Raw genomic sequence first — 55,981 nt, 5'->3', positions numbered from 1 at the left:
TTTTTGAGAGTCACGGTGATACGGGCTTTCATCGATACTCCTGAATCAATCGGTCATGCTGGGAGCGGGCCCGCCGTTGCCGGCAGGCCGCCAATCAGTGCTTAAGGCCCTTGGGCGGTTCGGAAGAGGCGACGAGCACCGGACCCGTCGGGCGCGGCGGCTCGTTCTCGTTGATGATGCCGAGACGACGCGCGACTTCCTGATAAGCCTCGACCAGGCCGCCCATGTCACGGCGGAAACGGTCCTTGTCGAGCTTGTCCTGGGTGGCGACATCCCACAGCCGGCAGGAATCCGGCGAGATCTCGTCGGCGACGACGATGCGCATCATGTCGCCCTCGAACAGCCGGCCGCATTCGATCTTGAAATCGACCAACTGGATGCCGACCCCGAGGAACAGGCCGGAGAGGAAGTCGTTGACGCGGATGGCCAGCGCCATGATGTCGTCGATTTCCTGCGGACTTGCCCAGCCGAAGGCGGTGATGTGCTCTTCCGACACCATCGGGTCGTCGAGTGCGTCGGCCTTGTAGTAGAATTCGATGATCGAGCGCGGCAGCACCGTGCCTTCCTCGATGCCGAGGCGCTTGGACAGCGAACCGGCCGCGACGTTGCGCACGACGACCTCGAGCGGGATGATCTCGACTTCCTTGATCAGCTGCTCGCGCATGTTGAGCCGGCGGATGAAGTGGGTCGGGATGCCCATGCGGTTCAAGTGATTGAAGATGTGCTCGGAAATGCGGTTGTTGAGCACCCCCTTGCCGTCGACCACTTCGTGTTTTTTCTTGTTGAAGGCGGTGGCATCGTCCTTGAAGAACTGGATCAGCGTCCCCGGCTCGGGTCCCTCATAGAGGATCTTGGCCTTGCCTTCGTAAATGCGGCGGCGATTTTTCATCTGATTTTTTCTCTGGATCTGCGGGCAGGCGGCAAGTGACCAGTCCTGTCCGTCTGCCTAAATTAGTATGGCGACGGGAGCGTTCAATGCCGGTGTTATCGCAATCGCCTTGTTTGCTCAATCGGCAAATCCCGCGAATAACCGCTTTCGGGACTGAAATGCCGCAGCGCAGCATGCGACGAAGCATATTGACCGGCCCGCGGCCTTTTGATTTGTGCTTGGCCACCACACATACTCACCGCCAAGCGAATCGGATCGACCGGAGGGACGCCATGAGCAGCATGAAAGACCGCGAAGAAGGGTTTGAGCGCAAATTCGTCTTCGACGAGGAGCTTCGCTTCAAGGCCGCGGCGCGCCGCAACAAGGCGTTGGGACTCTGGGCCGCCGAGAAGCTGGGCAAATCCGGCGCGGATGCCGAAGCCTATGCCAAGGAAGTGGTGGTCTCCGATATCGAGGAAGCGGGCGACCACGATGTTTTCCGCAAGATCCGCAAGGATTTCGATGCCGCCGGCGTCAACCAATCCGACCATCAGATCCGCCGCACCATGGATGAGTTGATGGCGGAGGCGATCGAGCAGATCAAGAACGCCTGAAGCTGTACGAGCGTGATGTCGCCCGAAATCCGCTCCACTTTTCGGCATCTTGCTCCAGCTGGACCAATCGACCGCCCGGCCAAACCGGGCGGTTTTTCTTTGCCTTCCCGGCGTTTCCAGCTGAAACTGCGGATCGTTAACAAGGAAAGTTCCGATGTCGCTCAAGTCCCGCCTGACCGCCGATGAAACGCTGTTTACCGCCTGGTCAGGCGTGCCCGATGCGCTGACGGTTGAAATCATCGCCAAGCAGGGCTTCGATGCCGTGACGCTCGACATGCAGCATGGCGGCCACCATGAGGACAGCGTGCTGCGCGGCCTTGTGCCGGTACTGGCCGCCAACAAGCCGGCGCTGGTGCGAATTCCGGTCGGACGCTTCGACATGGCGAGCCGCGCGCTCGATTTCGGCGCCGAGGCGGTGATCGCGCCGATGGTAAATTCGGTAGCCGACGCCCGGCTTTTTGCCGCCGCGATGAAATATCCGCCGATGGGAGAGCGCTCCTGGGGTCCGACCTATGCCTTCCCGCGCCACGGCAAGGGCGACCATGCCGAATGGCTGCGCGATTCGAACCAGCGCACCATGGCCTTTGCGATGGTCGAGACGCGGGCAGCGTTCGAGGCGCTCGACGGCATCCTCGATACGCCCGGTATCGATGGTATCTTCGTTGGTCCGTCGGATTTCTCGATTGCCTGGTCTAACGGCGCCACTGTCAATTCGACGCTGGAAAGCATGATGGAGACGGTCGCTTCGATCGCCGAGCGGACACGCAAGGCCGGGAAGCATGCCGCGATCTACGTGATCGAGCCGGCAATTGCCGGCCGCGTCGTGTCGATGGGCTACCGGCTGCTCGCCATGGGCTCGGACCACACGCTGATTTCGCTGGGCGCCAAGACGCTTTTGAAGAGCATGCGGGATTCGATCGGTTCTTAAATTAAGCGAGCCTTACGGTTGCTTCAGTTCCGTCAGGAATTTGGCGAAAGTCATCGAACCTTCCGGCCAGGGGCCGAAGCCGGCGTCCTGGTTGAGATGGCCGGCTTCGCCCGCGTCGATAAAGAGCGATCCCCAGGCGGCGGCAATGTGCTCGGCGACCTCGAACGCGCAGAACGGATCGTTGCGGCTGGCGATCACGATCGACGGGAAGGGCAAGGGATCGCGCGAATAGGGGCCGAAGGTCATCAGATGCCGCGGCCGCAGCTCAGGATTGGCGACGTCCGGCGGCGCCACGAAGAAGGCGCCGGCGACCGGTTTCCTGAATTGCGGGATGGCCTGCACTGCCGCCGCAACGCCAAGCGAGTGCGCAACGAGCACCACCGGCCGGTCCGCCTCGTTGACGGCGTTCGCCACGCTCGCCGCCCAGTCCTCGCGCACCGGCTTCGTCCATTCGGCCTGCTCGACCCGGCGCGCCGTCGACAATTTCGACTGCCAACGGCTCTGCCAGTGCTCGGGACCGGAATTGGTGTAGCCCGGCACGATCAAAATATCTGCGTCTTTGACTTTCATGGCGCCGGATGTAGCGAGCGGTTTTCTGACCTGCAACCCTCCTTGCACTATCGGTCAGATCACAATTGTGAACAACCTGTTCGATTTATGCTGCCTTGTGTGAACGATCGCAATCGACGATTTGAGAGCGTACAAGGATGAAAAGTGGTTGGCGCCTCTGGAAATCCCATGTTGGGAAACAAGCGTCGCCTGAACGGAGAGTTTGATGGGCGAACTGCCTTTTGCAGCTACCACCCCGGTCAGCGTTTCGCGCGTCGGCCTGAAGGCGCGTGACGCCGAGAGCCTGGCTTCCTACTACCGCGCCGTCGTCGGCCTGCAGGAGTTGAGCCGCGCCGACGGCGCGATCACGCTGGGCGCCGCCAACCGCCCGCTGCTGGTGTTGGAGCCGGATTCTTCAGCCAAGCCCGACGATCCGCGCAGCGCCGGCCTTTTCCACACCGCTTTCCTTTTGCCGTCGCGCGCCGATCTCGGCCGCTGGATCAGCCACGCCGCCGCCAGCCGCATCGGCATCGAGGGCGCCTCCGATCATCTGGTCAGCGAAGCGCTTTACCTGACCGACCCGGAAGGCAACGGCATCGAGATCTATGCCGACCGCCGCCCGCAGGACTGGAAATGGAATGGCGACAAGATCGCCATGGCGACCGAGCGGCTGAACCTGCCGGCGGTGGTGGGCAGCGTGCCGGCGGGCGATGCCGGCTGGCAAGGCGCCCCGCAAAACACCATAATCGGCCATGTGCATCTGCGCGTCGGCCGGCCGGAAGACGCGGAGGCTTGGTGGCATGACCAATTTGGCTTCGACACCGTCGCCAAATATGGCAGCCAGGCGGTGTTCCTGTCGTCCGGCCATTATCACCATCATATCGGCGCCAATGCCTGGCAGAGCGCCGGCGCCGGCCGCCGCGATCCCTCTCGCTCGGGCCTCGCCTGGGTGGAAATGCGCTCGGACAATGCGAAAGCCGAGACGAGCCGTGAGGATCCGTGGGGCACGGTGATCAGGACCGTGCCTGGGAAAGCGTGAGCAGGGGTGGGCGACAGCCTCCTTCTCCCGTGAACGGGGAGAAGGAATGATCTCAAGCCTCGCCAAACACCCGCTTGAAGATCGTGTCGACATGTTTGGTGTGATAGCCAAGATCGAACTTTTCACGCAGCTCGGCTTCGGAAAGCGCCGCCGTCACGTCCTTGTCGGTAAGAAGTTCCTCAAGGAAATCAGCGCCCTGTTCCCACACCTTCATGGCGTTGCGCTGCACCAGCCGATAGGCGTCCTCGCGTGACAGGCCGGCCTGGGTCAGCGCCAGCAGCACGCGTTGCGAATGCACCAGCCCGCGGAACTTGTTGAGGTTTTTTTCCATGTTCTCGGGGTAGATGAGCAGCTTGTCGACGACGCCCGTCAGGCGTGCCAGCGCGAAATCCAGCGTCACCGTCGCATCCGGGCCGATCATGCGCTCGACCGAGGAATGCGAAATGTCGCGCTCATGCCAGAGCGCCACATCCTCCATCGCCGGCAAGGCATAGGCGCGCACCATGCGGGCAAGGCCGGTCAGGTTTTCGGTCAGCACCGGGTTGCGCTTATGCGGCATCGCCGACGAGCCCTTCTGGCCCGGCGAGAAATATTCCTCGGCCTCCAGCACTTCGGTGCGCTGCAGATGGCGGATCTCGATGGCGAGGCGTTCGACCGACGAGGCGATCACGCCGAGCGTGGCAAAGAACATGGCGTGCCGGTCGCGCGGGATCACCTGGGTCGACACCGGCTCAGGCTTCAGCCCGAGCCTTGCCGCCACATGCTCTTCGACATAGGGCTCGATGTTGGCGAAGGTGCCGACCGCGCCTGAAATGGCGCAGGTGGCAATGTCTTCGCGTGCATGCACCAGCCGCTCGCGGCAGCGCGAGAATTCGGCATAGGCCTGCGCCAGCTTGACGCCGAACGTAGTCGGCTCGGCATGGATGCCATGGCTGCGGCCGATGGTGACGCTGTCCTTGTGCTCGAAGGCGCGGTGCTTCAGCGCCGCGAGCAGTGCGTCGATGTCGGCGAGCAGGATGTCGCTGGCGCGGGTCAGTTGTACGGCAAGGCAGGTGTCGAGCACGTCCGACGAGGTCATGCCCTGGTGGATGAAGCGGGCGTCCGGTCCGACGAATTCGGCGAGATGGGTCAGGAAAGCGATGACGTCATGCTTGGTGACGCGTTCGATCTCGTCGATCTTCTCGACGTCGAATTTGGCGGTGCCGCCTTTCTCCCAGATCGTCCTTGCCGCCTCTTTCGGGATGACGCCCAGCTCCGCCAGCGCATCGCATGCATGCGCCTCGATTTCGAACCAAATGCGGAAGCGGGTTTCGGGCGACCAGATGGCGACCATTTCCGGCCGGGAATAGCGAGGGATCATCCGTTTTGAGTCCTGCCTGGGAAAAAGCGTTGGCCGCGTCCTAACAGAGGCGGGCCCGATGCTCAACGCCGCTGCTGTATGGAACCTGTCGCATTCGCGTTACGCCATCAAACGATGGTGAGCGGCAGTGCAATGCATCCAATCCGGCATTCGTCTGTTATTGTCGGGCACCAGCAAGGCGGGGCCATCCACCGGAGGACCAGCATGAGCACCGACATCAGCAGGATACGCGGACATATGGAAGTAATTGGCGCCGATGGCGTCCATATTGGCACCGTCGACAAGGTCGAGGGTGACCGGATCAAGCTGACCAAAGCCGATAGCGGCATGGGCTCGCACAAAGGCCACCATCACTATATCTCGCTGGCGCTGGTTGCCGAAATCGATGGCCAGAAGGTATGGCTCTCGGCGAATTCGGATGTCGCCGTTACCTTCGAGGAAGAGAAATCCGATCCGACCTGATCTTTGTTTTTCCGGACGAAAAAACCGCTGCATACTTTTTCTGGAAATGCGTCGGTCAGCGCGACGACCAGACCGGGAACAGATCGCCGTCGGCGGGTGTCGCGGCATGGACGCCACGGCTGATTGCGCGCGCCATGGTCGCGCCAGCCGCCGCGAACAAGTCGATCGCGGCATCGGCGCTGAGCTCGATGCCACTCCTGCCGGTCGCCAGCGCAAACACCAGATCACCGTCCGCCGGCGTATGCGTGGGCCAGATTGCGCGGGCGAAGCCGTCATGCGCCGAAATCGCAAGCCGCTTGGCCGCGGCCTTGGTCAAAACGGCGTCCGTGGCGACGACGGCGATGGTGGTGCTGCCGCCTTCGGCCTCGCCACCGACGCTCCTGTCCCGATATTTCAGCAGGATCTTTCGAGCGTCTTCGGGCAATGGATCGGGATAGCCCAGGCCGCCGAACTCGGCGCCGATCTCGAACGGCGCGGCCCAGAAATGGCGGCTGCGGCCGACCGTCACCGAGCCGGTCGGGTTGACGGCGGCGAGCGCGCCGACTGTGACGCCGCTGTCCAGAACGGTCGAGGCGGAGCCCAGTCCGCCTTTCAGCCCGGAGGTCAGCGCGCCGGCGCCGGCACCCGTCGTGCCGATGGCGAAATCCACCGTTGCCGCCTGCACGGCCTCATAGCCGAGCTCACGATAGGGCGGATAACGACCCCAAGCCTTGTCGCCGCCATTGCGCAGGTCGAACAGGATCGCCGCCGGCACGATCGGCACGCGAAAGCCGCCGACCTCGACGCCGATATTTTTCTCGCGCAGCGCCGCCTGCACGCCGGAGGCGGCGTCGAGACCAAAGGCAGAGCCACCTGACAAAACGAGGGCATGGATCGCCGCGATCGAGTTCTGCGGCTCGAGCAGGTCGGTCTCGCGCGTGCCCGGCGCGCCGCCCAGCACCTGGACGCCAGCCACCGTCGGTTCGTCGCACAGCACAACGGTGACGCCGGATTTCAGCCTGGCGTCGGCGGCATTGCCGACCTTCAGGCCGGCGACGTCGGTGATCAGGTTGCGCGGTCCGGTGCGGAACATCAATTGCCCTCCAGCGGCACGAAATGCGTGCCGTCGAAGCGGAAGACGCGGAACGGGTTCTGGCTGAGATCGCCCTTGCCGTCGAAGCGGACGGTGCCGATCGCGGTCGTGAAATCATGGCCGGTCAGCGCCTGGCCGAGCGGCTCGCCGGAGCTTTCGGCACCAGCCAGCGCGGCCTTGGCGACTTCTATCGCCGCATAGGCCGGCAGCGTATATCCGTCCGGTGCAATGTTCCTGGCGCCGAAGGCCTGCACGACCTTGGGATCGGCGACCTCCGACCACTCCGGCGGCGCGATCATCAGCGTGCCAACGGCGTAGGGCACATCGCCTGGCGGCGCGCGCAGGTTCTCGCCGCCTGCAAAGGTGATGCCGGCATTGAGCTGTGCAGCGTCACGGCCCATGATGGCGATGTCGTCGCCGTCGCCGCCGGCGAAAACCTTTGTCGCCCCGGCTTTTTTCAGCCGGCCGACCAGTCCGATCTGATTGTCGAGCTGAGGCCGGAACGTGTCGACGAAGACGGGTTTCAGGGCCGCCTGCTCGGCCGCGGCGCGAAAGGTCTCCGCCATCTCGCGGCCATAGATGGTGCCGTCATCGACGATGGCGAACAGGTCGTCGCGCCACAGTTGAGTGAGTTTGGCGGCAACCGCGTTGCGCTCGTCGTCGCCGCGCGGGCCGAGCCGGAAGACCGGCCAGCCAGTGTTGGCGCGCCGGTCGGTCAGGCTTTCGGTGCGCACACCGACCGTGATCACCGGAATGTTGGCGTCCTTCAGGATCGGCAGCGCCGCCTCGATTGCCTCGGTGCAGAGGAAGCCGACGACGAGATTGACCTTTGCGGCTGCGAGCTCCCTGGCCGCCGCGGCGCCGCCATCGGCCGTGCACGCGTCGTCGGCGGTCTTGATCGTGAAGCCATTCGCTTCCGCCGCAAGGCCGGCACCGGCCTCGACCTGTTTGCCCAGGACCGCCGAAGGGCCGGAAAGCGGCGCCGCGACGCCGATCAGCGTCTCGGCACAGGCGCTCGCGGAGAGCCAAGACAACGCGGCTGTTGCCGTTGCCAGCGCGGCTAATGTCGTCGTCAAAAGGCGCATTCGGGCGAAGAGATCCTCCGTGCCGGGAGTATAGTCCGGAACTATTCCAGCAAAGACCTAAAGGCTGGCTAAGCGCGGCGCAACACGCGAATTTGCGGATTGCGGTCAAGCACTTCGCCCGTGCCATGCAGCTTGTGGCATGCAATATGCCGCCATATATAACGAACTGGTTTCGACAGGTGGACTATCGGGTGCTGAAGATCAATGACATCGGGCCGCAGCATTATCGCGATGCGATGGCGCATTTTGCCGGGCATGTGCATGTGGTGACGACGGATGGCCCCGGCGGCAAACGAGGCGCGACGGTGATTGCCGCCTGTTCGGTCTCGGACACGCCTCCGACGATTCTGGTCTGCCTCAATCGCGAGAACCCCAAGAACGATGCCTTCATCAAAAACGGCAGGTTCGCGCTGAACACCTTGGCCTCCGACCAGGAAGCCGTCTCGGTCGGCTTTTCCGGCATCACCGGCCTGCCGGTGGAGGAGCGCTTCGCACTTGCCGAATGGGATGTGATCTCGACCGGCGCGCCGGCGCTCAAAGGCGCGCTTGCGGTGTTCGACTGCGAGATCATCGACAGCAAAGACCTTGCCACCCATCGTGTGCTTTTTGGCAAGGTGACAGGCCTGCGCATCGGCGATAATTTGCGGCCGCTGATCTACCACAATCGCGGCTACCACGTTCTGTGAAACGGGCGGGCGGGATCCACGGAGACAAGATGACCGCGCCGCGCCTCGCGCCGAAGTCGATCGACGAAACGCTCGATCTGTTGACCAGCGCGGATTACATCGCGGACCGTTCGCTGGCGACCGTCCTGTTCCTTTCGCTGCGCATGAAGCGGCCCTTGTTCCTCGAAGGCGAGGCGGGCGTCGGCAAGACCGAGATCGCCAAGGTGCTGGCCGAAGCGCTCGGCCGCCGGCTGATCCGCCTGCAATGCTATGAAGGGCTCGACGTCTCCTCGGCCGTCTATGAGTGGAATTATGCCGCTCAGATGATCGAAATCCGAATGGAGGAGGCAGCGGGCAAGGTCGTGCGCGCCGACATGGAGCGCAATGTCTTTTCCGAAAAATACCTGATCCGGCGTCCGGTGCTCGACGCGCTGACCGGCAAGGCGGGCGCCGCTCCGGTGTTCCTGATCGACGAACTCGACCGCACCGACGAGGCCTTCGAGGCATTCCTGCTCGAGATCCTGTCGGACTTCCAGGTGACCGTTCCAGAGCTTGGCACGATCAAGGCGGAAGAGCCGCCGATCGTCATCATCACCACCAACCGCACGCGCGAGATCCACGACGCGCTGAAGCGGCGCTGCCTCTATCACTGGGTCGACTATCCGAATGCCGAGCGCGAGCTGGAGATCGTGCGGCGCAAGGTGCCGCAGGCCAATCGCAGGCTCTCGGCCGAGGTCGTCTCGTTCATCCAGAAGCTTCGCCAGATCGAGCTGTTCAAGGCGCCCGGCGTCGCCGAGACGATCGACTGGGCCGGCGCGCTCACCGAACTCGACAAGGTGGCGCTCGATCCGGAGACCGTATCGGACACGATCGGCGTGCTTTTGAAATACCAGGACGACATTGCCCGCATCGGTCAGGGCGAGGGCCGGCGCATCCTCAATGAGGTGAAGGCCGAGCTTTCGGCGGCGGAGTAGGGCGATGCCTGTGCCGCGTCCGGAACCCAGGGAGGCGCTTGCCGATGGACGCATCGCCGACAACATCGTCTATTTCGCGCGTACGTTACGCAAGGCCGGCATGCGCGTCGGCCCGGCCTCGATCAAGGACACCATCGAGGCGGTGCTTGCCGCCGGCATCGGCTCGCGCGACGATTTCTACTGGACGCTGCATGCGGTGCTTGTCTCCCGGCACGAGGACCATCCCGTCTTCGACGAGGCATTCCGCCTGTTCTGGAAGTCGCGCGAGCTGATCGAGAAGCTGCTGGCGATGTTTTCGCCGATTGCACCCGATTACCGCGAAAAGCAGAAGCCGCGCGCGGCCGAGAACCGCGTCAGCCAGGCGATGTTCGAGGGCCACCGGAAAAACCAGCCGGTGCGGGAAGTGCCGGAGATCGAAGTCGACGCGCGCCTCACCTTTTCCGGCAACGAAGTGCTGCGCGGCAGGGATTTTGCCCAGATGGACGCTGGCGAAATGGCCGACGCGAAAAGGGCGATCATGGCCTTGCGGCTGCCTTTCGATCTGGTGCGCACGCGGCGCTTCAATGCCGATGCGCAGGGGCGCCGCATCGACCCCCGCGCCATGATGCGCTCGGCCGCACGGACCGGCGGCGAGCTTGTCCTGCCGAAATTCCGTTCTCCACGCGAGGTGCATCCGCCGCTGGTGGTGCTGGCCGACATTTCCGGCTCGATGAGCCAGTACACCCGCATCTTCCTGCATTTCCTGCATGCGTTGACGGAAAAGCGCCGGCGCGTGCATGCCTTCGTCTTCGGCACACGGCTGACCAACCTCACCCGCCAGATGCGCCATCGCGATCCGGACGAGGCGCTGGCCGAATGCTCGGCGGCGGTGAAGGACTGGTCGGGCGGCACCCGCATCGGTGACGCTCTTGCCGAATTCAACCGGTTGTGGTCGCGCCGCGTGCTGGGGCAGGGCGCCGTGGTGCTTCTCATCACCGACGGGCTGGAGCGAGACGACGTTTCCGGCCTGTCGGAGGAGATGGAGCGGTTGCACAAATCCTGCCGGCGGCTGATATGGCTCAATCCGCTCTTGCGTTTCGATGGCTTCGAGGCGCGGGCCCGCGGCGTCAAGGCGATGCTGCCGCATGTCGACGAGTTCCGGGCGGTGCACAATCTCGACGCGCTGGCCGATCTTTGCGCCTCTCTCGACCAGCGGCCGGCGGCTTCGGTCGACCCGCGCCGCTGGCTGCAAACTGGCGACAGGCGCGCCGCGTAGCCATATGATCCCTGGAATATTTGCCCGGGAAAAACAGACTTTGTGAGAAGCGACGATGAATGAGAGCATTTATCTCGATGAGGCCCGCGATCCCCTGATCATCGCGGAAGGCTGGATGAAGGACGGCAAGGATGTTGCCATCGCGACCGTGGTCGAGACATGGGGTTCGGCGCCGCGTCCGGTCGGCAGCCATCTGGTCATCGACGCGGAAGGAAATTTCCATGGCTCGGTCTCCGGCGGCTGCGTGGAAGGCGCGGTGGTGACCGAAGCGATGGACGTCATCGGCTCGGGCAAGGCCAGGATGCTGGAGTTCGGCGTTGCCGATGAAACCGCCTGGCAGGTTGGCCTGTCCTGCGGCGGCCGCATCAAGGTCTATGTCGAAAGGCTGGGCTGACCACCGTGGATCCGTATGTTCTAAAGACACTGAACGAAGAACGGCGCGCCCGGCGCGCCGCGGTTCTCGTCACCGATCTCGGCGACGGCCGCGACCGCATCGTGCGCGAGGGCGACCAGGTTGCTGGTGAGCTCGGAACAGCGATCGCCAGGGCGTTCCGCACGGGCAATTCGGAATCGGTCGAGGCCGAAGGGCGGACCTTCTTCCTCAACGCGCATCTGCCGCGCCCCCGCCTCGTGGTGATCGGCGCGGTGCATATCAGCCAGGCGCTGGCGCCGATGGCCAGGATCGCCGGCTATCCGGTTGAGATCATAGACCCGCGCACCGCCTTCGCCACCCCCGAACGCTTTCCCGACGTCGCGCTGCATGCCGAATGGCCTGAGGACGTGCTGACGCGCACGCCGCTCGACAGCTACACCGCGCTCGCCGCCGTCACCCACGATCCGAAGATCGACGATTTCGCGCTGAAGGCGGCGCTCGACGCCCGATGCTTCTATGTCGGGGCGCTTGGTAGCCGCAAGACCCACGCCAAGCGTGTCGAACGCCTGCTGGCGCTCGGCGCCGGCGCTGACCAGATTGCCCGCATCCACGCGCCGATCGGTCTCGATATCGGCGCGGCCAGCCCGGCCGAGATCGCTGTCGCCGTGCTTGCCCAGACAATCCACGCCTTCCGCTCGCGCGGTCTCGAAGCAAAAGGCGCCGTGGCGTGAAATTCGGGCCGGTTCCGATCGATGAAGCGGAAGGCGCGGTGCTGGCGCATGCGACCACCGCTGGTGAAAAACGGTTCCGCAAGGCGCATCGGTTGAGCCGCGAGGACATCGCGGCGCTCAAGGCGGCGGGCGTCGGCGACGTCGTCGCGGCGGTGCTTGGCCAGGACGATCTCGGCGAGGATACCGCTGCCGCCAAGATCGCTGCCGCCATGAGCCACCGCAACATCGAGGTCAAGTCGGCCGCGACGGGACGGGTAAACCTGCATGCGGGGGCCGCGGGCGTCTTTACCGTCGACGCCGCGATGATCGACGCCATCAATGCCGTCGATCCGGCCATCACCATCGCGACGCTGGCGCAGCACGCGCCGGTCGAGAAAGGCCAGATGGTGGCGACGGTGAAGATCATTCCCTTCGCCGTCGCCGCAAGCCTGGTGGACAAGGTGGTGAGGATTTGTGCTGGCGGCGAGATCTTTGCCGTCAACGCCTATCGCCCGATCAATGTCGGCGTCATCCAGACGGTGCTTCCCGGCGTCAAGCCAAGCGTGCTCGACAAGACGCTGCGCGTCACCGAGGCGCGGCTGGCGCGCTCCGGGGGCCGGCTGACGGCCGAACGGCGCACACCGCATGAGGTCGCGCCCGTCGCGGCGGCAGCGACGGCGCTGGCGCGCGACAACGACATGGTGGTGATCTTCGGCGCCTCGGCGATGAGCGATTTCGCCGATGTCGTGCCGGCGGCGATCGTACATGCAGGGGGCACCGTCATCCGCGCGGGCATGCCGGTCGATCCCGGCAACCTGCTCGTGCTGGGCATGCTGGACGGCAAGCGCGTCATCGGCGCGCCTGGATGTGCCCGCAGCCCCAAGGAGAACGGCTTCGACTGGGTGCTGGACCGGCTGATCGCCGGGGTCGAGGTGACGGCGGGCGATATTGCCGGCATGGGCGTCGGCGGGCTTTTGATGGAAATCCCGACCAGGCCACAGCCACGCGAGCCGGCGCCGCAGCCGGCAAGATCAGCGTTGAAAGTCGACATCGTGCTTCTGGCTGCCGGCCGTTCGAGCCGCATGGGCGGGCCGAACAAGCTTCTGGCGCTGTTCGATGGCGAGCCCCTGGTGCGCCGCACCGCCGGGCGCGCGCTCGGCTCCAAGGCAGCCAGGACCATCGTCGTCACCGGGCATCAACGCGAGCGCGTGCGCGCCGCGCTCGCGGATCTGGATGTGGGGTTTGCGGACAATCCCGACTTTGCCGACGGCCTGGCTTCATCGCTGAAGACCGGCATCGCAAAGGTCGCTCCCGACGCGGCCGGCGCCATGATCGTGCTCGGCGACATGCCCGGCGTTTCGTCGAAGGACCTCGACAGCCTGATCGATGCGTTCCGCCGTTCCTGCGGTCAGGCCGTGGTGCGCGCATCGCATCAGGGCAAGCGCGGCAATCCGGTGCTGCTGCCGCGATCGCTTTTCGCGGCTGTCGCGCAACTCGAGGGCGACACCGGCGCGCGCCATCTGGTGGAGGCAGAGGGCCTTGACGTCATCGATGTCGAGATCGGCCAGGGCGCCTCGATCGATGTCGACACGCGCGAGGCGCTGGAAGGGGCCGGCGGCATTCTGCAGGATTGACAAACCGAAGCCGAATTTCGCATGCCTCTCGGCATGTCTTTCCGTCTCCGATTTTTCTTTGCCCTTATCGCCGCGACAGCGCTGTCCCACTCGGCCGCCGAGGGACAAACGCTTTCGCTGAAATCGTTCAAGGACGATCTCTTCGCTTATCCGGCGACACTGTCGACCGGCGACAACGGCGCTTACACCGTGCTCGACTATCGCGAGATGCGCGACATCAACCAGCGCGATGAGGTGCCGGAAAAGCGCGTGCATGCGCAATATACCGACCCCGGCGTGCGCAAGGTGCAGCAGGACCTGATGCTGAAAACGGATGCCGGCGACGTCAGGCATGTCGCGGTCGGCAGGACGGAAGGCGCCTCCATCATCGTGCTCTACCTGCACGGGCAGGGCGGCAGCCGCAAGCAGGGCGTCGACGACTTCACCTTCGGCGGCAATTTCAACCGTATCAAGAACCTGATGGCCGCAAACAACGGCCTTTATCTCTCGCCGGACTTCCCCGATTTCGGCGACAAGGGCGCGGCGCAGGTCGCAGCGCTTATCGATCACTATTCTGAAAAATCGCCGGGCGCGAAAATCTTCGTCGCCTGCGGCTCGATGGGCGGCATCATCTGCTGGAAGCTCGCCGCGCGCGAGGACACGGGCGGCCGCATCAACGGACTGCTGCTGCTCGGCTCGCTATGGGACGACAGTTTTTTGACCAGCCCCGCTTTCAAGCGCCGTGTGCCGGTGTTCTTCGGTCAGGGCAGCCATGACGTGGTCTTCCCGGTGGAAAAGCAGGAAGCCTTTTTCCGCTCGATCCTCGCCAAGAAGTCTTATCCGACGCGATTCGTCCGCTTCGAGACCGGCACGCACGGAACGCCGATCCGCATGGTCGACTGGCGCGGCACGCTGAACTGGATGCTGACGAAGGCGCCCTGAGTGCCCCGCCGTGCTCAGGGTGCTGTGTTGTAGTCGATGACGGTCTGCGGGTTTTGCTCGCCGTCATAGGATGCGTCGACATCGTACTGGACGAGCGAGAAATCACCGTTGCGGAACAGATAGGTTCCCGATGACGAAGCGTCTCCGACACCACGCCATTTGTCGAGTGTGGTGATGGTTTTGGTGTTGTCGTCATAGTCGGAATTGGTCGCCCAGCCGCTCGTCTTGAACCCGATGACGTGGATCCCCTCGACCTTGCCTTCGCTATTGTTGTTCTCGTAGCGGATGTCGAGCTCCGGCTCGGTGAACTGCAACTGCGTCACTCCGTCGACGTCGTTATAGATGTAGTAGACCGCGGACTCGTTGTAGGCGGCCATGGAACAGAAGAAGCGGAACAGCCGCGTCTCGCGCTCCGGGTCGTTGGGCTGAGCGTCCTTGTCCTTGTAGTGGATGGAATGAACGGTGGGTTCGCCGACCGGCTTGCCCTCCGGGTCTTCCTTGTCGCACTGAGCGCCGTATGTGGCGAGGAACGCATTCTTGGCCCGTTCCAGCGCCTCGTCCTTCTTCGGCGGCGGCGGGCCGTCGCCACAGCTTGCCGGCACGGCGCTGTCGAAATCCTCGGTCGATGGCTTCAACGCGCCCTTGTCGATGAAGATCGGCTGGAAAGGCGGCTCCTGGATCTGCGCATTGACCTGGCGGAGCGTGTAGCAGCCGACAAAGACCTTGGCCTCGCCCTTCTTGTCGGTTGCCTGGATGGCGACCGGAACATGGTAATAGATGCTGCCGGCAGCACCTTCATCCGACACCGCGCCGGTCTTCACGTCCACCGTGTCGGTGCCGTCATAGCCCTTGACGAAGGCGGCGAAATCCTTTGCCGGCTTTGTATCGCCGAAATAGCCCCAGGCGCGGGCAAACTCGTGCCGGTTGATGGCGCTATAGAGCGAGCGCACGACCGCTTCGGCGCTGGATCTGTCATCGAGATATGGTGCGTCGGCTGCGAGCGCCGAACGGCCGATACCGGCAAGGGAGAACAGGGTTGCCGCTGCGAGAAAGACACGTCTCATCGGGAATCTCCGCTCGATAACGAAAATACTACCATCGCGATTGCGGCGACGGGGTGACGCCAGAGCATGACTGCTTGAAGAATCGTGGCCGGAGGCGCTAGGTCACGGCCCGCGGCGCTGGGCCGCTTGGGGAGATTACCCGTGACCATTTCCATGTACGACATATCGGTGGGCGTTTTTTCCGCCCGGCTGAAGGCTCTGGCCAGCGTCCTGACGGCGGCGGAGCAGAATGCCGGCGAGCGTAAGATCGATCCGCAAGTGTTTCTTACGGCGCGGCTGGCGCCCGACATGTTTGCGCTGACGCGGCAGGTGCAGATCGCCACCGACCACGCCAAGGGCGCGCCGTCGCGGCTCGCCGGTCGCGAAGTGCCGAAATACGAGGACAATGAAGCGAGCTTTGCCGAGCTACAGGCCCGGATCGCCAAGACGCTCGATCATCTGGCCTCGTTTTCGGCGGCCGATCTGGAGGGATCCGAGGACAGGACGGTCGAAGTGAGGCTCGGCGGACGTGAAACCACGCTGCCCGGCCTGCAGTACCTTTTGCACGTGGCGATGCCGAACTTCTATTTTCACGTCACCACGGCCTACGACATCCTGCGCCACAACGGCGTGCCGCTCGGCAAGCAGACGTTTCTGGGAAATCGTTGACGGTGCAATGATTTAGAGCAATTCCAGGAAAACTGCGGACCGGTTTTCCGTCCGGAATTGCGTAAAAGCCAAAGTTAGAGCGTTTCAATCAATCGCGGAACCGCTCTACGGTTTCCCGGCGCTGCCGGGAAACCTCTTTGCCGGCCGACTTTTGTTTTGATGCGTGTCGTTGCCCGAAACCGCGGCACACTTTCGGGCGACGCGCGGCCTCAGCGCATCGACATTTCGCGCGCGATACGCGGAAAATCCGCCGGCTTGATGCCGATATCGGCGCGGTCGGTATTGCTCATCGCATTCAGAAGCGCGAGCGCCGCGCGGTAACGCTGGTGTTCCTGCGGTCTCGGACGAGCGAACATTTCAGTGAAGAACCCCATGACTCACATGCCCCGTTGGTCCTCCCGAGTTCATAGTATAGGCGATTTGTTAAAATTGTGCAGTGCAGCAATTGCATAGCTGCCATGCCGCACGAATTTATCCGCCACGATCGATTTTCCGTGAAACTTTTCGGCAACCTCGACCGTACGCATCGGTGCCGGCACATGGCTGGCTTTTTCCTCGCCACTCCTGGCGACCTTGCCGGACTGCGTGAAAATGCAGCCCGGCTTTTTATTCGATGCCTCCGGCCGGCGTAAAAGCCCGCAATTGTTAAGGTCTGCAGAATTCATTTTTAACGAGAGCACCCTATGTTCAGCGGCATCAACGCATGCCGTCACGACAGGGGGAGGCTGAGATCGGCACCGGGAACAAGCTCGATTTCGCTTCGTTGCTCGACGAGCTGATCGTCGCTTCGGAGAAAGGCGAGGAGGGCGCCCGACCGTCGATCCCGTTCGACTATCTGTCGGTGGCCGATGAGCTGCATTCCGGCCGCATCAAGGTCGCGGGCGAGAGCGTCGCCGCCGAGTATCGCGAGTCGGGCGCCGACCTTGCGGCTGAGTTCGCGGCGCTTCTCGACCAGGCAAAACTGGCGCTTGCCGGCGAGGAGCACCAGCCGGAGGAACAGCTGCCGCCGATCGATCCCGAGGCGATTGCCGGCGAGCTCGGCCTCGACCGTCCGGCCAGGAATGCCGATTTCGGCCGCATCCGTCGCAATTTCGCCTTCGCCAACCATCCGGACCGGGTCGCGCCGCATCTGCGCCAGCGCGCCATGATCCGCATGCAAGTGGCCAACATGCTGATCGACGAGGCCAAGCGACGGGCCTTGGCCGGAGCGAGGCGATAGTTCCCTCCATCAGAGACTTCAGCTGTTCGCTTCGGCGACCTATCGCAAGCCATCGAAACTGGCTGGAGCCTCTCCAATATTCGTCATCCTTGGGCGTAGCGACGCGAAGCGGAGCGCAGACCCAAGGATCCATGCCGTGACCTTCGACGTAGAATGCAACGGTGTAGAATTCTGCAATCGCTGCAACGCCTTAGCGTAACGGAATGGATTCTAGGGTCTCCGCGCGTCGTTTCGCTCCTTGCTCCGCCCTAGAATGACGAACTGACTGGCGCTTCGCCCAATCTCGAAACTGGGCGACTTTGCAAAACGCAAGCGTTTTGCTCTACGTTCAACCTCCTCCCCGCGCAGCCGCGCAAGACCTCCCGCCGGAGAAACCCCATGCATAAACGCCGCCTCAGTCGGACCGATCTCCTTGTTTCGCAAATCTGTCTCGGTTCGATGACCTGGGGTCAGCAGAACACCGAAGCCGAAGGCTATGCGCAGATGGATCTGGCGTTTTCACGCGGGGTGAATTTCATCGACACGGCCGAGCTTTACCCGATCCCGCCAAAGGCGGAGACGCAAGGGCGAACCGAGAAGATCATCGGCAGCTGGATCAAGGCCAACGCCAACCGCGACAAGGTCATCATCGCCTCGAAGGTGGTCGGCCGCACTGCCAACGCGTGGTTTCGCGGCGACCGTCCGTCTAAGCTGGTGCGCGCCGATATTTTCGACGCGGTCGAGAAGTCGCTGGCGAAGCTCGGCACCGATTATATTGACCTCTATCAGATCCACTGGCCGGACCGGAACATTCCGTGGGGCTCGAACCCGACGCGCATCGGTGCCGTGGCGCGGCGAGCCGACGCCGCAAGCGCTCCCGCCGGCGAAACGCCGATTGCCGAGACGCTTGCCGTGTTCGAGGAACTGGTGAAGGCGGGGAAAATCCGCCATCTCGGGCTTTCGAACGAAAGCTCCTGGGGTGTCATGCGTTTCCTCGCCGAGGCCGACAAGGGCGCTGGTCCGCGCGTCGCCTCGCTGCAGAATGCCTACAACCTCGTCAACCGCACTTTCGAGGTGAATCTCGCCGAAGTCTGTGGGCGCGAGGAGATCGCGTTTCTTCCCTATTCGCCGCTGGCGCAGGGCTATCTCACCGGCAAATACGATCATGGCGCGCGGCCGCTGGGTTCGCGCTCGCAACTCTTCAACCGCGGCCAGCGCTACGAGACGCCGAACGCGGCCGAGGTTCAGCTCGAATACAATGAGCTGGCGCGCGCCTTCGGCATGGAGCCGGCGCTCTTCGCCAACGCCTATGTGGCGAGCCGGCCCTTCGTGACGGCGAACATCGTCGGCGCGACCACGGTCGCCCAGCTCGACATGGCGCTGTCCTCGGCCAACGTCACCTGGACGGAAGAGATGCAAAAAGCGGTCGACGCCATCCATCAGCGCGTCGGCAATCCTTGTCCGTGATCGGGAATCGTTGAGAAAAGACAAGAAATCACTGAGGGAACGGGGGATGGAGGCGATGGCAGATTTTCCGATCGAGGCCGTGCGCGGCAAATTTCCGGCGCTTGCGCTGACTGATGACGGGCGCCGCCGCATCTACCTCGACAATCCCGCCGGCACGCAGGTGCCGCAGGCAGTGGCCGATGCCGTGTCGCGCTGCCTGCTCAACACCAACGCCAATCTCGGCGGCTTCTTCGAAACGACGGTCGCGGCGCAGCAAGCGGTCGACGACGCGCATGCCGCGATGGCCGATTTCCTCAACGCACCAAGCGTCGAGGAGATCGTCATCGGCGCCAATATGACGACGCTGACCTACCACATGTCGCGCACGCTCGGCCGCACGATGAAGGCCGGCGACGAGATCATCGTCACGCGCATGGACCATGAAGGCAATGTCTCGCCCTGGCTGCAGCTTGCCGAGGATCTCGGCCTTGTCGTGCGCTTCCTGCCGTTCGACGAGCGGAGCTGGCAGGTGGAGGAGGGTGCGCTCAAGGCGTTGCTTTCGCAGAAGACGCGCCTTGTCGCGCTAAACTATGCCTCGAACCTCACCGGCTCGATAAACCGCATGCAGACGTTGACCGCTATCGCCAGGCAGGCCGGCGCGCTGGTCTATGTCGATGCCGTGCAGTTCGCGCCGCACGGGCTGATCGACGTGCAGTCGCTCGGCTGCGATTTCCTGGTCTGCTCGGCCTATAAATTCTTCGGCCCGCATATGGGCATATTGTGGGGCCGCCGCGACGTCATCGACGGTCTCAAGCCTTACAAATGCCGCTGCTCGTCGAACGCGCTGCCGGAGCGGTTCGAACTCGGCACGCCGCAGATCGAGCTGATGGCCGGGCTGACGGCGGCCATCGATTATTTCGCCGATCTCGGCGCTGCCGCCGGCGAAGGCACTTCGCGGCGAAAACGGATCGCAAAGGCGTTCGAGGTGTCGATCGCTTACGAGAATGCGCTTGCATGGCAACTGATCGAAGGCCTGTCGGATATCGAAGGCCTCACCATCCGCGGCATCACTGATCCGGAGCGTCTCGCCGAGCGGGTGCCGACCGTTTCCTTCACCGTCGACGGCATCGCGCCGGAAACGATCGTGCGGCAGATGAATTCCGAAAACATCTTCCTGTGGTCAGGCCACAATTATGCGTGGGAGATCGTCCACCAGCTCGGCATACCGGCCGAGCAGGGCGTCGTGCGCATCGGCATTGCCCATTACAACACGGCGGCCGAGATCGAGGAGACACTGGAGAGCGCGCACCGCGTGATCGCGATGCTGAGGCAGCCGCGCGCTTAGAGCTTTGCATCGTTTCACGGAAACGGCGAACGCTCTATCTCTTTGTTTTGACGCAAATCCGGACGGAAAACCGTGTCACACTTTTCCTGGATTTACCCTGGAGCTGGCTAACCCTGCTTGGCGCCGAAGCCGGCCAGGAACGCTGTCAGGTTGTCGCCGAGCGAATCGCAGAGATAGCCGCCTTCCTGGACGATGACCGTCGGCAGGCCGAGACCGGCAATGGCCTCGCCGATGCGCGAGAAGCCCGGTGTCGTCACCGACAGGCCACCGAACGGATCGCCCTCGAAGGCGTCGAGGCCGAGTGCCACGACCAGCGCTTCCGGCGTGAAGGCGCGGATGCGCTGGAAGGCTGAGGCCAGCGCCTCGAGGAAGGCCGCGTCGCCGGATTTGCGCGGCAGCGGCAGGTTGAGATTGTAGCCGAGGCCGGGGCCTTCGCCGCGCTCGTCGGCATGGCCCCAGAAGAACGGATAGAAGCGCACCGGATCGGCGTGCAGCGAGACGGTCAGCACGTCGGGACGGGCGTAGAAGATGCCTTGCGTGCCGTTGCCGTGGTGCAGGTCGACATCGAGGATGGCGACGCGGGTGGCGTTTTTGCGCAGCACCTGCGCCGCAACCGCCGAGTTGTTGATGAAGCAGAAACCGCCGGCGACATCGGTGAAGGCGTGATGGCCCGGCGGACGGCAGAGCGCGTAGGCGGAAGGCGCGCCGGCCATCACCGCCTCGGCGGCCTCGACCGCGCTCCAGGCGCTCCACAGCGCGCTGTTCCAGGTCTCGGCCGAGATCGGGCAGGCGGTGTCGGCCATGTGGTAGCCGGCCTGGCCGACAGCCGAGGCCGGATAGGAGCCGTCGCGGGCGATCGGGTGGATGTTCGGGATGACTTCCGCCGAGGCGCCTTCGATGCGCTGCCAGCGGGAAAAAATGTGTTCGAGGAAGTCCAGATATTCAGGCGTATGCACCGCCGCGACCGGCGCAAGGCCGTAGTCCTTCGGTCTTTCAATCATCAAACCGGCAGATCTTGCGCCGGCTAGCAATCTTTCGACGCGTTCCGGCTTTTCCGGGTTGGGCTGCGGCGCGCCGCTTGAGAGGAACGCCTTGGGATCATGGCGTTTCTGCTCCTCGGCATAGAAGGCTTTCATCGTCATTCCTCCGGCGTGTCGGCAAAGGCGAAAAAGGCGTCGCCGACGATCTTCTGCACCTGCTCGTAACTCGACCAGCGGATGCCCAGTCTCTCATAGAAGGCTTTGGCTGTTTCATTGTCGGTATCGACGCACAACCTCAAATAGGCACCGCCGGCCGCGCGGCATTCTTTCGCGACACGCCGCAGCAGTTTCTCGCCAATCCTGCGGCCGCGGAAGCGATCCTCGACATAAAGATCCTGCACGAAGACGCCGGGCCGGCCCATCCAGGTCGAGAAGATCGGGAAATGCAGGCAAAGCCCGGCGAACTCGCCGCCGACCTCGGCGATCAAGGTCGAGAAAGCGGGCTTTGCGCCGAAACCGTAGCGGCGAAGGTCTTCGGGCGTGGAGGTGATCTCCTGATGCGCGCCGATATGGGTGCCGAGACGCAGAAGCGCGGCGTGGATGGTTTCGACGTCGTCGATCGTGCCGGGGCGGAGGTTGACGGTTCGCGAGGGTTTGCTCATCGAGAGTACGGCGTCCAGGCGCCCCCCTCTGTCCTGCCGGACATCTCCCCCACAAGGGGGGAGATCAGCAGCGTTAGCGCCGCCCTCTTTACATCGCCAGAGATTTGCGAAGGCCATCGTGACGGCCAATCTCCCCCACGTGCGGGAGATGTCCGGCAGGACAGAGGGGGGCGCGAGGCAACACCATCATCTCAGCTTGGCTTGTCTCAACCAAGTTGCCCTCAACCTTCCACCGGCAGGTCAAGCTCCGCAGCGAGCGCCGCCAGCGAGTCGCCCAGGACGGCGATGATCTCACCGATCTGATCCGGGGTCACAATCAGCGGTGGGCAAATCATGAAATTGTCGCTCGGCGGTCCGCCACGCACGCGTCGCGAATAGATGATCAATCCGCGTTCGAAAGCCAGATCGATGAGCCGCAGATTGGCGTTGAGGCCTTGCGGCAATGGCTTCCTGGTAGCGGGATTCGCGTAGATTTCGGCTCCCATGAACAGCCCCTTGCCGCGCACGTCCGCAACGAAAGGAAAGCGCCTGGAAAGCGCCTCGAGTTCGCCCTTCAGCAACTCGCCCATGGCGACTGAATTCGCAATCAGGCCAAGACGATCAACCTCGCCAAGGACCGCCACGCCCGCGGCACAAGCGACCGGGTTGCCGCCATATGTGTGGCCATGCAAGAAGCCGCCCATCTCAAGAACCGGCCCAACAATTCTCTGGGTCGCGGCAAGAGCGCCGAGCGGCGCATAGCCGGACGAGAGACCCTTGGACAGCGCGACGATATCTGGCCGGCAGGACCAATGGTCGCCGCCCAGGAATTTGCCGGTGCGGCCGACGCCGGTCATCACTTCGTCGTGGATGAGCAGGATGCCGTAGCGGTCGCAGATCTCGCGGATGCGTGGGTAGTAGCTGTCGGGCGCCACGAGGGCGGCGGTCGCGGCGCCGCCGATCGGCTCCATGACAAAGGCAAGCACGCTTTCCGGACCTTCCTGCAGGATCTTTTCCTCCAGCAGATCTGCATAGCGGATGCCCCGCTGCTGCATCGACAGATTGTCGGCATCGCGGTGGACAAGCGGGGCAGGCACCATTGGCATTGGGCGGTCAATTGCGTCGAAAGTCTTGGTGAGGACGTCGTCACCGGTAACGGCAAGCGCGCCAAGAGTGATGCCGTGATAGGAAGGCATGCGTCCAATGATTTTCCAGCGCTTGTCCTGCCCTGTCGCGACGGCCCATTGGCGCGCGAGCTTTAGGCTGGCTTCGATCGCCTCGGAACCGCCCGAGACGAGGTAGATGCGGTCCAGTCCGTTTGGCAGCCGCTCGGCAAGTCCCCGCGCAAGTTCGGTGGCCGGTTCGTTCTCGAATTGAAAGATGTAGGCGAAGCTCACGCGATCCAATTGCCGCTTCATCGCGTCAATGACATTGCGGTTGCCATGTCCTACGTTGACATTGACCGCGCCGCTCGATCCGTCGATGTAACGGCGGCCGGTCTTGTCCCACAGGTATATTCCATCTGCGTGGTCCACCATTGGCCGTGGCAGCCTGGTGAAATGGAACAGATTCGGTCGTCGGTCGGATTCGGCAGAATTCACGGCAGTTATTCACTCTCCTTTTCTCGGCCGAGATAGCGGTCGAGAACATTCTTGGTCACGCGTTCGACCATGGGATCCTGCCTTAGCAGCCCGGCGACCCATTCGCAGCTTCCGGCATGGAACACCTCGCCCTTGCCGCGCGGGAAATTGACGATCATGCCGTTGCCGCGCTTGACCTTGTCGAGATTGGCGTCGCTGGCCTCGCCGAACAAAGTCTCGGCGGTGACGCGGCCGTCCTCGTCGGTGAGGAACTGATCCTCGACCGGTATGTCGGCGCTCTCCTCGACCTGGCTCGCCATGCCGACGGCCAGCACCTGCAATCCGTCCGGCGCGCCGCTCTCCGCGGTCGGGTAGGGCAAGCCGCCGCGGATCTCGAAATCGAGGCCGTCGACCTCATAGCCATAGGCATGGCTGTCGGCGCCGAGCAGGTCGCCATAATAGATGCCGGTGCCGGCAAAGGCCCAGTGCTCAGGCCGGTAGACCGGGAAGCCGCGCACCCCGCGCGGCGCGCAACCGCCCCAGCCGGCATAGACGCCTCTGGTGGCGTTGAGGCCGAAGGTGGCGCTGCCCGGACGGCCGATCTCCGGCGCTTCCCAGGAGTTGGTGGCGCGGGTAACGTCGCCGCCGCGATAGGCGGGGTCTTGCGCGCGCGCCTTGTATTTGTAGCAGACTTGCCTGCGGCCTTGGTCCTCCAGCCTGGTCTGCCACATGAAATTGCCGGCGAAGCGCGCCGCATGTCCGCCGCGCTCGACATAGGCGTCGACCGCGTCGCGCATCTCCCAGGTCCAGTATTCGTCATGGCCGACGAAGACGACACAGTCATAGCCATCAAGGATCTCGGGCGAGAAATGCAAGTCGTGCTGGCTGGCGAGATCGACCTGGTAACCGGCGCGCTCGGCGAAGCGGAAGAAATGGCTGTCATAGCTCGCCCAGCCGGAAGAGGCATATTTCTTCGAATGTCCGGTGGCAAAGGCCCATTCCATATGCGGATAGCGCGGCACGGTTTTGGGCGGCACCGCGACCTCCAGCGGCACGCGCGGCGCGTCCTTGGGCAATGTTACGAAGCCGCGGCCCCACGGGCGCTGCGTCGACACCATGGTCGCATACTGGTCCCGGTTCGGGCCGGTGATGCCCTGATAGTGGTTGGAGCCACCCCAGGTGTTGTAGGCCAGCCATGTGCCGGTGGCGGCGACCTGCAGCAGGCGGCCGGGCTTGCGGCCGGACAGGGGCGCGACGATGAACAAGTGATGGCTGTGGATCGAGCTGCCGTCGCGACCTTCCGCCGAAAGCCTGACGCGATAGGCGCCCGATGGCCAATCCTCGCCGATGCGGAACTCGAACGAAGCCTCCCAACCGCAGCCTTCGACCGAGCATTGATCGGGCGTGTCCTGCCAGCGCGCCGACAGGCCCGCACCCTGGAAGATACTGGTCTCGCTGCCGCCGTCGCGATCGATCGCGAGGCTGAATTGCTGCATTGTCGAGCTGACAAAAAGCGTCACCGTCTCGCCCGGGCGATAGGAAAAGCGGTCGCTGTAGCACCAGATCTCACCGCGCTCGCCGTCCATCCCGGGCCATTCGTAATAATGGCCGCGCACCGCTTCGCGGCGCTGCTCCGGCGTCAGCCCGAAATCGGGGAATTCGGTGTGCGGTTGCGTCAAGGAACACCTGAGATCACGAGGCTGCCATTGAGACCATCGGCCACCCCGAGCGTCAAATGGAAAGCATCGGGCCAGCAGGCACTTGCGCTTGGAGATATCCGGCAAACGGATTATTGATCCCAAGGCGATGTCTCAACGCCCGGGAGCCGACATGCTGCGCGTGCAAAAGGTCAAGGTCGACGACATCTACGTGCCGACGGCGCGGCGCAAGACACTGCACCCCGAGACCGTGCGGCATCTCGCCGAGGACATCCTCGAGAATGGCATGAAAACGCCGATCCAGGTGCGCCATGACGGCAAGCGCCATGTCCTGGTCGAAGGGCTGCATCGGCTCGAAGCCGCGAAATGGCTCGGCGAGAGCACCATCGACGCCTATTTGGTGCAGGCCAAGCGCCACTGATCGTTCTTTCCTCCGGGTCGCTCCTGTCGCGAATTAATCAGCGGGCCATGTCGGCTTGGGCTCTCTCATCGCGTCCTTGGGGCAACACAAGCGGAGAGGAGACTGAAATGCCCAAATCCCTGTTCGTTGCCATTCTTGCTTCGGCCATGGCTCTCATTGCCTCGCCGAGCGCACAATCCGAGGAGACCAGGCCTGCCATGACCAGCGAAACCAAAGCTCTCGTGAAGCCGGAAAAATCCGGCCTGCTGCCGATCGACGGCCTCAACTACTACTACGCCGTCTATGGCAAGGGTGAGCCGCTGCTCCTTTTGCATGGCGGTCTGGGTTCGAGCGACATGTTCGCACCGATCCTGCCGAAATTCGCCGAACATCGCACGGTGATTGCCGTCGACCTGCAGGGCCATGGCCGCACCGCGCTCGGCGAACGGCCTTTTGGCCTTGAGGCGATGGGCGACGACATGGCAGCCATCGTCAAGGCGCTCGGCTACGACAAGGTCGACGTCATGGGCTATTCGCTTGGCGGCGGCGTCGCCTTCCGCATGGCTGTCCAGCATCCGGAAGCGGTGCGCCGACTGGTCATGGTGTCGACCGGCTACGCCGCCAACGGCTTCTATGACGAGATGCGTCCGCAGCAGGCGCAGGTGAGCGCGGCGGCCGCCGAGTTCATGAAGGACACGCCGATGTACAAATCCTACGTCGCCGTGGCGCCGAAGCCGGAGGATTTTCCAAAACTGCTCGACGCGCTGGGCGCCTTCATGCGCAAGGACTATGATTTCTCGGCCGACGTGCCGAAGCTGAAGATGCCTGTCATGCTCGTCTATGGCGACAGCGACATGTACAAACCCGAGCACGAGATCAAGTTCTTCCAGATGCTCGGTGGCGGATTGAAGGATGCGGGCTGGATGCGCGAGCACCTGTCGCAGAACCGGCTGGCGATCATCCCCAACCGTACGCATTACGACGTGTTCTTCGCGCCGGAACTGGTCGCCAGCACGTTGCCGTTCCTCGACGGTGTCACCAAGGTGAAGACCAGGGACGAGATCGTCAGTGAATGAATCCTGGCCGCTGGCAGCCTGAGGGAGCCGGCCAGCGGAATCAGCTCAAGCGATCGCATCCCATCAATGTTTTTTGATTGACCCTGTCATGCCGGCCACTACGGTGCCCGGCATTCCTTGAGACAGGTGTTTGGTGATGACCAAGTATGAGGGCGGATGCCTATGCGGCGCGGTGCGTTATCGCGCCGAGGCGGAACCGATCAACGAGCGCGTCTGCCACTGCCGGATCTGCCAGAGAGCAATCGGCGCGGCCTTCAACGCCCGCCTGCTGTTCCGCATCGACGACGTGACCATCGAGGGGCCGGTGGCGACGATCAATTCCACGCCGGACCTCAAGCGCGGCTTTTGCTCGGTCTGCGGCACGACGATGTTTTCACGCCGCGATTCCAGGGGCATTCTCGGCATCACGTCGGGTTCGCTCGATGATCCGTCCACATTCAAGCCCGACATGCACTTCTGGACCGTCTCGAAGCAGCCATGGGTGAAACTGGACGACGGGCTGCCGCAATATGAAGGCGCGCCGCCCGCGTAGCACTGTTCCTTCTCCCACAAGGGGGAAGGAAAGGGCCTGCACAAAATTTTCATCTTCGATCCACGAGATAGCCGGCAAAGCGTCATTGGCGGGCCATCATTGGCTGCCTATCTAGGCGCCATGCGGGAAGGCATCGAGGAGGCGACGGATGAGCGAGAGCATCAACACCCTGGACGAGCTTTTGAACGACCCGATGATCCAACTCGTGATGGCGCGTGACCGTGTGCGCCCGGCCGATCTTCGCCTGCTCCTGGAAAAAGCTCGCGCCAGGGCGGGCGACGATTCTCGCATCGACCAGGCTTCGGTGCCGCCAGCGCATGTGGTGGCAAGAAGCTGTCTGAAGCAGTGGCTCTACCGCTGAGGCGACCCCCCAAAAATGTCGGTTCCCGCGAGAGTTGCGCAAAGACAACAGCCGCGGGTCAACTCGAAGTCGCGGGCAGATAGCTGTAATGATTGCGCAAATAGGCGAGCTTGAAGCCGAGCCGGTCGTAGTTGCGATAGGCCGGCCCGTCGCGATCGGGGAGCGGCGCCTCGATGTCGGCGACAAAAAGTTTCGCGCCGGCGGCAATGCCGTCGCGAACCAGCCTTTCGCCAAGCATGGCGTCAAGATCGAAGCTCGGCGCCATGATCCCGGGCACCGGCGCGTCGATGCCGCTCCAGGCGGCACTGCCTGAGATGAAGAGCGAGCGCACCGCGGCGACCGCCCCCTTACGTTTCAGCATGTAGTGACGCCAACCCTTTCGGCCGACAAGTGCCGTGAGCCAGGGCGAGGTGGGGAGCCGGTAATTGGCATCAATGAAAGAGGCCCACTCCGAAGCTGTCTTGGGCGTCACCTCCTCGATCACGGGATCGTCAACCGGGATAAGCGGATCAGCCGGGAACAGCGGTTCATCCTGCAGCGGCGTCGCGTCGCGATAGATGCGCTCCCAGCCGCCTTGATGCTGCAGGCCGCGTGCCTCCAGCCAGCACCTCAGGCGCGACGGCGCGGTATGCGGATTGGTGTAGAACCACGGCCGCATGATGCCCGCATCGCGATAGTGCGCAAGCAGCGAGTCGACCTGTTCTTCCGTCGCCGGACTGTCGACGCCGATATTCTTCACGCAGTTGAAATGAATGAACGGGATTGTCGTGCACGTCGTCCAGACGAGGTCGCCGTCGCTCGCGATCGACAACCCTTGCTGTGCCCTGAAATCCGCGGGCGCGGCTTCGTAAAGGTCGAGCCATGCGGCGACTTCGGCGCGCTCGATGGCGCGGCTGATGTCGCGCGATACCTCTTCGATCGCGATTTCCGCAACATGCGTTTGCGGCGGCACGACCGGCTGCAGTTCCGAGAGGGCGGCTGTCGACATGATGATCCTCCTCCGATTGCCTTACAGTGTAAGATTAGCGGAGAATAATATGACGACGCAGCTTGTCAAGCAGGATTAGCGACGCCTTACAAATCCGTGAGTTGGAATCACGCTATCGTGAGGCTAAGCCTGTCCTTGAGGGGCTTTACGAATGACGATTCACTTTTGCCTCGGGCAGGTACCGGGGCGCTGAAAAAAGGGTTGAGATGACCGACGTCTGCACTCAAGGGTTGGATACCGGCTTTGTCGGCCTGGGTTATGCCAAGGTGGCGTTTCTGGGCATCGTGCAAGGCATCACCGAATTGCTGCCGATCTCGTCCACGGCGCATATGCGCATCGTGCCGGCCGTGCTCGGCTGGCAGGACCCCGGCTCGGCCTTCTCGGCCGCCATGCAGCTGGCGGCGCTGGCGGCGGTGGTCAGCTATTTCTGGAGCGACGTCAGGGACGTGCTGTTCGGATCGCTGTCGGCGATCTCGCGCCGCGATTTCGGCGACCGCCATTTCCGCCTCGCGATCAGTATCGTGCTTGCCACCGTCCCGATCGTCATTGCCGGCCTGGCGCTTTCCGGCGTCCTCAACGCCTGCAATTCGCCGTTGCGCGGCCTGGCCGTAATCGGCTGGGCCTGTATTGCCATGGCGATCCTGCTGGCGCTGGCCGAGATCTTCGCCACCCACAAGCTGATGCTGCGCCAGGCATCGATCCTCGACGCGCTGCTGGTGGGCATCGCCCAGGTCGGCGCGCTTATCCCAGGCGTCTCGCGCTCGGGCTCGACGCTGACGGCGGCGATGGGGCTGGGCTTCGCCCGGCCCGAGGCAGCGCGCCTGTCGTTCCTGCTCGGCTTGCCGGCCATCGCGCTGGCCGGCCTCAAGGAACTCTATGAACTGCACAAGGTGCATCTCGACGCGCATGGCTGGTCGATCCTGGCCGTCGGCCTCGTCGTCGCCTCGATCTCGGCTTTCTTCGCCATATGGGGATTGATGCGCGTGCTCGAACGGTTCTCCGCCTGGCCGTTTGTCATCTATCGCGGCCTGCTCGGCGTGGTGCTGCTGATCGGCCTGGCCCTGGGATGGCTGTCCTAGCCGACTCTGCATTGCCGGCGGCTCGCGCACGCGGCGTGCGCCGCTTCGCCGGGTTTCTCGGATAACGGCATGGATATTTCGACGCTGCTGCAATCGGTGCCTTTATTGGCCATGCTGGTGAAGTCGGCGCTGCCGGCCGCCGTTGGCGCGGCCATGGGCCTTGGCCAATGGCTGGCGGCACTGCCGCCGTGCCGCAGCCAGAGTTTCGAGAACGCGACCTACCTCGTCTGCGAAACCGATCCGAAACATTTTTCCATCGAGCTTTTCTGGAAAAACAAGGATGGCGAGCTCTACCGCTCGCTGCACAATTTGCGCAGTGCGCAGCAAGCGACCGGGCGCACCATGCTTTTCGGCATCAATGCCGGCATGTACCATCCCGACCTCGCCCCGGTCGGGCTCTATGTCGAGCGCGGCCAACAGCTCACGTCGGCGAAGAGCGGGGCAGGCACCGGCAATTTTTCGATGCAGCCCAACGGCATCTTTTATATCAGCGGAGACAATGCCGGCGTTCGCGCGACGAGGGATTATCTGAAGCGCCCGCCGCGGGTCGACTATGCTACCCAGTCCGGACCGATGCTGGTCATCGACGGCAAGTTGCATCCGAAATTCCAGGCCGACAGCGCCTCGCGCAAGATCCGCGATGGCGTGGGCGTGCGCGCCGACGGCGTCGCGGTCTTCGCGATCTCGGACGATGTCGTGACCTTCCACGAATTCGCGCGGCTGTTCCGCGATGAGCTCGGCTGCCCGAACGCGCTCTTTCTCGACGGCTCTATTTCGAGCCTCTACGCGCCGGCCATCGGCCGCAACGACGATTTCTGGAATCTCGGGCCGATGATCGGCGTGTTCAGACGGTAAGAAGAACCTCTTTCGCCGCCGCGGCGAATCGCTCGGCCGCGCCAAAGGTAAATTTTGATTCAAACTTTGTTGGTAATTTCTCGTTAGGAATGGCCTGATTGTCCGGCGGCGCCGTTCCTGCCTTCGGTCTGGTTTGTATTGCGTACAGGTCAAGATGCGGATTTCAGGGGTCGTCGGTTACCTATTTGCATCGCTATGCCTTGCCGGCTGCTCGTCCACGTCGGGTGTCGATGCCTTGCAGATGCCCTCCAACGAGACGACGAGCTCGGTCGTGCGGCCAAGCGCGCCGGTATCGAAGGGCGCGAGGACGGCCGAGAGGGAAAAGACCGTCGAGACCGCGTCGATGTCGGGCGTGGCGCGCATCAAGCCGCCGGCGCCGTTGCTTGACGAGAACGATGCGAGCGCTAGCGACGAGAACTCGCGCCTTGGCGACGAGAACTCGCGCCTTGGCGACGAGAATGCTCGCCCCTTTGGCTTGGCCGAAGAAGAGACAGTGAACTTCCCTGGACCGGAGCTGCCGGACAGCGTCGAGCCGCCGGTGCAGGAGGCAGCGCTCGTCTCTGCGCCGAAGCGGCTGTCGCGCGCGGCGCCCGCGATGCTCGCCGGTCCGGTCACCCGCTATGCGTTCCGCGACGCCAAGCCGATCAATTTCGGCCGTTCCTCGCCCCGCCATCTTGCCGTGCATGGCGTCGACGTCTCGCGCTGGCAGGGCAACATCAACTGGGGGAAGCTGCGCGCCCAGGGCGCCAACTTCGCCTACATCAAGGCGACCGACGGCGGCGATCATCTCGATCCGATGTTCATGAAGAACTGGCGCAACGCCGACGCCGCCGGGCTGAAGCGCGGCGCCTATCATTTCTTCTACTGGTGCCGCACCGCCGGCGAGCAGGCCGACTGGTTCATCCGCAACGTGCCGAAGGTCGACGGCGCGCTGCCGCCGGTCATCGATGTCGAGTGGAACGGCGACTCCTCCTGCCGGCGCAAACCTTCGCGTGAAAAGGTGCTGGAGAAGATGCAAGTGTTCATGGACAAGCTGGAGCGCCATTACGGCCAGCGCCCCATCATCTATACCAGCCCGGATTTCTATCGCGACAATCTGCGCGGCGCCTTCCTGGACTATCCGTTCTGGCTGCGCGCCGTGGCGGCGCACCCGTCGAAGGTCTATCCGGGCCGCAAGTGGCTGTTCTGGCAGTATTCGGGCTCCGGCCTGTCGCATGGCGTGAGCGGCCGCATCGACCTCAACGTCTTCCATGGCGACGAACGGCAGTGGCGCGCCTGGCTGGGCGGCGGGCAGATGGTGGCCGACGCGGATTAGGCTGAGTGTTCCCTTCTCCCCTTGTGGGGCAGGGCTATCGCATATGGGTTATCGCCTGGATGAGATAGGCGTCATTCCAGGCGCATTTCTTGATGCGGTGGCTGATGGGGACTTTGTCGACATCGGCGGCCTGGAGCAGGTTTTTGGCGATACGGTTGAGGAGTGCGGTGTTTGCCGGGGCGTTGTCCTTGCGGGCACGAGATTGATCCTCGCCGAGATGAACGTCGAGTATCCAATGCAGCCCGTTCTCGATCTGCCAGTGAGCTCTTGTGAGATCGAGCGCTTGCTGTGGCGACAGCAGTGTCGAGGCCATGAACAGACGCGTCAACGGTTCGGCCTGGTCGCGCCGGCTGGTGATGCGGACGAAGGCTTTGTGGCCAGGCATCAGCGGCTCGGTTGCCGCCACGACCTCCGCCTGCCGCCACTCATTGCGGCCGTGGCTGGTTTCGGATCGCTCAGCGATAGCGGGACTGGTTTCCGTCAGCCGTTGTTTGGCGTGGCCAACCCAATGCCGGCGGTTTCCCTTGAGCGTGAGCAGATAGTCGCCCCCGCGTTCGGTGATGGCTTGAGCCATGCGCGTGTGACAGTGGAGTGCATCGGCTGTAATCTTTCTGCCAGCAAGATCAATGAGTTCGACAACCTTGAGGGCCGCCTCGACCTCGTTCTCTTCATTGCCGGGCGACACCGCCGCCAGGCATAGCCGCGTCTCGGCGGCAAAGGCCGACACCGTCAGGGGCGGGCTGGCTGCAAGGCCCTTCTCATAGGCTCGCCGCAGCGCCTTGCCGTCGAGCGAAACCACCTCCTGGCATGCCCGCGCGAAGCCTGCGGCAAAGGCCGCGAAAGCGCGTCCGAACGCCTCTGGATCAAGCAGCCGTAACAGCCGCGAGAAGGTGTCGTGGCTGGGTGCCACGTCGTATTCGATCAATCGCGATAGCGCCTGCCTGCGCTCCTGCGCGAACAGCGAAAACTCCGTCGCATTGCTCGCCCCGCAAAGGCTCGCCGCGATCATCATCACGATCAAATCGCCAAGCCGATGCGTGGCGTTGCCAGCGCGCGGATCGGGTACCGCGCCGAAATAGCTCTCAAGGCTCGAAATGGCAGTCTCTCCTTCGTTCGACTGCCTGCCCAAAGAATCCCTTCTCAGGTCAACTTCAAGTCCCAAAAAGCCATATGCGATTCCCCTGCCTTGTGGGGTGAGAAGTGGTCCGCATAGCGGACGAAAAGCCAATTGCTTGGCTTTTCGAGCTTCGAACGCCCTGAGCCTGCGAAGGGCAGGGCCGTGGCCGCGAAGCGGCCGGATGAGGAGTGTTCCAGGGAAGGCCGCTCCTTTGAATGTCGGCATCGCGCGCCTTCGTCATCCACGGGCGGAGCAAGGAGCGCAGCGACGCGCGCAGACCCGAGGATCATGCCGTGACCTTTATCGTAGGGCGCAACGGCGCAGAATTCTGAACCGTTGCAACGCGTTGATGTAACGGCATGGATTCTAGGGTCTGCGCGCGTCGCTTCGCTCCTTGCTCCGCCCTAGAATGACGAAGTTGAGGGCGTCGTTACACTACCCCTCGTTGATCATCGCCTCGATATTGTAACCATCGGGGTCGAGCACGAAGCAGGCGTAGTAATGCTCGGCATAGTCCGGGCGCGGCCCGGGCGCGCCATTGTCCGTGGCGCCCGCTTCGAGCGCTGCTCGATGGAACGTATCGACCTCCGCCCTGCTCTTCACCCGGAAGGCGACATGCAGATGGGTGAGCGGCGGCTTCTCGCCCGTGCTCTGGATCTCGAACAGGCAGCCATTGCCGACATCGAAGGCCCAGAACACGCCCTCCTTGCCGAAGGAGAGGCTGTAGCCCAGGGGAGCAAAAGCCTTTTCGTAGAAGAGCTTGCTCTTGGCGAGGTCGCTCACTTCGATGGTGACATGGTCGATCATCTAAGACAAAGCCGGAGTCTCAAAGGGCGTCCAAGAATCGAGCTGGCTGCGGTCAGGCAACAGTGTTTTCATACAGATATCTGACAACGTACTCGTCTGCTTCCCGCCGGGTTGCAAAACGAACATCGGGCTGCAAACGTCGATTGTTTCGCTTAAGCGACACACTGTAGCCGCCCCGGACGTCGGTGATTTCAATATTGTAAGAAATTCCGTCGACTACGGAATTCCACACATTTGGTCCGTGGGGGGCCCAGAAGCGAATGAAACGAAGCCGATCCAAGGCGCGACGAAATTCAGCGCAAGAACCATATCTATCTGCCAGGTTAGCAGCGCAGGCACGGTTCACGATCATTCTGAGTTTACGAGGGACCTCCGGTCGATACCACCGTCGTCTCGCAACTGTTCCCAATCTCGCATCCCTGTGACGAGGCCATGCCAATCCGCAATCTGATTGATCGCTCGGAACAACGTTATTCCACACGAGTAAACGTCTGTTCTTTCATCAATTTCGTTTGTTCGAGAGAATTCTGGAGCTTGGTGAGTTCTATAAATTTCATCTCGCGCTCTCGGGGCCCCTGCTAAGCCGGCGTTTCGAGACAATCCAAAATCAATCAATTTTGCCTGTTGATCGACGATCACAATATTATTTGGTTTAATATCGCCATGAGTAATTCCGTTCCCTTGTAAATACTCAAGGGCATGCAGTATATCGGAGGCGTAACGTGTGGATAACCCGATAGGAACATAGCTTCTCTCGATCAAGGCTTGGATGGTTACACCATCGAGGAATTCCTGCTCCATCAAAACGAACGTAGTCCGGCCGTTGGGTCCGTTTAGATCTATTAGCTCGGCGGCGTAGATGCGGCCAACGTTCGGATGGTTGCAATTTTGTGAATATGCTTCTATCAATTCACGAAAATTGCGAGGGTTATCGCATTCAACTAGCTTTAGAAAAGATCGTCTATTGATAGCGTAATTCTGAGCAAGGAAGACAGTGCCGAATTGCCCCGGCGTCAATTGTCTCTGAATTAAAAATTTTCCAGCGACGTTGTCGCCAACATTAAACATCTAGGCTTGCCCAGCACGCCAGCGTAGCATTTCTGATGCGCTTCCAATTGGGTGCGTGTTCCCCGATCAGACGATCGCAAGCATCTTCCTTGCTTTCTGACTTGTCTAGACCAAAGAGCTTGTGGGTGAAAGAGCGGGTATAGAACTCGCTTGAGGGAACCTTTGCTTGTCTGCAAACAGAAATCAGCGTTGCGATCGGAAAATGCAAGTAAGCTATCTGATCCGAGCTCGCGGCGTCTAAGGAGAGCCTATAGGCGACTTTTATTGGTTTGATGCGGTTTATGAGTCTAAGGAATATTGCGCCACTTTTGACGATGAGATCCTCACGATAGTCATCTACACGATAGTTTTCGACTCCATGAGCCACGTAAACAGGTGCGCCCCTGGCTCCATCAAGGGCGCACCAAAAGATGTTATCTTTGCCTAGGTCAAATCCTAGATTTGCCATTGGGCCTCAGCTGCACCCGCTCGTCGAACCACACGTGTCGCACTTCTCGCAGGTGCCGTTCCGCACCATGGTGAAGTTGTGGCACTCGGAGCATTCGTTGCCGGTGTAGCCCTGGAGCAGCGACTGCTGGCGCCTTGTCGCGGCGAGCTTCTTTGCCTCGGCCGCTTCGTTGGCGGCGGCGTCGGTGAACAGCGCCTCGACGCCGCCGGCGGCTTCGGCTTCCTGCTCCACCATGTCCTCGGCCAGTTCCCTGGCGCGCTCCTCATAGTCGCGCTTGTAGGCAAGCGCCTCGTCGCTTGCCGGCTTCAGCGCCAGCACGTTGGAACCGGCGAAGGCGGTGGGTGCCGCGCGGACAGGGGTCGTGGTCGGGGCCGAGCCGCCGAAACCCTTGGGCTCGGAACCCACGCCCGAGACCAGCTTCACCGGCGAGGCGCCGCGATAGAGGCCCTTGGAGAAGGGCGTCGCCTTGCCTTCGGTGATGCCGCGGCCGAGCGCGGTCTTGTCGAAGTCCGACTGGTCGACATGGGCGAGGTCATGGCGGCCGAGATAGGAGACCGCAAGCTCGCGGAACACGTAGTCGAGGATCGACGTCGCGTTCTTGATCGCGTCATTGCCCTGCACGATGCCGGCCGGCTCGAACTTGGTGAAGGTGAAGGCCTCGACATATTCGTCGAGCGGCACGCCATATTGCAGGCCGAGCGAGATGGCGATGGCGAAGTTGTTCATCATCGCGCGGAAGGCAGCACCTTCCTTGTGCATGTCGATGAAGATCTCGCCCAACCGGCCGTCATCGAATTCGCCGGTGCGCAGGTACACCTTGTGGCCGCCGACGACCGCCTTCTGCGTGTAGCCCTTGCGGCGGTTCGGCAGCTTCTCGCGGTCGCGATAGAGGCGCTCGATGACGCGCTCGACGATCTTTTCCGTCACCTGCACGGCGCGCTGCGCGGCCGGGGCCGCGATCAACTGCTCGACCGCCTCGTCCTCGTCCTCCTCGCCGTCGGCGAGCAGCGAGGCATTGAGCGGCTGCGACAGCTTCGAGCCGTCGCGATAGAGCGCGTTGGCCTTCAGCGCCAGCTTCCAGGACAGCATGTAGGCATTCTTGGCGTCCTCGACCGTCGCCTCGTTCGGCATGTTGATGGTCTTGGAGATGGCGCCAGAAATGAAGGGTTGCGCCGCCGCCATCATCAGGATGTGGCTGTTGATCGAGAGCGAGCGCTTGCCGATCTTGCCGCAGGGGCTGGCGCAGTCGAACACCGGCAGGTGCTCGGCCTTGAGGAAGGGCGCGCCTTCCAGCGTCATGGCACCGCAGACATGGATGTTGGCGGCGTCGATGTCCTTCCTCGAGAAGCCGAGGGCCGGCAGCATCTCGAAGGAGAGGTCGCCGAGCTGCTCGTCGGTGAAGCCGAGCGTCTCCTTCACCCAGTCGGCGCCGAGCGTCCACTGGTTGAACACGAACTTGATGTCGAAGGCCGACTTCAGCGCCGCATTCAGCGCCGCGATCTTGTCGTCGGTGAAGCCCTTGGCTTTCAGCGAGGACGGGTTGATGCCGGGAGCCTGGTTGAGGTTGCCGTGGCCGACCGCATAGGCCTCGATCTCGGCGATCTGGCTTTCGGAGTAACCGAGCGACCTGAGCGCTTCCGGCACGGCGCGGTTGATGATCTTGAAGTAGCCGCCGCCGGCGAGCTTCTTGAACTTCACCAGGGCGAAGTCGGGCTCGATGCCGGTGGTGTCGCAATCCATGACGAGGCCGATCGTGCCGGTCGGCGCGATGACGGTCGCCTGCGCGTTGCGGTAGCCGTGCTCCTCGCCAAGCTCGATGGCGCGGTCCCAGGCGGCGCGGGCGTGCTCGGCCAGCGCCTGCTGCTTCAGGTCGGCAGCGACCAGCGGCACCGGGTTGACGGCGAGCTTCTCATAGCCGTCCTTGTCGCCATAGGCGGCACGGCGGTGGTTGCGCATGACGCGCAGCATGTTCTGCGCGTTGCGGTCATAGTCCGGGAAGGCGCCGAGCTCGGCGGCCATCTCGGCCGAGGTCGAGTAGGCGACGCCGGTCATGATGGCGGTGAGCGCTGCGCAGATGGCGCGGCCCTCGTCGGAATCGTAGGGAATGCCCGAAGTCATCAGCAGGCCGCCGATATTGGCATAGCCGAGCCCGAGCGTGCGGTATTCGTAGGAGAGCTTGGCGATCTCCTTCGACGGGAACTGCGCCATCATCACCGAGATTTCGAGCACGATGGTCCACAGCCGCACGGTGTGCTCGTAAGCCGCGATGTCGATCGTGCCGTCCGCCTTGCGGTAGGGCAAAAGGTTGATCGAGGCGAGGTTGCAGGCCGTGTCGTCGAGGAACATGTATTCCGAGCACGGGTTGGAGGCCCGGATCGCACCGGCGGAGGCGCAGGTGTGCCAGTCGTTCATCGTCGTGTTGAAGTGCAGGCCGGGATCGGCCGACGCCCAGGCGGCGTAGCCGATCTTTTCCCACAGGTCCCGCGCCTTCAGCGTCTTCAGTACCTTGCCGTCCTTGCGGGCGGTGAGCTCCCAGTCGCCATCGGCCTCGACGGCGCGCAGGAAATTGTCCTTCAGCGACACGGAATTGTTGGAGTTCTGGCCTGACACGGTTAGGTAGGCGTCCGAGTCCCAGTCGGTGTCGTAGGTCTTGAACGACATCGAGGTGTAGCCTTGCTTGGCGAACTGGATGACGCGGTAGATGTAGTTCTCCGGCACCGCGTCCTTCTTGGCCGCCTTTATCTCGCGCTTCAGCGCGGTGTTCAAAGCCGGATCGAAGCAGTCGGCGCCATTGCCTTCGCAATTGACACAGGCCTTCATGATGGCTTCGAGATGCTTCTTGACGATCTTGGAGCCGGTCACCAGCGAGGCGACCTTCTGCTCTTCATTGACCTTCCAGTCGATGAAGTCCTCGATATCCGGGTGGTCGGCGTCGACGATGACCATTTTTGCCGCGCGGCGCGTCGTGCCGCCCGACTTGATGGCGCCCGCAGCGCGGTCGCCGATCTTGAGGAAGCTCATCAGGCCGGACGAGCGCCCGCCGCCGGACAGCTTCTCGCCTTCGCCGCGCAGCATGGAGAAGTTCGAGCCGGTGCCGGAGCCGTATTTGAACAGGCGCGCCTCGCGCACCCACAAATCCATGATGCCGCCCTCGTTGACGAGGTCGTCCTGCACGCTCTGGATGAAGCAGGCATGCGGCTGCGGATGCTCGTAGGCGGATTTCGACTTGGTCAGCTTGCCGGTGAAGGGATCGACATAAAAGTGGCCCTGGCTCGGGCCGTCGATGCCATAGGCCCAGTGGAGGCCGGTGTTGAACCATTGCGGCGAGTTCGGCGCGACGCGCTGGGTGGCCAGCATATAGGCAAGCTCGTCGCGGAAGGCGCGGGCGTCTTCTTCCGACTTGAAGTAGCCACCCTTCCAGCCCCAATAGGTCCAGGTGCCGGAGAGACGGTCGAAGACCTGGCGGGCATCGGTTTCCGAGCCATAGCGTTCGGCCTCTGGCAGTTTGGCGAGTTCGGCCTCATCGGCGACCGAGCGCCACAGGAAGGAGGGAACGTCATTTTCCTCGACCTTCTTCAGGCGAGCGGGCACGCCGGCCTTGCGGAAATACTTCTGCGCCAGGATGTCGGCCGCGACCTGGCTGAACTGGGCCGGCACGTCGATGTTGTCCAAGCGAAACACCACCGAACCATCGGGATTCTTGATCTCCGACAGGGCCTTGCGGAATTCGATCTCCGCATAGGCCGACTGTTCTGGCTTGGTGAAGCGACGCTCGATGCGCATTGGTCCGGTCCCTTTGTTGTCTATATATAGCGCTTTTCCCCAGGGATTTCTGCCCCAAAGGCCAAAGCGCAATCCGCCGTTTGCCGGCGTCGCAGGCGGCGCCGACATTCTCCTCGTCGCGGGGCGCCGCCATGCAGACAAGCAAACGCCTTCCAGGCGCTTACCAGGTTGCCGGCCGACCCTGCGGGTCCCTCAAAACTGAAACTTTTTGTCGATTCCCTCAAAAGAGGGAGGTTCACATTATCTAGGGTCGAGCCTGCCTGCAAACACTAAATATAGTGTTAACAGATCATTTTTTCCAGGCCGACAATTCTCCCTTTCGCCCACCCAAGCCCTAACGATCCCAACGCTTCCGCCGGCCTCGTGAACAGGCGGAAATCCGGGCAAAACGCACAAAATCCGGGAAAAAAGACCGGCCTCATAACTCTCCGGTCGCGCCCGCAACAGGAGCGCATGGCCTATAAAAAGCGACTCGTTCCGACCCGTCAAGGATTCGTTTTTGTAGCTTTTGTGACCCCAACATCTTGTGTGTCACATATGTGGATAACGGGGACATGCGACGCCCGGCTTCTCAGGCACTTGACGCGGTTTGTCAGCCTGCGGCGAGGCGTGTCGGGCCGGCCGCTTTGCATTTTAGCTGGCTTGCACTATCTGTTGCGTTCGCGCGGGAGCGCGCCTTGTCAACAGCAAAAGCATCCGCTACGCCCCGCTCATGACAGTTACCGTACGTTTTGCCCCATCGCCGACCGGCCGCATCCATATCGGCAACGCGCGCACAGCGCTGTTCAACTGGCTTTTCGCCATGAACAACAAGGGTCGCTTCATCCAGCGCTTCGACGACACCGACATTGCCCGCTCGACGCAGGAATTCGCCGATTCCATCCTGTACGACCTGCATTGGCTCGGCATCTTCCCGGATGTCACCGCGTACCAGTCGCGGCGCGTCGAGATCTACGACGCGGCCGTCGAGCGGCTGAAGGCGGCGCGGGTGCTCTATGCCTGCTACGAAACGCCGGAGGAACTCGATCTGCGCCGCAAGGTGCGCCGCACGCGCGGCCTGCCCCCGGTCTATGGCCGCGAGGCGCTGACGCTAACGCCGGAGCAGGTGGCCGAATACCAGTCGGACGGCCGTCGGCCGCACTGGCGCTTCCTGCTGCCGAACTTCACCAGCGACCCGTTGCAGCCCGAGCGCACCGAAGTGCATTGGAACGACATGGTGCGCGGCGAAGAGACGGTCGATCTCGCCTCGCTGTCGGATCCTGTCCTGGTACGCGAGGACGGCACCTATCTCTACACGCTGCCTTCGGTGGTCGACGACATCGAGATGGGCGTCAGCCATGTCATTCGTGGCGACGACCATGTTACCAACACCGGCGTGCAGATCGCCATCTTCAAGGCGCTTGGCGCCGAGCCGCCGGTGTTCGGCCACCACAATTTGCTCACCACGGTGTCGGGCGAGGGGCTGTCGAAGCGCACCGGCGCGCTGTCGATCGAGAGCCTGCGTGAGGACGGCATCGAGCCGATGGCGGTGGCTTCGCTGGCGGTGCTTGTCGGCACGTCGGAAAATGTCACCGCGGCGCGCGACCTCAATGAGCTTGCCAGCCATTTCGACCCGGCGGCGACGTCCAAGTCCGCCTCCAAGTTCGATCCGGACGAGCTCTTCGTGCTCAACCGCACGCTGATGCATCACATGCCGTTCGAGGAAGCGCGCGACCGGCTGACGGTGCTGGGCATTTCCGGCGACAAGGCCGAGCCGTTCTGGCTTGCCGTGCGCGGCAATCTCGATCGTTTGTCGGACGCCGCCGCCTGGTGGCGAATCCTTAGTGACGGCCCGCAGGAACCGGCCGAATTTTCGGGCGAGGACCGCGATTTCCTCCATCAGGCGTTCGAGCTGCTGCCGGAGGAACCATGGAACGGCACGGTGTGGAAGGACTGGACCGGCAAGATCAAGGAAGCCACGGGACGCAAGGGCAAGCCGCTGTTCACGCCGCTGAGACTTGCCCTTACCGGGCGGACTTCGGGGCCGGAGCTTTCAGATCTATTGCCGCTGATGGGTCGGGAAGGAACGCTGGCCCGACGACCCTGACCTTGCGCTGGTCCGGCGGCAGCGCCGAGACCGGCGACACCGGCGCCTTGCTGGTCAGCCGCCTGATCGCATCCGAGTCGAGCCCGCCCTCGGCGTTGGCAAGTGTTTCCGGATCGGCGCCGGGGTCGGGCTTGGCCGCCGGAACGAAGGGTGTTGCCTGGTTTTGCGGCTGCGACTGGTTGGGCGGGTTGCCGCCGATGATCGTGAAATTGCCGGCCTGCGCGTTGCAGCCGCAGGTGGGCGGGCGCGAGAAATTGGCCTGCTTGTAGAGATAGGCGGTCGGCAGCTCGCTGTAGGGTTGGCCGGTCACCGAGGAGGTCATAGAACTCGAATCGTCGTCCATTCCGCGCGAATAGAACACCTGCATCTCGGTGCCCGGGCAGCTCGATTCGCAATTCTTCTGGTCGCGCTCGAAGTCGCCGACGGAAGCCGCGTTGGACATCGGGAAGAAGTAGCCGTCGCAGGTGCGCACGCACATCGTGCGGAACTCACCGCCCAAGCGCGGCAGGTCCATGCCGCCCGGCTGGTTGGTGGCGCGGCGGATGTTGCGCATGCTGGGATCATCGGAGGGTATGCCGGACGCATCCGGCGCGTCGGGGGCGTCGAGCGTTTCGATCCGCTGATCCTGGCGGCCGAAAAGCTGTTCGAACAGGTTGCCGCCGCCATTGTCGCGGGCCGCTTCCTGGAGCGGAGCGTGGCGCGGCGCGATCTCGTCATCGCGACAGCCATTGGCATCGAGCGCCGCCAGGATTCGGGCGCGGTCGCGCCGCGTGCCGCCGGCGGCGAGCCGCTCGCGCTTGGCCTGCAGGGCGTCGAGATTTGTGTTCATGCGTTGGATCGAGGCATTGATCCCCGCGCATTGGCTGACATTGCGCGAGAACAGCGTGAAGCCGCAATTGGCGTCGCTCGCCCGGCCGCGGGCCTTCGCCAGCTGCTCGCGCTGGCGAGCAATGGCGTCGTCATATTTGCGCACAAGGGCTGGGCCACCGCCATCGCCGCGGCTGGCGGCGAGTTCGGCTTCGAGCTGTCGGCACACGCCGGATGCGGCCCCGGATTCGGTTGCGGCGACAGCCGAGCCTGCAAGCGCTGCAACCAGCGCCACCAGGTGGGTCAGCTTCAACCCCGCGCCATTCATTCCGAAACCCCAAATCGCCTGTTCGACCCGAAGCTACGCCGCCGTGGTTAACTGACTATGCCAGAGTCGGCACGACCGGGCTCGGGAAATTCGGCGTGAAGCGTTTCCGTTTCACGTCTGCCCGAGAGGTTCGGCGCTGATAGGCTCAGCCCAACTCGACGAGCGCCTGCGCCTTGTGCGCCGCCTCCACCACGGCAAGCGCGGTCATGTTGACGACGCCGCGCGAGGTCACCGACGGCGTCAGAATGTGCGCCGGCTTGTCGGTGCCAAGCAGGATCGGCCCGACATGCAGCGCGTCCATCATGGCGCGCAAGGCCGTCAGCGTGATGTTGGCCGAATCGAGATTCGGGAAGACCAGCAGATTGGCCTCCCCCTTCAGCCGCGAATGCGGATAGACGCGCTGGCGCAGATGCTCCGACAGGGCGGTGTCGGCATGCATCTCGCCGTCGCACTGCAAACCGGGCGCGATGCGGCCGAGGATCTCCGCCGCGCGGCGCATCTTCAGCGCGCTCGGAGAATCGCGCGAGCCGAAATCCGAATGCGACAGAAGCGCCGCCTTCGGCTCGATGCCGAAGCGCTGGATTTCCTCCGCCGCCAGCACCGTCATTTCGGCGATCTCCTCCGCCGTCGGGTCGACCGAGACGTGGGTGTCGGTGAGGAAGATGATGCCGCGCTGCGAGATCAGCATCGACAGCGTCGACAGGTCCCAGTCCTTGATGCCGGCGCGTGGCCCGATGATCAGCGTGACGTTGCGCAGATGCCGCTCGAAGCGGCCTTCGAGGCCGCAGATCATGGCGTCGGCGTCGCCGCGCTTCAACGCAAGCGCGGCAATCACCGTGTTGTCGGTTCGCACCATGGTGCGCGCGGCTTCCGTCGTTACGCCGCGCCGGCCGGCCAGTTCGATCAAAAGGTCGACATAGTGGCGGTAGCGCGGATCGTCTTCGGGATTGATCAACGCGAAATCGACGCCCGGCCGGATGCGCAGACCGTAACGCTTCAACCTGACTTCCACCACATGGGGGCGGCCGATCAGGGTCGGTTCGGCAATGCCTTCCTCCAGCACCACCTGCGCGGCGCGCAGCACGCGCTCGTCCTCGCCGTCGGCATAGATGACCCGCTTGGCGCTTGAAGCCTTCGCGGAGGAGAACACCGGCTTCATCACCAGGCCTGAGCGGAAGACGAAGCGGTTGAGCTTGTCGATATAGGCGGCGAAGTCGGCAATCGGCCGTGTCGCGACGCCGGTATCGCAGGCAGCTTTCGCCACCGCCGGCGCGATGCGCAGGATAAGGCGCGGATCGAAGGGCGAGGGGATCAGGAAATCGGGACCGAACATCGGCGTCTCGCCGGAATAGGCGCGCGCCGCGACGTCCGAAGGCTCCTCACGGGCAAGGGCCGCGATCGCCCGCACCGCTGCCATCTTCATCTCCTCATTGATGGCGCTGGCGCCGCAATCGAGCGCGCCGCGGAAGATGTAAGGAAAGCAGAGCACGTTGTTGACTTGGTTGGGAAAATCCGAGCGGCCGGTGCAGATCATGGCGTCCGGGCGCGCGGCCCTTGCCAGCTCGGGCATGATCTCCGGGTTGGGGTTGGCCAGAGCCAGGATCAGCGGTTTCGGCGCCATGTGCTGCAGCAGTTCAGGCTTCAGCACCCCGGCGGCGGAGAGGCCGAGGAAGACGTCGGCGCCGGGAATGACGTCGGCCAGCGTGCGCGCCTCGGTATCCTTCACATAGGGGTCTTTCCAGCGATCCATCTCCTCGACGCGGCCCTTATGGGCGACGCCGAAGCGGTCGGTGACCCAGATGTTCTCGACCCTGGCGCCGAGCGAGACCAGGAGGTTGAGGCAGGCAAGCGCGGCGGCGCCCGCGCCGGAGGTGACGATCTTGATGTCGGAAATCGCCTTGCCGGCCAGCTCCAGCCCGTTGAGCACGGCGGCGGCAACGATGATTGCCGTGCCATGCTGGTCGTCGTGGAAGACCGGAATGCCCATGCGGGCTTTCAGCCGTTCCTCGACCTCGAAACATTCCGGGGCCTTGATGTCCTCGAGGTTGATGCCGCCGAAGGTCGGCTCGAGCGCGGCCACCGTCTCGACCATGCGCTCGATCTCCGGCGCATCGATCTCGATGTCGAAGACGTCGATGCCGGCGAATTTCTTGAACAGCACCGCCTTGCCTTCCATCACCGGCTTGGAGGCGAGCGGGCCGATATTGCCCAGCCCAAGCACGGCGGAGCCGTTGGAGACGACGCCGACGAGGTTGGCGCGCGCCGTATAGTCGGCCGCGGTCGCCGGATCGTCGCGGATCTCGAGGCAGGGCGCCGCCACGCCCGGCGAATAGGCAAGCGCCAGGTCGCGCTGGTTGCCGAGCGGCTTCGTGGCCTGGATCTCGAGCTTTCCCGGCGTCGGGTGCTTGTGGAAGAAGAGGGCGGCCTCGTCGAGGTCCGACCGGGCCGTTTTCTTGCTTTCGCCGTCCATTCCGGCCCTCCCTGCGCTGCCTGTCTTGGTGCCTTTTAGCATGCGCCGATGCGTCTTCGCGACGGCAAATCGCGGGCGCCGGCCTTGAGGGCCCCGGAGCGAATATAATCAAACGATTCCAGCCGGTTGTCTGAGAAATTTCAGGCGTTTGGACCGGCGATGGTCAGAACGCGCTGACGTAGAGACCGCCGTCGACCGGGATGTTCTGGCCGGTGAGGTAGCCGGCATGGACCGAACAGAGGAAGGCGCAGATCTGGCCGAATTCCTCCGGCGTGCCGAGGCGCTTGGCCGGCACGTCGGCGCTGATGCGGGCCTTGCGCGCGGCTGCGGCGACCGGGTCTTCCTGCGTGCCGGCCTCATGCGGACCACGCAGACGGTCGGTATCGAGCTTGCCGGGCAGCAGGCTGTTGATGGTGACGTTTCGGTCAATCACCGTGCGCGCCACGCCGGCGAGGAAAGAGGTCAAGCCGGCGCGCGCGCCGGAAGACAGGTCGAGGCCAGGGATCGGGACGTAGACCGACAGCGAGGTGATGTTGACGATGCGCCCGAAGCCGCGCTTGGCCATGCCGTCGATCACCGCCTGGATGAGCTCGATCGGCGTCACCATGTTCTGCGTCACGCCGTCGAGGATCTTGGCGCGATCGAGCTCGCGAAAATCGCGCAGCGGCGGACCGCCATTGTTGTTGACCAGGATGTCCGGATCGGGGCAGGCGGCGAGCATCGCCTTCTGCACTTCAGGCTTCGACACGTCGCCGGCAACTTCGATCACCTTGACGCCGAATCTGTCGCGGATGTCCTGCGCGGTCTTCGCCAGAAGTTCGGCGTTGCGGCCGTTGACGACGAGATCGACGCCGGCCTCGGCCAGTGCGATGGCGCAGCCGCGCCCCAATCCCTTGCTCGAAGCGCAGACGATGGCCTTCTTGCCGCGAATGCCCAGATCCATGGTGATTTTCTCCTGCTTGAGTTGCGCGCAAGCTAGCTCCCGGGCTGGACCAACCGCAACCGTCATACGGTTGTTGCATGAATCGGGGCATAGGCACGCGAAAGCAACGGGTAAATCGCGATGTCAGACCCAGAGCCCCGCACTTTCCGCGCCCTGTTCATTTCCGACGTGCATCTCGGCTCGAAGGCGGCCAAGGCCGATTTCCTGATCGACTTCCTGCGTTATCACGACGCCGAAATCATCTATCTGGTCGGCGATATCGTCGACGGTTGGCGGCTGCGGCGCAACTGGCACTGGCCGCAGAGCCACAATGACGTCGTGCAGAAATTGCTGCGCAAAGCGCGCAAGGGCGCCTCGATCACCTATATCGCCGGCAACCACGACGAGTTTGCCCGCCAGTTCCAGGGCGTGCATTTCGGCGGCATCGTCGTTGCCGACCGCGCCATCCACGAAACCGCCGATGGCCGGCGCTTGCTGGTCATCCATGGCGATCAGTTCGACACGGTCGTGCACAACCAGCGCTGGCTCGCTTATCTCGGCGATTATGCCTATGACACGGCGATGCTGATCAACCGCGTGGTGACGAAGCTGCGCCACCTGCTCGGCCTGCCTTACTGGTCGTTCTCGTCCTGGGCCAAGGTCAAGGTGAAGAAGGCGGTGAACTTCATCGGCTCGTTCCAGACCGTGCTTTCCGAAGAAGCGCGGCGCTCGCATGTCGACGGCGTCATCTGCGGCCACATCCATCATGCCGCAATCGAGAACTATGGCGAGGTGCAGTACATCAACACCGGCGACTGGGTGGAAAGCTGCACCGCGGTGGTCGAGCATTTCGACGGCCGCATGGAGATCCTGACCTGGGCGCACGTGCTGCCCGAATCAGCATCGGTCGACAAGGATGTGCTGGTGCCGGTCGACATCATCGACCTCAAGGGCAGGGCTGCGCAGGCGGCCTAAGCGGCCTTTCAACAGCTTTGCCCCGGATCGATTGGTCCAGGCAGTTCCGCCGGGCCTTGCTGCATGTTAGGGATCGAGACGCGTTGCAGGCGATAGAATGCAGCGAAATTGGATCGATTCATGTCGCTGCCGCCCCTGTCGCCCGAGCAACTCGTCAAGCCCAGCCATTTCGAACTGCGCATGAGCCTGATCTTCGCGACCTTGTTCGTGTCGCTAGGGACGCATCTGCCCTACTTCCCGCTCTGGCTGCAGGCGAAAGGTTTTCATGCCGGGCAGATCGCCGTCATCCTCGCGGCGCCGATGTTCCTGCGCGTGGTGACGACGCCGATGCTGACCGCGCTTGCCGATCGCGCGAACGACCGCGCCACTGTCTATATCGCGCTGGTCGCTGCTTCGATGATCATCTCGGCCGGCTATTTCCTGCCGGCCACCTATGCCGTCGTGCTCGCCGTGTCGCTCCTTTTGACGATCGTCTGGACGCCGCATTCGCCGATGGCCGATTCGCTTGCGCTGTCGGGCGTGCGCCGCTTCGGCTCGAATTACACCGCCATGCGCAAATGGGGCTCGATCTCCTATCTCTGCGCCAATGTCGCGGGCGGATTCATCCTCGCCGCCACCGGCCCGCAGGCGGTCCCGGTCATCATTTTCCTGGCGCTCGGCGCGGCCTTGGTTGCGGCACTAGCGGCGCCGCGCATGGGACGGCCGCGCAAGGCCTCGCCGCTGTCGGCCACCGAGATCCACCACAAGGCGCCGAGCCTGTTCAACGCCTATTTCCTCTATTTCACCCTCGGCGTCGGCATCATCACCGCCAGCCACGCCTTCCTCTACGGCTTCGTCTCGATCTACTGGAAGTCGATCGGCATCGGCGATTCCATCGTCGGCCTGCTGTGGGCCTGGGGTGTGGTGTGCGAAGTTTGCATGTTTCTGTTTTTCAATCGTATTTTCGCGTCCATCTCAGTCGTCCAGGTGATGGTGATCGCCGGCATCGGCTCGATCGTGCGCTGGATCGCCTTTCCGCTGGTCTGGCCGCTCGGGCTTGGCGTCGCCGGCTTCTTCGTCGTCCAGTCGTTGCACTCGGTGTCCGTCGCCATGGTGCTGATCGGCCTGCAGAAGATGATCGGCGAGACAATCTCCGAGGAGCGCACGGGTGCTGCGCAAGGCATTGCCTATTTCTTCAACGGCTTCTTCATGGCGGCGGTGACGCTTGCTTCCGGCCCGCTCTATGACCGCTTCGGCGTCGACGGTTTCTGGGCGATGATCCCCATCGCGATCATCGGCATGGTGCTGATTGGGCTCGCTTCCCGTTCAGCCCCACAGCACCCTGTCGGGGGGTGAGACGAGCGATCCCTGGTAGACAAGGCCGGGTTCGCGATCGCGTGCAAGCAGCAGCGGGCCATCGAGGTCGACGAAGTCGGCATCCTGCGCCAGCAGCACCGCCGGCGCCATGGCGAGCGAGGTGCCGACCATGCAGCCCACCATGATGCCGAAGCCTAGTTCGCGCGCGCGGTCGCGCAATTTCAACGCCTCTGTCAGGCCGCCCGATTTGTCGAGCTTGATGTTGACCGCGTCGTAGAGCCCGACCAGCGCATCGAGGTCCTTCGCCGCATGTACGCTTTCGTCGGCGCAGATCGGCACCGGATGCGTTATCCGGCGCAGGATGCCGTCCTTGCCTGCCGGCAGCGGCTGTTCGACGAGCGCGATGCCGTGCCGCGCGGCGAAGCCAAGGTTCGTCTCGATATTCTGATCCGTCCAGCCCTCATTGGCATCGAGGATGATCCGGCTTTCGGGAGCGGCCTGCGTCACCGCGCGAATCCTCGCCATGTCGTTGTCGCCGCCGATCTTGACCTTGAGCAGAGGCCGCGTGGCATTGGCGCGCGCCTGCGCTGCCATGGCCTCCGGTTCGGCCAGCGACAGCGTATAGGCCGTTTCCAGCGGCCTGGCAGGAAGGACGCCGATCGCCGCCGCCACGGGCGCGCCGGTCAGCTTGGCTTCCAGATCCCAAAGGGCGCAGTCGATGGCGTTTCGCGCGGCCCCCGCGGGCATGGCCGTGAGCAGGGCGGCCCGGCCGATGCCGGCCACGATCGGACCACGCATGGCTTCGATAGCCGCCCGCACCCCCTCCATGGTCTCGCCGTAGCGCTTGTAAGGCACGCACTCGCCACGCCCGGAACGTCCCCCTTCGGCAATCGTTACGATGATGACTTCGGCCTCGGTTTTGGATCCGCGTGAGATGGTGAAGGTGCCGGCGATCGGGAATCGTTCCATTTCGACCGAAATGACACGCGCCATAATTTTCTTCTCCGGCTGTGCGACACCGGTCTGCCGGCAAATCGACACGCCAGCCCCGTCACGCTAAACAGGACGCCATGTTGACCATCCGCAAACGCGACGCAAGCGGCGAGGCCGCCAATGGCGCTGAGCACCGGCCACGCGTTGCCGTGGGCGAGGAAGGCGGCGTGCTGGGTTGCGCCTTTTCAGGCGTGTGGACGACGCGCACCGTCGCGCTGGTCGATGCCGACATGCGCAAGATCGAGCAGAGAAGCGGCGCAAAGCAGCTGACGCTCGACCTGTCCCACATCGAAAAGCTGGACACGGCCGGCGCCTGGGTGATCGACCGGCTGGCCTGCGCCTTCGAGAAGAAAGGCGTCGAGGTTCATTTGCAGGGCCAGAGCGAGATCGCCTCGATCCTGCTCGGCGCGGTCGGCGACGCGGTCCGCCGCGAGCCCGAATCGGGCCCGCCCGGGCCGCCCAACATCATCCTGCGCGCGCTGGAGCTGGTCGGTCGGCAGGTCTATGAGATGCGCGACGATTTCTTGGCTTCGATGAACATCCTTGGCGCCACGATCCGCGGCGCGCAGATGAAGCTCGGCCGTGGCCATGCAGTCAACCCGGCCGCGATCTTCAATCAGATCGATCGCATGGGCGTCGGCGCCATACCGGTGGTGGTGCTGATGTCGGCCATCGTCGGCGCCATCGTCGCCCAGCAAGGCGCCTACCAGCTCAGCTATTTCGGGGCCAACATCTTCGTCGTCGACCTCGTCGGCGTGCTGATCCTGCGCGAGCTTGGCGTGCTGATGACGGCAATCATGCTTGCCGGACGCTCCGGAAGCGCGATCACGGCCGAGATCGGTTCGATGAAAATGCGCGAGGAGGTCGACGCGCTGAAGGTGATCGGCCTCAATCCGATCGGCGTGCTGGTCTTTCCGCGGCTCGTCGCCCTGGTGATCGGGCTGCCATGCCTCACCATCATCGCCAATTTCGCGGCGCTCGCTGGCGGCATCATCGCCGCCTGGCTCTATTCCGACATCCCGCCGGCCGCGTTCATCGACAGGTTGCGCGTCGCCATCGATCTCAGCACCATCTTTGCCGGCCTGATCAAGGCGCCGTTCATGGCCTTGATCATCGGCATCATCGCGTCGGTCGAGGGCATGAAGGTCGGCGGCAGTGCTGAATCGCTCGGCCTGCACGTCACCGCGTCGGTGGTGAAGTCGATCTTCGTCGTCATCATCCTGGACGGGCTTTTCGCCATGTTCTACGCAGCGATCGGGTTCTGAGATGGCGAACGGCGACGGCTCGACGGTAGCGCAGGACACCAACGACGACGAAATCGTCCTTTCGGTTCGCGACGTTACCGTCGCCATCGATGACAAGCTGATTCTCGACAAGCTTTCGCTCGACATCAAGCGCGGAGAAATCCTCGGCTTCGTCGGCGCCTCCGGCGCCGGCAAATCGGTGCTGTTGCGCACCATACTGGGGCTGATGCCGAAGCAATCGGGGACCATCACATTGTTCGGCGTCGACGTCGACAAGGCAAGCGACGCCGATCGCCTGCGCATCGACATGCGGCTCGGCGTCCTGTTCCAGCATGGCGCGCTGTTCTCGGCGCTGACGGTGCTGGAGAACGTGCAGGTGCCGATGCGTGAATATCTCGACCTGCCCGTGGCACTGATGGACGAGCTCGCCATGCTCAAGATCGAGCTGGTCGGGTTGCCGCCCGATGCCGCGCAGAAATTCCCCTCCGAGCTTTCCGGCGGCATGATCAAACGCGCGGCGTTGGCGCGCGCTTTGGCGCTCGATCCAGACATCGTATTTCTCGACGAACCGACCTCGGGGCTCGATCCGATCAGCGCCGCCGAATTCGACGAGCTGGTCGTCAAGCTGCGCGACACGATGGATTTGACCGTCTACATGGTCACACACGATCTCGACACGCTGTTTACCGCCTGCGATCACGTGGCGGTGCTCGGCAAGAAGAAGGTCTTGGTGGAAGGGACGATCGACGACATGCTGAAGAGCGACGAGCCGTGGGTGAAATCCTATTTCCGCGGAAAACGCGCCCGGCAACTTGATCTTGCGGCGCGCGCATAGCCATAAGTGGGGCGATGGAAACAAGAGCCAACTACGTCATCGTCGGCATCTTCACGCTGGGCGCGATCCTGGCGGCCTTCGCGTTCGTCTATTGGACGGCTGCGATCGGCAACCGGGGCGAAACGGCGATGCTGCGCGTGCGCATCCCGGGCTCGGCTTCCGGCCTGAGCCGCGGCAGCCTTGTGCTGTTCAACGGCGTTAGGGTTGGCGACGTGAAAAACGTCTATATCGACGGCGACGATCCAACCGTCGCCATCGCCGACACCGAAATCGCCCGTTGGACGCCGCTCACCAAGTCGACCCAGGCCGACATCGGACTTACCGGTCTCAGCGGCCAGGCCAATATCGAGCTCAAGGGCGCCGACCCGAAGGAAACCAGGCTGCTCGACGAGGCCGAGAAGGAAGGCAAGGTCGCCGAGATCGTCGCCAATCCGTCCGCGGTCACCAACCTCATACAGACGGCCCAGAATATCTTTACCCGCGCCGACAAGGTGCTTAGCGAGCTCGAAGGCTTCACCAAGGACGTTCGCGGCCCGCTGACCAAGACAATCAACAACGTCGAGACCTTCTCGGACGCGCTGGCCAAGAATTCCGACGGTATCGACAAGTTCCTGTCGGCGGTGAGCTCGCTTTCGGATCAGCTGAAGAACGTCTCGGGCCGGCTCGACAGCACGCTGAAAGCCGCCGAAGGCCTGCTCAATTCCGTCGACAAGGACCGGATCAAGAGCATCGTGGCCAATGTCGACACGGTGACAGCGAACCTGAAAGAGACCAGCAAGCAGTTCGACACGGTCATCGACAACGTCAACACGGCGGTCGTCTCGATCAACGACTTCGCCAAGCAGACGCAAGGGACGTTGGCCAAGGTCAACGGCGTGCTCGACGGTATCGATCCGGCCGATGTCAAGGCCGCTTTAGCCAACATCCAGAAGGCCAGCGCCAACGCCGACAAGGCGGCCTCCGATATTGCCAAGGTCACCGACAAGATCGAGAACCGCTCCGACGACATCAACGATACCATCAAGAATGCCCGCCAGCTCTCGCAACGCCTCAACGATGCCTCGGTGCGCGTCGACGGCATCCTTGCCAAGGTCGATAAGCTTCTCGGATCCGGCGAAGCCAACGGCGTGATGGCCGACGCCAGGGCGACGCTGAAATCCTTCAAGCAGGTGGCCGATACGCTGAACTCGCGCCTCGGCACCATCGTCGACAACCTGTCGCGCTTCTCCGGCTCGGGGCTGCAGAACGTGGAAGCGCTGGTCCAGGACAGCCGGCGCTCGATCAACCGCATCGAAGAAGCGGTGAGCGATCTCAGTCGCAATCCGCAGCGCATCCTGACTGGTGGCGAGGGAGAGGTTCGTCAGTTTGACGGCAGGGCGCGGCGTTGACTTCGGCTACCGCGAACGCCAAGAACATGGGTTGCAGCTGCAAGTTGATCATAAGATCCGGGGACAACGGGGATCGCGCGTGAAATCGGTGAGAGGGTTGAAGTCGGCTGCCGCCGCGGCGCTCGTGTTGACGCTTGGCGGCTGTGCGGCCCTGGGCGGCAAGCCGGCGCCGCTCGACACGTTTGAATTGTCCGCGCCGTCGGTCGACGTCCGCGCCCATAGCCGCCGCCAGATCCTGATCGCCCAGCCGTCGGCGCTCAAGGCGCTGGACAGCCAGAACATCGTCATCAGGCCGTCCGACCAATCGATCCAGTTCCTCAAGGGCGCGCAATGGGCCGACCGCCTGCCGCTGATCGTGCAGGCCAGGCTCGCCGAGACCTTCCAGCGTTCCGGCAGCTTCGCCGGCGTCGGCAAGCCGGGCGAGGGGCTGGCGATCGACTACCAGGTCATCGTCGAGGTGCGCTCCTTCGAGGTGCGTGTCGATGGCGGCGAGCATGCCGATATCGATCTGTTCGTGCGCATCCTGAACGACCGCAATGGCGAGGTGCGCGCCTCGAAGAACTTCACCGCGAGCGCGCCGGTCTCGGGCCGCGGCAACGCCGGCTATGTCGCCGCGCTGGACAACGCCTTCGGGCAGGCGGCGAAGGACATCGTCCGCTGGACGGATTCGGTGATCTGAGCGGTTCGATCCGGGTGGCTGGCGCGTCGCTCATGGAGCGGAAAGCATGAAGCGTCGGTGCCGCCCCTCATTGTCCTGCCGGGCATTTCTCCCCGTAAAGTGACGGGGAGAACGGGCTTGTCGCTGCCGGGCATCCTTCCTGCGACGTACGAGATTGGCGAAACCGTTGGCGGGAGCGTCCCTCTCCACGTCGCTATACGGGGAAAGGATGCCGGCAGACAGGTGAGGGGCAGCGCAAACGTCGGGAAAGAAGAACGGGGCGGCGGTGAAACACCAACTCGGCAGGCATGAAAAAGGCGGGAACATGTCCCGCCTTTTCTATTGCTGGCTGACGCCCGCTCAGTGCAGGCGGCCGCTGGCGTGGGCCAGCATGGTGTAGACCTTGCCGGTGTCGGACGTCAGATAGGTCTGCGCCATGATGTTGTCGCGGTCGTTGCGCGAGACATCCTTGAGCAGCTTCTCGAAATCCTCGCAGTAGCGGTCGACGGCGGCGCGGAACTCGGCCTCGGCCTGATACTTGCGGCGGATCTCGTCGAAGGTCTGCTGACCCTTCAGCGTGTAGAGGCGCCGCGTGAACACGTCGCGTTCGCCGCGCCTGTAGCGGTTCCAGAGCTCGATCGAGGCATCGTGGTCGATGGCGCGGGCAATGTCGACGGAGAGCGAGTTGAGCGATTCCATCACATGCAGCGGGGAACGCTCGGCAGGCGTCGCGCGGGGCGCTTCGGCCGGTGCTGCCGGCCGCAGCTCTTCCTCACGCGAGGCGTTGGTGAGCAGGTCGCGCACCCAGCCGCCCTGCGCCGTCTTGCCGTTCGGGTCGCGGCGCGGCGCTTCGGCCGGGCGTTCAAGGTCGAGGGTGCCGCGCAGCGCTGTCTCGGCGAGCGGAGCCTGCGGCGCACGGGGCACCGGTTGTGGCTGAGGCTGCGGTGCCGGCGGACGGCGCAGCGGCGGCTCGGCGGCGCGGGCCGGCGCCTGCTGGGCAGGGCGCAGACCGCGCGGCTCGCCGGTTTCGCTGCTGCCGCTGCGGCCGGATTTCGCAACGATATCCGACAGTTCCTTGAGCGCATTGATCTGCTCGGATACGGCGCGGCGAATGGCCGAGGTCGATTCCTTGGCCTCTTCCGGCATCTCGATAACGCCCTTCTTCAGCTCGGCGCGGGTCAGGTCGAGCTCGCTCTTGATCGAGCCCGCGGTGCGCCGCATCTCTTCAGTCGCGTCGGCGAAGCGGCGCGTCGCCGAATCGACGACCTCGGCGATCGCGGTGCGGATCCTCTCGGCCGATTCCATCGTCCGGCCCTCGGCGGTCTGCATCGTCTGGCCAACCAGGTTCTCGAAGGAACGCATCACCTTCTCGAGGTCTTCCGACTTCTTGACCAGGCCGACGGCGAGGTCTTCCAGCGAGGACTGGCGCTCCAGCGTGTGCTCGAGGTTGCTCTGGGCCGAGCTGAGCAGATTCGAGGCGCTGGTGAGCAGCCGGCTATGTTCGTCGAATTTGGTCGCGATCGAGGCTACCTCGCGCAGTGTTGCGGAGGACAGGTCGGTGAGCCGCGTCGTGTTGGAATCGACCAGGCGCGCCGAACTTGCGAAGGTCTGAGCGGCCTTCTCCGTGGTGCTGGCGAAACTCTGTGTGCTGCCGGCCAGCCGCTCCTCGACATGGCCGAGGTTGACGGCGGCCTGCTCGATGAGCTGGCCGAGTTGTGCGCTGGAGGTCGTCATGCGGCCGATGAGATCGGCAACGCTGTCGGCAAGCGACGAGCGCGCGCCTTCGACGGCGGAAAGCGTCTCGGCGGTGCGGCCGGCCAGCGCGTTGACGAGGGCCGCGTTTTCGCTGCGCAGCTTCTCGGTTGCCCGCTCGGTGACCTCTTCCATGCTGCGTTGCAACTCGGAGCCGCCCTGGGCGAAGCGTTCGACCAGCGGCCTCGCCGTCTCGTCGAGAATCTTCGCCATTTCGGCCGAACGCGTGGCCAGCATGGTGTTGAGCTCGCGCGTGTTCGAGCCGATGGTCTTTGCCGCCTCGTTGGTGCTTTGGCCGATATGCTGGCCGACCGCCGTGAAGGTCTCGGCGATGACGTTGGCGCGCGATATCAGCTGGGCCTCGGCGCTTGAGACCTGCTCGTTGAGCTTCTGGCCCATCGTTTCGGCGCTGTAGGAGAGGCGGTTCTCGACATTCGCCACCTGTTCCTCGACGCGGGCCGCGGCAGCGGCCGCGCTAGACGCCAGCCGCTCGTCGGCGCCGGCCAGCGCCTGCTCGATTTCGCGGGCGTGCACGGCGAGCTCCTGGCCGGTCTGGCGGGCGCGGTCGGCGACGCGCTGCTCGGTGGCGGCGAAGGCGCCGACGATCGTGTCGGCATGTTCGCCGATGGTCGATGTGCTGCTGGCAATGCGCGACACCAGGCGGCTGTCGGCGTCGTCGAAGATCCGGGCAATTTCGGACGCCCGCGACGACAACGCTTCCGAACCCTCGGCAATGCGCGAGACCAGATGCTGGTCGGCGGCATCGAAGACGCGGCCGAGATCGGACGCGCGTGCGGCCAGCGCTTCGGCCGATTCGCTGATACGCATCGAGAGCCGTTCGTCCGCGCCCTCGAAGTTGCGCAGGATGTCGCCGGCGCGCGAGGCGAGCGACTGAGCCGTTTCGACGGCGCGGGCAACCAGCTTTTGGTCTGCGGCGTCGAAGGTGGTGGCGATCTCGCCGGCGCGCGCGGCCAGCTTGTCGGCGGTTTCCTCGGCGCGGGCCATGAGCGTGTTCGACGCGTCGTCGGCGCGAGCCATCAGCATGTTGGACGTATCCTGGGCACGCTCGTGCAGGCGGCGGTCCGCTGCCTCGAAGGCCTGGGCGATATCCTCGGCTCTGGCAAGCAGGGCGGCGGAGGTCTGCTCGGCGCGTTCGGCGATCTTGCGATCGGCGTCGCTGAAAGCGGCTCCGGCTTGCTCGTGCAGAGCGCCGGTGACTTCCATGACCTTGTCGCGCAGCGCGCCTGCCACGAAGACCGCGGTCTTTTCCAGCACGCCGCGAACATTGTCGACACCGGTCGACAGCGCGCGCTCCATGGTGCCGGCGCG

53 protein-coding genes (2 of these 53 only partly in view) are annotated in these 55,981 nt (G+C 63.5%); 29 read left to right on the top strand and 24 right to left on the bottom strand.

Annotation, left to right across the window (positions count from 1 at the left end; translation table 11 throughout):
- On the bottom strand, positions 1–32 hold the 5' portion of the coding sequence (purS, locus tag F3H96_RS15130; protein WP_126082493.1) for a phosphoribosylformylglycinamidine synthase subunit PurS. It extends 208 nt beyond the left edge of the window; the window shows 32 of its 240 coding nt (coding positions 1–32); it begins with the start codon at positions 30–32; its stop codon lies beyond the left edge, outside the window.
- 62 nt (positions 33–94) lie between these two features.
- A complete protein-coding gene (gene purC, locus F3H96_RS15125; protein WP_149802534.1) occupies positions 95–889 on the bottom strand; it encodes a phosphoribosylaminoimidazolesuccinocarboxamide synthase in 795 nt (264 codons plus the stop codon).
- 272 nt (positions 890–1,161) lie between these two features.
- Here purC and F3H96_RS15120 point away from each other — a divergent pair, with 272 nt between their 5' ends.
- Positions 1,162–1,482: a DUF1476 domain-containing protein gene (locus F3H96_RS15120; RefSeq protein ID WP_149802533.1), complete on the top strand. Its 321-nt coding sequence runs from the start codon at positions 1,162–1,164 to the stop codon at positions 1,480–1,482.
- Positions 1,483–1,636: 154 nt separating this feature from the next.
- Positions 1,637–2,410, top strand: coding sequence for an HpcH/HpaI aldolase/citrate lyase family protein (locus tag F3H96_RS15115; RefSeq protein WP_149802532.1), 774 nt, complete (start codon positions 1,637–1,639; stop codon positions 2,408–2,410).
- 12 nt (positions 2,411–2,422) lie between these two features.
- On the opposite strand, the gene F3H96_RS15110 is transcribed toward F3H96_RS15115, so the two are convergent.
- On the bottom strand, positions 2,423–2,980 hold the full coding sequence (locus F3H96_RS15110) for an alpha/beta hydrolase (protein WP_149802531.1): 558 nt from the start codon (positions 2,978–2,980) through the stop codon (positions 2,423–2,425).
- Between the two features lie 205 nt (positions 2,981–3,185).
- Here F3H96_RS15110 and F3H96_RS15105 point away from each other — a divergent pair, with 205 nt between their 5' ends.
- The gene (locus F3H96_RS15105) at positions 3,186–3,998 is read left to right on the top strand and encodes a VOC family protein (protein WP_149802530.1); all 813 of its coding nucleotides are present in this window, start codon (positions 3,186–3,188) and stop codon (positions 3,996–3,998) included.
- A gap of 52 nt (positions 3,999–4,050) precedes the next feature.
- On the opposite strand, the gene purB is transcribed toward F3H96_RS15105, so the two are convergent.
- On the bottom strand, positions 4,051–5,358 hold the full coding sequence (gene purB, locus F3H96_RS15100; protein WP_149802529.1) for an adenylosuccinate lyase: 1,308 nt from the start codon (positions 5,356–5,358) through the stop codon (positions 4,051–4,053).
- 204 nt (positions 5,359–5,562) lie between these two features.
- Between purB and F3H96_RS15095 the strand changes: the two genes are divergently transcribed.
- Positions 5,563–5,820, top strand: a complete 258-nt coding sequence (locus F3H96_RS15095; RefSeq protein ID WP_149802528.1) for a DUF2171 domain-containing protein — start codon at positions 5,563–5,565, stop codon at positions 5,818–5,820.
- 55 nt (positions 5,821–5,875) lie between these two features.
- Here F3H96_RS15095 and F3H96_RS15090 read toward each other — a convergent pair whose 3' ends face one another.
- Complete coding sequence (locus tag F3H96_RS15090) at positions 5,876–6,892, bottom strand: P1 family peptidase (protein WP_149802527.1); 1,017 nt, start codon at positions 6,890–6,892, stop codon at positions 5,876–5,878.
- A complete protein-coding gene (locus F3H96_RS15085) occupies positions 6,892–7,977 on the bottom strand; it encodes a branched-chain amino acid ABC transporter substrate-binding protein (RefSeq protein ID WP_149802526.1) in 1,086 nt (361 codons plus the stop codon). The genes F3H96_RS15090 and F3H96_RS15085 overlap by 1 nt, the downstream gene beginning before the upstream one ends.
- Positions 7,978–8,168: 191 nt before the next feature.
- On the opposite strand from F3H96_RS15085, the gene F3H96_RS15080 reads away from it, so the two are divergent.
- From F3H96_RS15080 to F3H96_RS15050, 7 genes are read left to right on the top strand one after another with little or no spacing between them, the layout of a single operon-like run.
- Entirely contained in the window at positions 8,169–8,663 is a 495-nt protein-coding gene (locus F3H96_RS15080; protein WP_149802625.1) for a flavin reductase, read from the top strand.
- Between the two features lie 29 nt (positions 8,664–8,692).
- On the top strand, positions 8,693–9,616 hold the full coding sequence (locus F3H96_RS15075) for a MoxR family ATPase (RefSeq protein WP_149802525.1): 924 nt from the start codon (positions 8,693–8,695) through the stop codon (positions 9,614–9,616).
- Between the two features lie 4 nt (positions 9,617–9,620).
- Positions 9,621–10,871: a VWA domain-containing protein gene (locus tag F3H96_RS15070; RefSeq protein WP_188131399.1), complete on the top strand. Its 1,251-nt coding sequence runs from the start codon at positions 9,621–9,623 to the stop codon at positions 10,869–10,871.
- 55 nt (positions 10,872–10,926) lie between these two features.
- Complete coding sequence (locus F3H96_RS15065; RefSeq protein ID WP_149802524.1) at positions 10,927–11,265, top strand: XdhC family protein; 339 nt, start codon at positions 10,927–10,929, stop codon at positions 11,263–11,265.
- A 5-nt stretch (positions 11,266–11,270) separates the two neighbouring features.
- A complete protein-coding gene (locus F3H96_RS15060) occupies positions 11,271–11,975 on the top strand; it encodes an XdhC family protein (RefSeq protein WP_149802523.1) in 705 nt (234 codons plus the stop codon).
- Positions 11,972–13,588, top strand: a complete 1,617-nt coding sequence (locus F3H96_RS15055) for a molybdopterin-binding/glycosyltransferase family 2 protein (RefSeq protein ID WP_149802522.1) — start codon at positions 11,972–11,974, stop codon at positions 13,586–13,588. Before F3H96_RS15060 ends, F3H96_RS15055 begins: the two co-directional genes overlap by 4 nt.
- Positions 13,589–13,621: 33 nt before the next feature.
- Entirely contained in the window at positions 13,622–14,509 is an 888-nt protein-coding gene (locus F3H96_RS15050; protein WP_149802521.1) for an alpha/beta hydrolase, read from the top strand.
- Between the two features lie 14 nt (positions 14,510–14,523).
- Here the strand turns inward: F3H96_RS15050 and F3H96_RS15045 are convergent, their stop codons facing one another.
- On the bottom strand, positions 14,524–15,573 hold the full coding sequence (locus F3H96_RS15045) for a DUF1176 domain-containing protein (RefSeq protein ID WP_149802520.1): 1,050 nt from the start codon (positions 15,571–15,573) through the stop codon (positions 14,524–14,526).
- Positions 15,574–15,714: 141 nt separating this feature from the next.
- Between F3H96_RS15045 and F3H96_RS15040 the strand changes: the two genes are divergently transcribed.
- Positions 15,715–16,221 (top strand): DUF1993 family protein, encoded by a 507-nt coding sequence (locus tag F3H96_RS15040; protein WP_149802519.1) that lies wholly within the window; start codon positions 15,715–15,717, stop codon positions 16,219–16,221.
- A gap of 209 nt (positions 16,222–16,430) precedes the next feature.
- Here the strand turns inward: F3H96_RS15040 and F3H96_RS15035 are convergent, their stop codons facing one another.
- Both F3H96_RS15035 and F3H96_RS15030 read right to left on the bottom strand, forming a co-directional pair.
- Positions 16,431–16,595, bottom strand: a complete 165-nt coding sequence (locus F3H96_RS15035; protein ID WP_149802518.1) for a DUF1127 domain-containing protein — start codon at positions 16,593–16,595, stop codon at positions 16,431–16,433.
- A 30-nt stretch (positions 16,596–16,625) separates the two neighbouring features.
- Positions 16,626–16,886, bottom strand: a complete 261-nt coding sequence (locus F3H96_RS15030; RefSeq protein ID WP_149802517.1) for a hypothetical protein — start codon at positions 16,884–16,886, stop codon at positions 16,626–16,628.
- Between the two features lie 38 nt (positions 16,887–16,924).
- On the opposite strand from F3H96_RS15030, the gene F3H96_RS15025 reads away from it, so the two are divergent.
- The 3 genes from F3H96_RS15025 (at position 16,925) to F3H96_RS15015 (ending at position 20,210) form a co-directional block, all read left to right on the top strand.
- Positions 16,925–17,440 carry a hypothetical protein gene (locus F3H96_RS15025; protein WP_188131398.1) on the top strand — a complete coding sequence of 172 codons (516 nt, stop codon included), beginning with the start codon at positions 16,925–16,927 and terminating at the stop codon, positions 17,438–17,440.
- A gap of 378 nt (positions 17,441–17,818) precedes the next feature.
- Positions 17,819–18,886 carry an aldo/keto reductase gene (locus F3H96_RS15020; protein WP_149802516.1) on the top strand — a complete coding sequence of 356 codons (1,068 nt, stop codon included), beginning with the start codon at positions 17,819–17,821 and terminating at the stop codon, positions 18,884–18,886.
- Between the two features lie 55 nt (positions 18,887–18,941).
- Entirely contained in the window at positions 18,942–20,210 is a 1,269-nt protein-coding gene (locus F3H96_RS15015; protein WP_149802515.1) for a cysteine desulfurase-like protein, read from the top strand.
- A 107-nt stretch (positions 20,211–20,317) separates the two neighbouring features.
- Here the strand turns inward: F3H96_RS15015 and F3H96_RS15010 are convergent, their stop codons facing one another.
- The 4 genes from F3H96_RS15010 to F3H96_RS14995 form a co-directional block, all read right to left on the bottom strand.
- Positions 20,318–21,346, bottom strand: coding sequence for a histone deacetylase family protein (locus F3H96_RS15010; protein ID WP_149802514.1), 1,029 nt, complete (start codon positions 21,344–21,346; stop codon positions 20,318–20,320).
- Between the two features lie 2 nt (positions 21,347–21,348).
- A complete protein-coding gene (locus tag F3H96_RS15005) occupies positions 21,349–21,852 on the bottom strand; it encodes a GNAT family N-acetyltransferase (RefSeq protein ID WP_149802513.1) in 504 nt (167 codons plus the stop codon).
- Between the two features lie 221 nt (positions 21,853–22,073).
- Positions 22,074–23,369, bottom strand: a complete 1,296-nt coding sequence (locus tag F3H96_RS15000; RefSeq protein ID WP_244620019.1) for an aspartate aminotransferase family protein — start codon at positions 23,367–23,369, stop codon at positions 22,074–22,076.
- A 68-nt stretch (positions 23,370–23,437) separates the two neighbouring features.
- Entirely contained in the window at positions 23,438–25,090 is a 1,653-nt protein-coding gene (locus F3H96_RS14995; protein ID WP_149802511.1) for a N,N-dimethylformamidase beta subunit family domain-containing protein, read from the bottom strand.
- Positions 25,091–25,241: 151 nt separating this feature from the next.
- Here F3H96_RS14995 and F3H96_RS14990 point away from each other — a divergent pair, with 151 nt between their 5' ends.
- The 4 genes from F3H96_RS14990 (at position 25,242) to F3H96_RS14975 (ending at position 27,438) form a co-directional block, all read left to right on the top strand.
- Positions 25,242–25,490: a ParB N-terminal domain-containing protein gene (locus F3H96_RS14990; protein ID WP_149802510.1), complete on the top strand. Its 249-nt coding sequence runs from the start codon at positions 25,242–25,244 to the stop codon at positions 25,488–25,490.
- Between the two features lie 107 nt (positions 25,491–25,597).
- Positions 25,598–26,545 (top strand): alpha/beta hydrolase, encoded by a 948-nt coding sequence (locus F3H96_RS14985; RefSeq protein WP_149802509.1) that lies wholly within the window; start codon positions 25,598–25,600, stop codon positions 26,543–26,545.
- 136 nt (positions 26,546–26,681) lie between these two features.
- On the top strand, positions 26,682–27,077 hold the full coding sequence (locus F3H96_RS14980; protein WP_149802508.1) for a GFA family protein: 396 nt from the start codon (positions 26,682–26,684) through the stop codon (positions 27,075–27,077).
- Positions 27,078–27,225: 148 nt separating this feature from the next.
- Positions 27,226–27,438 (top strand): hypothetical protein, encoded by a 213-nt coding sequence (locus tag F3H96_RS14975; RefSeq protein WP_149802507.1) that lies wholly within the window; start codon positions 27,226–27,228, stop codon positions 27,436–27,438.
- Between the two features lie 58 nt (positions 27,439–27,496).
- Here the strand turns inward: F3H96_RS14975 and F3H96_RS14970 are convergent, their stop codons facing one another.
- Positions 27,497–28,426, bottom strand: a complete 930-nt coding sequence (locus F3H96_RS14970) for a hypothetical protein (RefSeq protein ID WP_149802506.1) — start codon at positions 28,424–28,426, stop codon at positions 27,497–27,499.
- 206 nt (positions 28,427–28,632) lie between these two features.
- Between F3H96_RS14970 and F3H96_RS14965 the strand changes: the two genes are divergently transcribed.
- From F3H96_RS14965 to F3H96_RS14955, 3 genes are all read left to right on the top strand, one after another.
- Positions 28,633–29,505, top strand: a complete 873-nt coding sequence (locus tag F3H96_RS14965; protein WP_149802505.1) for an undecaprenyl-diphosphate phosphatase — start codon at positions 28,633–28,635, stop codon at positions 29,503–29,505.
- A gap of 69 nt (positions 29,506–29,574) precedes the next feature.
- Complete coding sequence (locus F3H96_RS14960) at positions 29,575–30,360, top strand: phosphodiester glycosidase family protein (protein WP_149802504.1); 786 nt, start codon at positions 29,575–29,577, stop codon at positions 30,358–30,360.
- A 154-nt stretch (positions 30,361–30,514) separates the two neighbouring features.
- On the top strand, positions 30,515–31,675 hold the full coding sequence (locus F3H96_RS14955) for a GH25 family lysozyme (protein WP_149802503.1): 1,161 nt from the start codon (positions 30,515–30,517) through the stop codon (positions 31,673–31,675).
- A gap of 34 nt (positions 31,676–31,709) precedes the next feature.
- Here F3H96_RS14955 and F3H96_RS14950 read toward each other — a convergent pair whose 3' ends face one another.
- The 5 genes from F3H96_RS14950 to F3H96_RS14930 form a co-directional block, all read right to left on the bottom strand.
- Positions 31,710–32,903 carry an ISAs1 family transposase gene (locus tag F3H96_RS14950; protein ID WP_244620018.1) on the bottom strand — a complete coding sequence of 398 codons (1,194 nt, stop codon included), beginning with the start codon at positions 32,901–32,903 and terminating at the stop codon, positions 31,710–31,712.
- Between the two features lie 324 nt (positions 32,904–33,227).
- On the bottom strand, positions 33,228–33,599 hold the full coding sequence (locus tag F3H96_RS14945) for a VOC family protein (protein ID WP_149802502.1): 372 nt from the start codon (positions 33,597–33,599) through the stop codon (positions 33,228–33,230).
- A gap of 348 nt (positions 33,600–33,947) precedes the next feature.
- Positions 33,948–34,667 (bottom strand): protein kinase, encoded by a 720-nt coding sequence (locus F3H96_RS14940; protein ID WP_149802501.1) that lies wholly within the window; start codon positions 34,665–34,667, stop codon positions 33,948–33,950.
- Positions 34,660–35,115, bottom strand: a complete 456-nt coding sequence (locus F3H96_RS14935; protein ID WP_149802500.1) for a hypothetical protein — start codon at positions 35,113–35,115, stop codon at positions 34,660–34,662. Before F3H96_RS14935 ends, F3H96_RS14940 begins: the two co-directional genes overlap by 8 nt.
- A gap of 6 nt (positions 35,116–35,121) precedes the next feature.
- Entirely contained in the window at positions 35,122–38,898 is a 3,777-nt protein-coding gene (locus tag F3H96_RS14930; RefSeq protein WP_149802499.1) for a vitamin B12-dependent ribonucleotide reductase, read from the bottom strand.
- Positions 38,899–39,610: 712 nt separating this feature from the next.
- Here F3H96_RS14930 and gltX point away from each other — a divergent pair.
- Positions 39,611–40,984, top strand: a complete 1,374-nt coding sequence (gltX, locus tag F3H96_RS14925) for a glutamate--tRNA ligase (protein ID WP_149802498.1) — start codon at positions 39,611–39,613, stop codon at positions 40,982–40,984.
- Here gltX and F3H96_RS14920 read toward each other — a convergent pair.
- From F3H96_RS14920 to F3H96_RS14910, 3 genes are all read right to left on the bottom strand, one after another.
- Positions 40,902–42,119 carry a DUF2865 domain-containing protein gene (locus tag F3H96_RS14920; protein ID WP_149802497.1) on the bottom strand — a complete coding sequence of 406 codons (1,218 nt, stop codon included), beginning with the start codon at positions 42,117–42,119 and terminating at the stop codon, positions 40,902–40,904. The two genes, gltX and F3H96_RS14920, sit on opposite strands and share 83 nt — an antisense overlap.
- A 145-nt stretch (positions 42,120–42,264) precedes the next feature.
- Positions 42,265–44,589, bottom strand: coding sequence for an NADP-dependent malic enzyme (locus tag F3H96_RS14915; protein WP_149802496.1), 2,325 nt, complete (start codon positions 44,587–44,589; stop codon positions 42,265–42,267).
- 163 nt (positions 44,590–44,752) lie between these two features.
- Positions 44,753–45,532, bottom strand: a complete 780-nt coding sequence (locus tag F3H96_RS14910; RefSeq protein WP_149802495.1) for an SDR family oxidoreductase — start codon at positions 45,530–45,532, stop codon at positions 44,753–44,755.
- A 120-nt stretch (positions 45,533–45,652) separates the two neighbouring features.
- Between F3H96_RS14910 and F3H96_RS14905 the strand changes: the two genes are divergently transcribed.
- Entirely contained in the window at positions 45,653–46,486 is an 834-nt protein-coding gene (locus tag F3H96_RS14905) for a UDP-2,3-diacylglucosamine diphosphatase (RefSeq protein WP_149802494.1), read from the top strand.
- 120 nt (positions 46,487–46,606) lie between these two features.
- Positions 46,607–47,821 carry an MFS transporter gene (locus tag F3H96_RS14900; RefSeq protein ID WP_149802493.1) on the top strand — a complete coding sequence of 405 codons (1,215 nt, stop codon included), beginning with the start codon at positions 46,607–46,609 and terminating at the stop codon, positions 47,819–47,821.
- On the opposite strand, the gene dgcA is transcribed toward F3H96_RS14900, so the two are convergent.
- Positions 47,792–48,775 (bottom strand): N-acetyl-D-Glu racemase DgcA, encoded by a 984-nt coding sequence (gene dgcA / locus F3H96_RS14895; RefSeq protein WP_149802492.1) that lies wholly within the window; start codon positions 48,773–48,775, stop codon positions 47,792–47,794. The genes F3H96_RS14900 and dgcA overlap by 30 nt on opposite strands.
- Before the next feature lie 77 nt (positions 48,776–48,852).
- Between dgcA and F3H96_RS14890 the strand changes: the two genes are divergently transcribed.
- The 4 genes from F3H96_RS14890 (at position 48,853) to F3H96_RS14875 (ending at position 52,921) form a co-directional block, all read left to right on the top strand.
- Entirely contained in the window at positions 48,853–50,040 is a 1,188-nt protein-coding gene (locus F3H96_RS14890) for an ABC transporter permease (protein WP_149802491.1), read from the top strand.
- A 1-nt stretch (position 50,041) separates the two neighbouring features.
- Positions 50,042–50,854, top strand: a complete 813-nt coding sequence (locus F3H96_RS14885) for an ABC transporter ATP-binding protein (RefSeq protein ID WP_149802490.1) — start codon at positions 50,042–50,044, stop codon at positions 50,852–50,854.
- 14 nt (positions 50,855–50,868) lie between these two features.
- Entirely contained in the window at positions 50,869–52,242 is a 1,374-nt protein-coding gene (locus F3H96_RS14880; protein ID WP_149802489.1) for an MlaD family protein, read from the top strand.
- 79 nt (positions 52,243–52,321) lie between these two features.
- Positions 52,322–52,921: an ABC-type transport auxiliary lipoprotein family protein gene (locus tag F3H96_RS14875; RefSeq protein WP_244620017.1), complete on the top strand. Its 600-nt coding sequence runs from the start codon at positions 52,322–52,324 to the stop codon at positions 52,919–52,921.
- A 339-nt stretch (positions 52,922–53,260) separates the two neighbouring features.
- Here the strand turns inward: F3H96_RS14875 and F3H96_RS14865 are convergent, their stop codons facing one another.
- Positions 53,261–55,981 carry the 3' portion of a kinesin gene (locus F3H96_RS14865; RefSeq protein WP_149802487.1) on the bottom strand. Its footprint extends 3,396 nt past the window's final position, so only the last 2,721 of its 6,117 coding nucleotides appear in the window; the start codon falls outside the window, past its right edge; its stop codon occupies positions 53,261–53,263.

This window comes from Mesorhizobium sp. NFR06 (assembly GCF_900115245.1).
Taxonomy (GTDB): domain Bacteria; phylum Pseudomonadota; class Alphaproteobacteria; order Rhizobiales; family Rhizobiaceae; genus Mesorhizobium.
This window is presented reverse-complemented; position numbering and strand designations above follow the sequence as displayed.

Excerpts from the sequence above, each read along its gene's own strand:
- F3H96_RS15015 (WP_149802515.1), top strand. The coding sequence starts at position 18,942 with ATGGCAGATTTTCCGATCGAGGCCGTGCGCGGCAAATTTCCGGCGCTT.
- purB (WP_149802529.1), bottom strand. The coding sequence starts at position 5,358 with ATGATCCCTCGCTATTCCCGGCCGGAAATGGTCGCCATCTGGTCGCCC.
- purC (WP_149802534.1), bottom strand. The coding sequence starts at position 889 with ATGAAAAATCGCCGCCGCATTTACGAAGGCAAGGCCAAGATCCTCTAT.
- F3H96_RS14990 (WP_149802510.1), top strand. The coding sequence starts at position 25,242 with ATGCTGCGCGTGCAAAAGGTCAAGGTCGACGACATCTACGTGCCGACG.
- F3H96_RS15020 (WP_149802516.1), top strand. The coding sequence starts at position 17,819 with ATGCATAAACGCCGCCTCAGTCGGACCGATCTCCTTGTTTCGCAAATC.
- F3H96_RS15090 (WP_149802527.1), bottom strand. The coding sequence starts at position 6,892 with ATGTTCCGCACCGGACCGCGCAACCTGATCACCGACGTCGCCGGCCTG.
- F3H96_RS15115 (WP_149802532.1), top strand. The coding sequence starts at position 1,637 with ATGTCGCTCAAGTCCCGCCTGACCGCCGATGAAACGCTGTTTACCGCC.
- F3H96_RS14880 (WP_149802489.1), top strand. The coding sequence starts at position 50,869 with ATGGAAACAAGAGCCAACTACGTCATCGTCGGCATCTTCACGCTGGGC.
- F3H96_RS15005 (WP_149802513.1), bottom strand. The coding sequence starts at position 21,852 with ATGAGCAAACCCTCGCGAACCGTCAACCTCCGCCCCGGCACGATCGAC.
- F3H96_RS14975 (WP_149802507.1), top strand. The coding sequence starts at position 27,226 with ATGAGCGAGAGCATCAACACCCTGGACGAGCTTTTGAACGACCCGATG.
- F3H96_RS14905 (WP_149802494.1), top strand. The coding sequence starts at position 45,653 with ATGTCAGACCCAGAGCCCCGCACTTTCCGCGCCCTGTTCATTTCCGAC.
- F3H96_RS14945 (WP_149802502.1), bottom strand. The coding sequence starts at position 33,599 with ATGATCGACCATGTCACCATCGAAGTGAGCGACCTCGCCAAGAGCAAG.
- F3H96_RS14980 (WP_149802508.1), top strand. The coding sequence starts at position 26,682 with ATGACCAAGTATGAGGGCGGATGCCTATGCGGCGCGGTGCGTTATCGC.
- F3H96_RS15000 (WP_244620019.1), bottom strand. The coding sequence starts at position 23,369 with ATGGTGGACCACGCAGATGGAATATACCTGTGGGACAAGACCGGCCGC.
- F3H96_RS14960 (WP_149802504.1), top strand. The coding sequence starts at position 29,575 with ATGGATATTTCGACGCTGCTGCAATCGGTGCCTTTATTGGCCATGCTG.
- F3H96_RS14985 (WP_149802509.1), top strand. The coding sequence starts at position 25,598 with ATGCCCAAATCCCTGTTCGTTGCCATTCTTGCTTCGGCCATGGCTCTC.
- F3H96_RS15110 (WP_149802531.1), bottom strand. The coding sequence starts at position 2,980 with ATGAAAGTCAAAGACGCAGATATTTTGATCGTGCCGGGCTACACCAAT.
- F3H96_RS14910 (WP_149802495.1), bottom strand. The coding sequence starts at position 45,532 with ATGGATCTGGGCATTCGCGGCAAGAAGGCCATCGTCTGCGCTTCGAGC.
- F3H96_RS15050 (WP_149802521.1), top strand. The coding sequence starts at position 13,622 with ATGTCTTTCCGTCTCCGATTTTTCTTTGCCCTTATCGCCGCGACAGCG.
- F3H96_RS14900 (WP_149802493.1), top strand. The coding sequence starts at position 46,607 with ATGTCGCTGCCGCCCCTGTCGCCCGAGCAACTCGTCAAGCCCAGCCAT.
- F3H96_RS15035 (WP_149802518.1), bottom strand. The coding sequence starts at position 16,595 with ATGGGGTTCTTCACTGAAATGTTCGCTCGTCCGAGACCGCAGGAACAC.
- F3H96_RS15105 (WP_149802530.1), top strand. The coding sequence starts at position 3,186 with ATGGGCGAACTGCCTTTTGCAGCTACCACCCCGGTCAGCGTTTCGCGC.
- F3H96_RS15010 (WP_149802514.1), bottom strand. The coding sequence starts at position 21,346 with ATGAAAGCCTTCTATGCCGAGGAGCAGAAACGCCATGATCCCAAGGCG.
- F3H96_RS14940 (WP_149802501.1), bottom strand. The coding sequence starts at position 34,667 with ATGTTTAATGTTGGCGACAACGTCGCTGGAAAATTTTTAATTCAGAGA.
- F3H96_RS14970 (WP_149802506.1), bottom strand. The coding sequence starts at position 28,426 with ATGTCGACAGCCGCCCTCTCGGAACTGCAGCCGGTCGTGCCGCCGCAA.
- F3H96_RS15030 (WP_149802517.1), bottom strand. The coding sequence starts at position 16,886 with ATGAATTCTGCAGACCTTAACAATTGCGGGCTTTTACGCCGGCCGGAG.
- F3H96_RS15025 (WP_188131398.1), top strand. The coding sequence starts at position 16,925 with ATGCCGTCACGACAGGGGGAGGCTGAGATCGGCACCGGGAACAAGCTC.
- F3H96_RS14965 (WP_149802505.1), top strand. The coding sequence starts at position 28,633 with ATGACCGACGTCTGCACTCAAGGGTTGGATACCGGCTTTGTCGGCCTG.
- F3H96_RS14955 (WP_149802503.1), top strand. The coding sequence starts at position 30,515 with ATGCGGATTTCAGGGGTCGTCGGTTACCTATTTGCATCGCTATGCCTT.
- F3H96_RS15065 (WP_149802524.1), top strand. The coding sequence starts at position 10,927 with ATGAATGAGAGCATTTATCTCGATGAGGCCCGCGATCCCCTGATCATC.
- gltX (WP_149802498.1), top strand. The coding sequence starts at position 39,611 with ATGACAGTTACCGTACGTTTTGCCCCATCGCCGACCGGCCGCATCCAT.
- F3H96_RS14935 (WP_149802500.1), bottom strand. The coding sequence starts at position 35,115 with ATGGCAAATCTAGGATTTGACCTAGGCAAAGATAACATCTTTTGGTGC.
- F3H96_RS15045 (WP_149802520.1), bottom strand. The coding sequence starts at position 15,573 with ATGAGACGTGTCTTTCTCGCAGCGGCAACCCTGTTCTCCCTTGCCGGT.
- F3H96_RS15075 (WP_149802525.1), top strand. The coding sequence starts at position 8,693 with ATGACCGCGCCGCGCCTCGCGCCGAAGTCGATCGACGAAACGCTCGAT.
- F3H96_RS15085 (WP_149802526.1), bottom strand. The coding sequence starts at position 7,977 with ATGCGCCTTTTGACGACGACATTAGCCGCGCTGGCAACGGCAACAGCC.
- F3H96_RS14890 (WP_149802491.1), top strand. The coding sequence starts at position 48,853 with ATGTTGACCATCCGCAAACGCGACGCAAGCGGCGAGGCCGCCAATGGC.
- F3H96_RS14930 (WP_149802499.1), bottom strand. The coding sequence starts at position 38,898 with ATGCGCATCGAGCGTCGCTTCACCAAGCCAGAACAGTCGGCCTATGCG.
- F3H96_RS15120 (WP_149802533.1), top strand. The coding sequence starts at position 1,162 with ATGAGCAGCATGAAAGACCGCGAAGAAGGGTTTGAGCGCAAATTCGTC.
- F3H96_RS15095 (WP_149802528.1), top strand. The coding sequence starts at position 5,563 with ATGAGCACCGACATCAGCAGGATACGCGGACATATGGAAGTAATTGGC.
- F3H96_RS14920 (WP_149802497.1), bottom strand. The coding sequence starts at position 42,119 with ATGAATGGCGCGGGGTTGAAGCTGACCCACCTGGTGGCGCTGGTTGCA.
- F3H96_RS14915 (WP_149802496.1), bottom strand. The coding sequence starts at position 44,589 with ATGGACGGCGAAAGCAAGAAAACGGCCCGGTCGGACCTCGACGAGGCC.
- F3H96_RS14885 (WP_149802490.1), top strand. The coding sequence starts at position 50,042 with ATGGCGAACGGCGACGGCTCGACGGTAGCGCAGGACACCAACGACGAC.
- dgcA (WP_149802492.1), bottom strand. The coding sequence starts at position 48,775 with ATGGCGCGTGTCATTTCGGTCGAAATGGAACGATTCCCGATCGCCGGC.
- F3H96_RS15070 (WP_188131399.1), top strand. The coding sequence starts at position 9,621 with ATGCCTGTGCCGCGTCCGGAACCCAGGGAGGCGCTTGCCGATGGACGC.